Annotated in this window: 49 protein-coding genes and 4 tRNA genes (2 of these 53 cut by a window edge); 31 read left to right on the forward strand and 22 right to left on the reverse strand. The window is 43.5% G+C overall.

Features of this window, described 5'->3' with window-relative positions:
• From FOR85_RS05210 to FOR85_RS05260, 11 genes are all read left to right on the forward strand, one after another.
• Positions 1–1,650 carry the 3' portion of a malate synthase G gene (locus FOR85_RS05210; RefSeq protein WP_144297018.1) on the forward strand. It extends 555 nt beyond the left edge of the window, so the window shows 1,650 of its 2,205 coding nt (coding positions 556–2,205); the start codon falls outside the window, past its left edge; the stop codon is at positions 1,648–1,650.
• A gap of 528 nt (positions 1,651–2,178) precedes the next feature.
• Entirely contained in the window at positions 2,179–3,207 is a 1,029-nt protein-coding gene (locus FOR85_RS05215; RefSeq protein WP_144297019.1) for a porin, read from the forward strand.
• 227 nt (positions 3,208–3,434) lie between these two features.
• Complete coding sequence (locus FOR85_RS05220) at positions 3,435–5,069, forward strand: CTP synthase (protein WP_102077672.1); 1,635 nt, start codon at positions 3,435–3,437, stop codon at positions 5,067–5,069.
• Between the two features lie 245 nt (positions 5,070–5,314).
• Complete coding sequence (gene kdsA / locus FOR85_RS05225; RefSeq protein WP_144297020.1) at positions 5,315–6,190, forward strand: 3-deoxy-8-phosphooctulonate synthase; 876 nt, start codon at positions 5,315–5,317, stop codon at positions 6,188–6,190.
• Between the two features lie 45 nt (positions 6,191–6,235).
• Positions 6,236–6,490 carry a hypothetical protein gene (locus FOR85_RS05230; protein WP_068407125.1) on the forward strand — a complete coding sequence of 85 codons (255 nt, stop codon included), beginning with the start codon at positions 6,236–6,238 and terminating at the stop codon, positions 6,488–6,490.
• A 272-nt stretch (positions 6,491–6,762) separates the two neighbouring features.
• The gene (locus tag FOR85_RS05235; RefSeq protein WP_068407122.1) at positions 6,763–6,987 is read left to right on the forward strand and encodes a heavy-metal-associated domain-containing protein; all 225 of its coding nucleotides are present in this window, start codon (positions 6,763–6,765) and stop codon (positions 6,985–6,987) included.
• A gap of 312 nt (positions 6,988–7,299) precedes the next feature.
• Complete coding sequence (locus FOR85_RS05240; RefSeq protein WP_144297021.1) at positions 7,300–9,648, forward strand: cation-translocating P-type ATPase; 2,349 nt, start codon at positions 7,300–7,302, stop codon at positions 9,646–9,648.
• Positions 9,649–9,979: 331 nt separating this feature from the next.
• A complete protein-coding gene (eno, locus tag FOR85_RS05245) occupies positions 9,980–11,296 on the forward strand; it encodes a phosphopyruvate hydratase (RefSeq protein ID WP_102077674.1) in 1,317 nt (438 codons plus the stop codon).
• A 134-nt stretch (positions 11,297–11,430) separates the two neighbouring features.
• Positions 11,431–11,739 carry a septum formation initiator family protein gene (locus FOR85_RS05250; protein WP_068407112.1) on the forward strand — a complete coding sequence of 103 codons (309 nt, stop codon included), beginning with the start codon at positions 11,431–11,433 and terminating at the stop codon, positions 11,737–11,739.
• A 115-nt stretch (positions 11,740–11,854) separates the two neighbouring features.
• The gene (ispD, locus tag FOR85_RS05255; protein ID WP_223808520.1) at positions 11,855–12,646 is read left to right on the forward strand and encodes a 2-C-methyl-D-erythritol 4-phosphate cytidylyltransferase; all 792 of its coding nucleotides are present in this window, start codon (positions 11,855–11,857) and stop codon (positions 12,644–12,646) included.
• Between the two features lie 436 nt (positions 12,647–13,082).
• Positions 13,083–13,697: a BLUF domain-containing protein gene (locus FOR85_RS05260; RefSeq protein WP_223808524.1), complete on the forward strand. Its 615-nt coding sequence runs from the start codon at positions 13,083–13,085 to the stop codon at positions 13,695–13,697.
• A gap of 395 nt (positions 13,698–14,092) precedes the next feature.
• Here FOR85_RS05260 and FOR85_RS05265 read toward each other — a convergent pair.
• The 3 genes from FOR85_RS05265 to pyrC all read right to left on the reverse strand — a co-directional run bounded on the left by FOR85_RS05265 (position 14,093) and on the right by pyrC (position 16,569).
• Positions 14,093–14,168 (reverse strand) — tRNA-Glu (locus FOR85_RS05265).
• 353 nt (positions 14,169–14,521) lie between these two features.
• A complete protein-coding gene (rnt, locus tag FOR85_RS05270) occupies positions 14,522–15,205 on the reverse strand; it encodes a ribonuclease T (RefSeq protein ID WP_068407276.1) in 684 nt (227 codons plus the stop codon).
• A gap of 293 nt (positions 15,206–15,498) precedes the next feature.
• On the reverse strand, positions 15,499–16,569 hold the full coding sequence (gene pyrC / locus FOR85_RS05275; RefSeq protein ID WP_144297024.1) for a dihydroorotase: 1,071 nt from the start codon (positions 16,567–16,569) through the stop codon (positions 15,499–15,501).
• A gap of 332 nt (positions 16,570–16,901) precedes the next feature.
• Between pyrC and FOR85_RS05280 the strand changes: the two genes are divergently transcribed.
• Positions 16,902–18,140, forward strand: a complete 1,239-nt coding sequence (locus FOR85_RS05280) for an argininosuccinate synthase (RefSeq protein WP_068407105.1) — start codon at positions 16,902–16,904, stop codon at positions 18,138–18,140.
• 132 nt (positions 18,141–18,272) lie between these two features.
• On the opposite strand, the gene FOR85_RS05285 is transcribed toward FOR85_RS05280, so the two are convergent.
• A complete protein-coding gene (locus FOR85_RS05285; RefSeq protein WP_144297025.1) occupies positions 18,273–19,565 on the reverse strand; it encodes a hypothetical protein in 1,293 nt (430 codons plus the stop codon).
• A 155-nt stretch (positions 19,566–19,720) separates the two neighbouring features.
• Here FOR85_RS05285 and FOR85_RS05290 point away from each other — a divergent pair, with 155 nt between their 5' ends.
• Positions 19,721–20,260 carry a L,D-transpeptidase gene (locus tag FOR85_RS05290; protein ID WP_068407100.1) on the forward strand — a complete coding sequence of 180 codons (540 nt, stop codon included), beginning with the start codon at positions 19,721–19,723 and terminating at the stop codon, positions 20,258–20,260.
• A 176-nt stretch (positions 20,261–20,436) separates the two neighbouring features.
• Here FOR85_RS05290 and FOR85_RS05295 read toward each other — a convergent pair whose 3' ends face one another.
• Complete coding sequence (locus FOR85_RS05295; protein WP_144297026.1) at positions 20,437–22,161, reverse strand: CYTH and CHAD domain-containing protein; 1,725 nt, start codon at positions 22,159–22,161, stop codon at positions 20,437–20,439.
• A 290-nt stretch (positions 22,162–22,451) separates the two neighbouring features.
• Entirely contained in the window at positions 22,452–24,038 is a 1,587-nt protein-coding gene (locus tag FOR85_RS05300; protein ID WP_144297027.1) for an isocitrate lyase, read from the reverse strand.
• Positions 24,039–24,782: 744 nt separating this feature from the next.
• Here FOR85_RS05300 and FOR85_RS05305 point away from each other — a divergent pair.
• A complete protein-coding gene (locus FOR85_RS05305; protein WP_144297028.1) occupies positions 24,783–25,772 on the forward strand; it encodes a LysR family transcriptional regulator in 990 nt (329 codons plus the stop codon).
• Between the two features lie 371 nt (positions 25,773–26,143).
• Positions 26,144–27,532, forward strand: a complete 1,389-nt coding sequence (locus FOR85_RS05310) for an NAD-dependent succinate-semialdehyde dehydrogenase (RefSeq protein WP_144297029.1) — start codon at positions 26,144–26,146, stop codon at positions 27,530–27,532.
• Positions 27,533–27,809: 277 nt separating this feature from the next.
• On the opposite strand, the gene purN is transcribed toward FOR85_RS05310, so the two are convergent.
• Complete coding sequence (gene purN / locus FOR85_RS05315; protein ID WP_223808521.1) at positions 27,810–28,511, reverse strand: phosphoribosylglycinamide formyltransferase; 702 nt, start codon at positions 28,509–28,511, stop codon at positions 27,810–27,812.
• On the reverse strand, positions 28,511–29,560 hold the full coding sequence (gene purM, locus FOR85_RS05320) for a phosphoribosylformylglycinamidine cyclo-ligase (RefSeq protein ID WP_144297030.1): 1,050 nt from the start codon (positions 29,558–29,560) through the stop codon (positions 28,511–28,513). The genes purN and purM overlap by 1 nt, the downstream gene beginning before the upstream one ends.
• A gap of 373 nt (positions 29,561–29,933) precedes the next feature.
• On the opposite strand from purM, the gene FOR85_RS05325 reads away from it, so the two are divergent.
• The 3 genes from FOR85_RS05325 (at position 29,934) to FOR85_RS05335 (ending at position 32,855) form a co-directional block, all read left to right on the forward strand.
• Complete coding sequence (locus FOR85_RS05325) at positions 29,934–31,040, forward strand: AI-2E family transporter (protein WP_144297031.1); 1,107 nt, start codon at positions 29,934–29,936, stop codon at positions 31,038–31,040.
• A 217-nt stretch (positions 31,041–31,257) separates the two neighbouring features.
• Positions 31,258–32,061 (forward strand): DnaA regulatory inactivator Hda, encoded by an 804-nt coding sequence (hda, locus tag FOR85_RS05330; RefSeq protein ID WP_068407080.1) that lies wholly within the window; start codon positions 31,258–31,260, stop codon positions 32,059–32,061.
• Between the two features lie 95 nt (positions 32,062–32,156).
• Complete coding sequence (locus tag FOR85_RS05335; protein ID WP_068407077.1) at positions 32,157–32,855, forward strand: DUF2057 family protein; 699 nt, start codon at positions 32,157–32,159, stop codon at positions 32,853–32,855.
• A 159-nt stretch (positions 32,856–33,014) separates the two neighbouring features.
• On the opposite strand, the gene FOR85_RS05340 is transcribed toward FOR85_RS05335, so the two are convergent.
• Together FOR85_RS05340 and FOR85_RS05345 are read right to left on the reverse strand one after the other, a co-directional pair.
• Positions 33,015–33,503: a Dps family protein gene (locus FOR85_RS05340; protein ID WP_102077250.1), complete on the reverse strand. Its 489-nt coding sequence runs from the start codon at positions 33,501–33,503 to the stop codon at positions 33,015–33,017.
• Between the two features lie 380 nt (positions 33,504–33,883).
• Positions 33,884–34,549 carry a YcxB family protein gene (locus FOR85_RS05345; RefSeq protein WP_144297032.1) on the reverse strand — a complete coding sequence of 222 codons (666 nt, stop codon included), beginning with the start codon at positions 34,547–34,549 and terminating at the stop codon, positions 33,884–33,886.
• Between the two features lie 508 nt (positions 34,550–35,057).
• Between FOR85_RS05345 and serS the strand changes: the two genes are divergently transcribed.
• The 3 genes from serS to FOR85_RS05360 all read left to right on the forward strand — a co-directional run bounded on the left by serS (position 35,058) and on the right by FOR85_RS05360 (position 39,133).
• On the forward strand, positions 35,058–36,344 hold the full coding sequence (gene serS, locus FOR85_RS05350) for a serine--tRNA ligase (RefSeq protein ID WP_144297033.1): 1,287 nt from the start codon (positions 35,058–35,060) through the stop codon (positions 36,342–36,344).
• Between the two features lie 279 nt (positions 36,345–36,623).
• Complete coding sequence (gene tkt / locus FOR85_RS05355) at positions 36,624–38,621, forward strand: transketolase (protein WP_144297034.1); 1,998 nt, start codon at positions 36,624–36,626, stop codon at positions 38,619–38,621.
• Between the two features lie 311 nt (positions 38,622–38,932).
• Complete coding sequence (locus FOR85_RS05360; RefSeq protein WP_068407062.1) at positions 38,933–39,133, forward strand: hypothetical protein; 201 nt, start codon at positions 38,933–38,935, stop codon at positions 39,131–39,133.
• A gap of 160 nt (positions 39,134–39,293) precedes the next feature.
• On the opposite strand, the gene FOR85_RS05365 is transcribed toward FOR85_RS05360, so the two are convergent.
• On the reverse strand, positions 39,294–39,899 hold the full coding sequence (locus FOR85_RS05365) for a YceI family protein (RefSeq protein ID WP_068407059.1): 606 nt from the start codon (positions 39,897–39,899) through the stop codon (positions 39,294–39,296).
• A gap of 217 nt (positions 39,900–40,116) precedes the next feature.
• Between FOR85_RS05365 and FOR85_RS05370 the strand changes: the two genes are divergently transcribed.
• Positions 40,117–41,148, forward strand: coding sequence for an NERD domain-containing protein (locus tag FOR85_RS05370; RefSeq protein WP_144297035.1), 1,032 nt, complete (start codon positions 40,117–40,119; stop codon positions 41,146–41,148).
• A 24-nt stretch (positions 41,149–41,172) separates the two neighbouring features.
• On the opposite strand, the gene FOR85_RS05375 is transcribed toward FOR85_RS05370, so the two are convergent.
• From FOR85_RS05375 to FOR85_RS05395, 6 genes are all read right to left on the reverse strand, one after another.
• Positions 41,173–41,934: an IS5 family transposase gene (locus FOR85_RS05375; protein WP_144297036.1), complete on the reverse strand. Its 762-nt coding sequence runs from the start codon at positions 41,932–41,934 to the stop codon at positions 41,173–41,175.
• Positions 41,935–42,260: 326 nt separating this feature from the next.
• Entirely contained in the window at positions 42,261–43,619 is a 1,359-nt protein-coding gene (locus FOR85_RS12950) for a GMC family oxidoreductase (protein ID WP_373681941.1), read from the reverse strand.
• A 6-nt stretch (positions 43,620–43,625) separates the two neighbouring features.
• A complete protein-coding gene (locus tag FOR85_RS12955; RefSeq protein WP_373681940.1) occupies positions 43,626–43,904 on the reverse strand; it encodes a lycopene cyclase family protein in 279 nt (92 codons plus the stop codon).
• Positions 43,905–44,013: 109 nt separating this feature from the next.
• Entirely contained in the window at positions 44,014–44,346 is a 333-nt protein-coding gene (locus tag FOR85_RS05385) for a DUF779 domain-containing protein (RefSeq protein ID WP_144297037.1), read from the reverse strand.
• A 210-nt stretch (positions 44,347–44,556) separates the two neighbouring features.
• On the reverse strand, positions 44,557–45,585 hold the full coding sequence (gene adhP / locus FOR85_RS05390) for an alcohol dehydrogenase AdhP (RefSeq protein WP_190295504.1): 1,029 nt from the start codon (positions 45,583–45,585) through the stop codon (positions 44,557–44,559).
• 137 nt (positions 45,586–45,722) lie between these two features.
• Positions 45,723–47,249 (reverse strand): aldehyde dehydrogenase family protein, encoded by a 1,527-nt coding sequence (locus FOR85_RS05395; RefSeq protein ID WP_144297038.1) that lies wholly within the window; start codon positions 47,247–47,249, stop codon positions 45,723–45,725.
• 292 nt (positions 47,250–47,541) lie between these two features.
• On the opposite strand from FOR85_RS05395, the gene FOR85_RS05400 reads away from it, so the two are divergent.
• The 3 genes from FOR85_RS05400 to FOR85_RS05410 all read left to right on the forward strand — a co-directional run bounded on the left by FOR85_RS05400 (position 47,542) and on the right by FOR85_RS05410 (position 50,960).
• Positions 47,542–49,464, forward strand: coding sequence for an AAA family ATPase (locus FOR85_RS05400; RefSeq protein ID WP_144297039.1), 1,923 nt, complete (start codon positions 47,542–47,544; stop codon positions 49,462–49,464).
• Positions 49,465–49,582: 118 nt separating this feature from the next.
• Positions 49,583–50,716, forward strand: coding sequence for a type I glyceraldehyde-3-phosphate dehydrogenase (locus FOR85_RS05405; RefSeq protein ID WP_144297058.1), 1,134 nt, complete (start codon positions 49,583–49,585; stop codon positions 50,714–50,716).
• A gap of 153 nt (positions 50,717–50,869) precedes the next feature.
• A tRNA-Ser gene (locus tag FOR85_RS05410) sits at positions 50,870–50,960 on the forward strand.
• A 220-nt stretch (positions 50,961–51,180) separates the two neighbouring features.
• On the opposite strand, the gene FOR85_RS05415 is transcribed toward FOR85_RS05410, so the two are convergent.
• The 3 genes from FOR85_RS05415 to FOR85_RS05425 all read right to left on the reverse strand — a co-directional run bounded on the left by FOR85_RS05415 (position 51,181) and on the right by FOR85_RS05425 (position 52,783).
• On the reverse strand, positions 51,181–51,936 hold the full coding sequence (locus FOR85_RS05415; RefSeq protein ID WP_223808522.1) for a hypothetical protein: 756 nt from the start codon (positions 51,934–51,936) through the stop codon (positions 51,181–51,183).
• Positions 51,937–52,170: 234 nt separating this feature from the next.
• Entirely contained in the window at positions 52,171–52,500 is a 330-nt protein-coding gene (locus FOR85_RS05420) for a CopG family transcriptional regulator (protein ID WP_068408103.1), read from the reverse strand.
• A 207-nt stretch (positions 52,501–52,707) separates the two neighbouring features.
• Positions 52,708–52,783: transfer RNA gene (locus FOR85_RS05425), tRNA-Asn, on the reverse strand.
• A 455-nt stretch (positions 52,784–53,238) separates the two neighbouring features.
• On the opposite strand from FOR85_RS05425, the gene FOR85_RS05430 reads away from it, so the two are divergent.
• The 3 genes from FOR85_RS05430 (at position 53,239) to FOR85_RS05440 (ending at position 55,171) form a co-directional block, all read left to right on the forward strand.
• Positions 53,239–53,583, forward strand: a complete 345-nt coding sequence (locus FOR85_RS05430; RefSeq protein WP_144297040.1) for a multidrug efflux SMR transporter — start codon at positions 53,239–53,241, stop codon at positions 53,581–53,583.
• 51 nt (positions 53,584–53,634) lie between these two features.
• Positions 53,635–54,123: a M48 family metallopeptidase gene (locus FOR85_RS05435; protein ID WP_144297041.1), complete on the forward strand. Its 489-nt coding sequence runs from the start codon at positions 53,635–53,637 to the stop codon at positions 54,121–54,123.
• Positions 54,124–54,226: 103 nt separating this feature from the next.
• Complete coding sequence (locus tag FOR85_RS05440) at positions 54,227–55,171, forward strand: DMT family transporter (RefSeq protein WP_144297042.1); 945 nt, start codon at positions 54,227–54,229, stop codon at positions 55,169–55,171.
• A 73-nt stretch (positions 55,172–55,244) separates the two neighbouring features.
• Here the strand turns inward: FOR85_RS05440 and FOR85_RS05445 are convergent, their stop codons facing one another.
• On the reverse strand, positions 55,245–55,997 hold the full coding sequence (locus tag FOR85_RS05445) for a type 1 glutamine amidotransferase (RefSeq protein ID WP_144297043.1): 753 nt from the start codon (positions 55,995–55,997) through the stop codon (positions 55,245–55,247).
• Positions 55,998–56,208: 211 nt separating this feature from the next.
• Here FOR85_RS05445 and FOR85_RS05450 point away from each other — a divergent pair.
• Positions 56,209–56,285 (forward strand) — tRNA-Val (locus FOR85_RS05450).
• Between the two features lie 360 nt (positions 56,286–56,645).
• Here FOR85_RS05450 and FOR85_RS05455 read toward each other — a convergent pair.
• Entirely contained in the window at positions 56,646–56,897 is a 252-nt protein-coding gene (locus tag FOR85_RS05455) for a helix-turn-helix transcriptional regulator (RefSeq protein WP_144297044.1), read from the reverse strand.
• A gap of 116 nt (positions 56,898–57,013) precedes the next feature.
• Between FOR85_RS05455 and FOR85_RS05460 the strand changes: the two genes are divergently transcribed.
• A complete protein-coding gene (locus FOR85_RS05460) occupies positions 57,014–57,229 on the forward strand; it encodes a hypothetical protein (protein WP_011959964.1) in 216 nt (71 codons plus the stop codon).
• 11 nt (positions 57,230–57,240) lie between these two features.
• Positions 57,241–57,671, forward strand: partial view of a site-specific integrase gene (locus FOR85_RS05465; RefSeq protein ID WP_144297060.1) — the 5' portion only. It continues 772 nt past the right edge of the window; 431 of the gene's 1,203 nt are visible here — the first part of the coding sequence; it begins with the start codon at positions 57,241–57,243; its stop codon lies beyond the right edge, outside the window.

Genomic DNA, 57,671 nt, shown 5'->3' on the forward strand with positions numbered 1-57,671 from the left:
AGCTTTGCATTAGCATCAGGCTCATATACTGATGCCACTGGCTTTAAAGTTGTCGATGGCAAGCTTGAAGTTATGCAAGGCGATAGCAGCACTGAATTAAAAGATGCCGCTCAGTTTGCAGGTTTTGTCGGTGAGGCTGAAAGCCCAACTGGTATTTTGTTAAAAAACAACAACCTACATGCTGAAATCCAAATCGATGGCAGCCATCCAGTGGGTAAAGACGATCCAGCTAACATCAAAGACGTATTACTTGAATCTGCTATCACGGCGATTCAAGATTGCGAAGACTCAATCGCTGCCGTTGATGCCGAAGAAAAAGTAGAAGTGTATCGCAACTGGTTTGGTTTGATGAATGGCGACTTGCAAGAAACCTTTGAAAAAGGCGGCAAAACTCGTACGCGTAAACAAAACCCAGACCGCGAATACACCACGCCAGATGGCGGCGCACTTATCTTACCAGGTCGCTCGCTACTATTAATTCGTAACGTTGGTCACTTAATGCAAAACCCGGCTATCTTGGTTGATTTGGGTAACGGTCAAGAAGAGATTTTTGAAGGCTTAATGGATGGTTTGATTACTCCGCTATTGTCTTTAAATGATTTAAAAGGCAAAAACGAGCTATCAAACTCGCGCAAGGGCTCGATGTATATCGTTAAGCCAAAAATGCATGGTCCTGAAGAAGTCAAAATGGCGAACGATTTGTTTAACGCCGCTGAAGACTTATTAGGCTTAGAGCGTAATACCATTAAAATCGGTGTGATGGATGAAGAGCGCCGCATGACGGTTAACCTCAAAGAAGCCATTCGCCAAGCAAAAGAGCGCGTGATCTTTATCAATACGGGCTTTTTAGACCGTACGGGTGATGAGATGCACACCAGCATGAACGCTGGACCCTTCGTCCGTAAAGGCGATATGAAATCGCAAGCATGGCAGCCAGCTTATGAGCAGTGGAACGTCGATATCGGTTTAGAGACCGGTCTACAAGGCCACGCTCAAATTGGTAAAGGCATGTGGGCGAAGCCTGACGAGATGAAAGAGATGATGGAAAGCAAAATCACCCATCCACAAGCAGGCGCTAGCACAGCTTGGGTACCATCACCAACGGGCGCTACTTTGCACAGCATGCATTACCATGAGGTCAATGTTGCCGACGTGCAAGACAGCTTAAAATCCCGTGAGCGTGCCAGCTTAGATGATATCTTGACCATTCCATTGGCCAAAGATAGCAACTGGACAGAAGAAGAAAAGCAGCAAGAGCTTGATAATAACGCTCAAGGTATCCTAGGTTATGTTGTACGCTGGGTAAACCAAGGCGTTGGCTGCTCTAAAGTGCCAGATATCAATGATGTAGGTCTAATGGAAGACCGTGCAACCTTGCGTATCTCAAGTCAGCATATCGCCAACTGGTTACATCACGGCGTGGTAAGCGAAGAGCAAGTCATGGATACCATGAAGCGCATGGCAAAAGTCGTCGATGAGCAAAATGCGGGCGATAATGGCTATCAGCCAATGGCCAATAACTTCGATAATTCTTACGCCTTTAAAGCTGCCTGCGATTTGGTCTTTAAAGGTCGTGAGCAGCCAAGTGGTTACACTGAGCCATTATTGCATCAAGCGCGTTTAGACTTAAAAGCCAATACGCATTGTTAATTCCTTATTTTTAAAAGCCATTAAAGGGCTACTTATCCATGGTTAAGTAGTCCTTCAATACTTAGTATTACTCAAGCATATTTAAAGCAATGTATTTCTTTTATTTATTTATAAAAGTTACCCCTATTTGCCAATGGCGAGTAGGGGTGTTTTTTTTGTTTTTATCTAAATAATCGTTAAACCTTAGATTAAGCATGGGTTTAAGGATTTTTCGTCATCAAAGACTTAAAAATATGTTGCAAATTATGTCAAAGTTGTTATGCTTGTAATCGAAGTATGAGTTTGGTAACGGATGTTACGCAACAGAGCGATAAAGACCAGCATTTACATGGCAGTTACGATTCTAATCCCAGTTATGTAAGTCATGGTTTTTTTCATCTTACGGTAATAGCACTTCGCCACACTTGTTTCTGACTAATCTCGGTAGCCAGTTACACATTATATCTTTGAGGATTTGTGACGATACCATATTGGGCACCAGCTAATAATAGCTCGCTCATTACTAAAATTGTAAAGTGGAGATACCCCATGAAAAAACTACTTTTAGCTACAGCAATCGCTGCCCTATCTGTATCTGCCGCCAACGCAGCACCTACTATCTACGGTAAAGCTTTTTTAGCTGCTGACTATGTTAACGCTGAATTCGATGGCCCTGCTGGCAATATGTATGATGAAGATACAGTAGAAATTAACTCTCATGCTTCACGTATCGGTCTTAAAGGTTCTGAAGCCATGACTGCTAACACTGATGTTATCTATCAGTTAGAGTACGGCACACGCATTGATGGAGATAAAGATGGTTTCACTAACCGTGATACATTCCTTGGTGTTGTTAACAAGCAATTTGGTGAGTTCCGTGTTGGTAAAAACCAATCAAGCCTAGCGCGTATCGATAACGTTGTTGTAAACCAAGGTTACTTTGATAACTTAGGTACTACGAAAAATGAGAATGAAGTTGTCGAAGCGTTAAACATGGCGGATAGTAACCGCATCCCAAGTTCAATCATTTGGACTGCACCAAAATATGATGGTCTACCACTAGAAATCTCTGCAATGTATAGCTCTGATGATGCTAATGGTAATGATAACTCAGGTTTCGGTGTTGCAGCACTATTTGACCAAGGTACTGGCTTTACTGCTGGTCTAGCTTATGACAAAGACCAAAACATCGAAGGTGACATCATCCGTGGTACCGCGACTGTAGATCTAGCTAAATTCATGGCAGCTCCAATCAGATTAGGTGCGTTATATCAAGTAGCTGATTATGATTATGGTTCTTCTAAAGAAAAAGGTTTTGTCATTAGTGGTGAGATGCCTCTAACTAACTTTGCTCGTCCAGCGTCTGTCTATGCACAGTACAACAATACCTCTAACCTAGATGGTTTTGATGACGCTGATTCAGATCAAATCGTTGTTGGTGGCAAATACTTCTATAAAGACAACATCATTGCTCATGCTTATGCTGGTATGAACAAAGCTGATAATGTTCCATACTTAACAACTACAGGCGATGCTGAAGTATTCGTACTTGGTACTGGTCTAGAATACAAATTCTAATCTAAGCATTAGAATCTGACTCTAAAAAACTCATCCTTCGGGGTGAGTTTTTTTGTTATGGCCTTTTTAAGGCGGCAGTGGCGTATAATAGTCACGCTTATGATAAATATGCACTGATGCGGGCGCAGCGCGAAAAACTGAGTGTTTTAAAGAGTTTGTGCTTTTGCCCTATATTTTGTGGCGTATTTTTAGTAAAATCCTTCTTTACCAATTACCGACAGAGTACTATGACCAAGTTTATATTTGTGACCGGTGGGGTAGTGTCCTCACTAGGAAAAGGTATTACCGCAGCCTCTCTTGCCGCAGTCCTTGAAGCACGCGGCGTGAGCGTGACGATGACCAAAATGGATCCGTATATCAACGTCGATCCAGGTACGATGAGCCCATTTCAACATGGCGAAGTGTTCGTCACCGAAGATGGCGCTGAGACCGATTTGGATTTAGGCTACTATGAGCGCTTTTTACGCCATTCAAAGATGAGTAAGAGCAATAACTTTACCAGTGGCCGTATCTATCAGAACGTTTTGAATAAAGAGCGCCGCGGTGAATATTTGGGCGGTACGGTACAGGTGATTCCGCATATCACTGATGAAATCAAAAGCAAAATTCTTGCCAGTGGCGAAGGCTATGATATCGCCATTATCGAGATTGGCGGTACGGTCGGTGATATCGAGTCACTTCCTTTTATGGAAGCGGTACGCCAAATGCAAGTAGAGCTAGGTCGCAATCGCGCCATGCTGATGCATTTAACGCTGGTGCCTTATATTGCCAGCGCGGGCGAAACCAAAACCAAGCCTACTCAGCATTCAGTAAAAGAGCTACGTTCTATCGGTCTGCAGCCAGATATCTTAATCTGCCGCTCTGACCACCATATCTCACAAGACAATCGCCGCAAGATTGCGTTATTTACCAACGTCGAAGAGCGCGCAGTCATCATGTGTGAAGATGCGCAAAGTATTTATCAAATACCGCGTACCTTGCATGAGCAAGATCTTGATGATTTAATCTGTGAGCGCTTTGGTCTTGATGTACCAGAAGCGGATTTAAGCGATTGGGATAAAGTGGTCGAAGCGCAGCTCAATCCTGAAGCAACAGTGACGGTCGCAATGGTAGGTAAATATGTTGAATTGCCAGATGCCTATAAATCTATCAACGAAGCTTTGCTACACGCTGGTATCACCCATAAAGCCGACGTCAAAATCGACTATATCGACGCTGAGCTGTTAGAAACCGATGATGCTTTATTTGCTCGTCTTAACGATGCCGATGCTATTTTAGTACCGGGCGGTTTTGGTGAGCGCGGTACCAATGGTAAAATGAAAGCCATTACTTACGCGCGCGAAAATAACGTACCTTATCTTGGTATCTGCCTTGGTATGCAGCTGGCGGTGATTGAATATGCGCGTAATGTGCTACATATCGATGCCAATTCCTCTGAGTTCCATCGTACCGCGGCCGAGCCTATCATCGGTTTGATTACCGAGTGGTTGGATGAGCGCGGCGAATTGCAGATTCGTAGCGATGATTCAGACCTCGGGGGCACCATGCGTTTAGGCGCGCAGCAAGCGGAACTGGTGGCGGGTAGTAAGCTTGCGCAAATTTACGGTTCAACCAATATCACTGAGCGTCATCGCCATCGTTATGAGATGAACAATCGTTATATCGAGCCATTAGAGCAAGCAGGTATGACGATATCGGGTTATTCTGCTAAGCAGCATTTGGTTGAATCGGTTGAGATTCCTAACCATCCTTGGTTTGTCGCCGTACAGTTCCATCCTGAATTTACCAGCTCGCCACGCGGTGGTCATCCACTGTTTAACAGCTTTGTCAAAGCGGCAAGGAATTATAGCGATAATAAATAAGCATTATCGTACGACAGCTTAATAACTATAAAAAGACTGATCTTCGGATGGGTCTTTTTTTTGGCTTGAATTCAGACTTTTCTAATGACATTTTTTATAGGTACAGCTTTTATATCAGGCAGTTAAAATTATCAATTACGCTTGGATACTTTTTTTCATTGAGCTATCGGTTACAATAGGAAAAGTCAGATGAATAAACGTTGTTGATAACGACAGTAAATAACAATAATGAGGGTCAGCACTTCATGGAACATTTATTAACCGCACAATCACATATCAAGCTCGATACGCCAAGTGGCAAGACGATTAATATCGGTAACGACCAGCCGTTTGTCTTATTCGGTGGTATGAATGTTTTAGAGTCCAAAGAATTGGCGTTTGAGATTGCCGAGCAGTATGTGGATATCTGCCAGCGTTTGGGCATTGGCTATGTCTTTAAAGCCAGCTTTGATAAAGCCAACCGTTCAAGCTTACATTCATATCGCGGGCCGGGTCTAGAGCAGGGTATCGATTGGCTAGGGCAAATTAAAGAAAAGTTCCAAGTACCGATTATCACGGATGTGCATGAACCTTATCAAGCAGCGCCGGTCGCTGAAGTGGCTGATATTATCCAGCTACCAGCGTTTTTATCGCGTCAGACTGACTTGGTGCACGCGATGGCAAAAACTGATGCGATTATTAATATCAAAAAGGCGCAGTTCTTAGCACCGCACGAGATGCGTCATATCGTCAATAAATGCCTTGAAGGCGGTAACGATAAGCTGATTTTGTGTGAGCGCGGCAGTGCCTTTGGCTATAACAATTTGGTCGTCGATATGCTGGGTTTTGATACCATGAAGCAGATGGATATCCCCGTGTTTTTTGATGTGACGCACAGTTTGCAGCAGCCGGGCGCGCGTAGTGACAGTGCTGGCGGTCGCCGTGAGCAAATCACCACCCTTGCTCGTGCAGGTATGGCGACAGGTTTGGCAGGTTTGTTTTTAGAGGCGCATCCAAACCCAGAAGTGGCAAAATGCGATGGTCCGTGTGCGTTGCGAACCAGTCAGTTAGAGCCGTTTTTGCGTCAACTTAAGCAGATCGATGAGTTGGTCAAAGGTTTTGAGGTATTGGATACGCATTAATGCTATAAACGCTATAAACGCTATAAACGACGAGGGGATAAGATCATGGCGATTAAAGTTGCACAAGTAAGTATCGAGAATATCGATGATACCGAAGGGTTTGAGAGCGTGATGACGGCGCTAAAAAATATTACCGGTGTCACAGAGATTGAGCTACAGCCTGAAAACAGAATGGCATTTATCCATTATGATGATACCAAAACGACGGTGCATGCGTTTGTTGCAGCAATTAGCATGGTTGATTACGTGACTCAACCATTTCCTATCGATGCCCCGCAAAACCCACGTTATCATGATTAACGTTTAGTGAGTGACTATTTACTGCGGTATTTTTAACGCTTGATAGTTCCATAAGCCATGTTTATACAAATTTCGTTTTTATAAAAATATTTGAAGCAACAACGCTTTAATAAACTTACAACCAAATGGACTTGTTGTTAACAGTAATACGGCTTATGCTAGTTGGATGCTGTGTTTATAAGTAAGCGTATAAAGAGCATTATAAACGTAGTTTTTGAACATTATAAAAAATTCACTAATAAAAAATCCGTTATAAGAATAAGGAGCCTCTCATGGCAAACCAAACCAGAATCATTAATATCGATGGCATGACTTGTGGTGGTTGTGTGGCAAGCGTACATAAAGCAACTGACGGCATAGACGGCGTAGAGACAATCTCTGTTGATTTGGCTGATAATTTAGCGACCGTGACCTTTGATGACACTAAGACCACTATCGAGGAGATAGCTACTGCTATCGACGATGCAGGTTTCGATGCTACCGTTGCAAACTCTTAAGATTATTTGTATTTGTAAAAGAACCGGCTCTGATGGCTGGTTTTTTTAATGGCTAAAAAATAATGAGGCAGCAATAACTAACGTCTTTTTATTTATACGCCAATAGCTGTTGATGAGTTGCAACCATAGAAAAAGTTGAATTACCGCCAATCATAACCATTTAATATTTATCATCAGTAGGTTTAGAAAAGGGCGCTTCAAATACGCTTTCGTCTAACACCTTTATCAAGCTATTGAGCTTTTTTTCGCGCAAACGAATGCCTAAATATCTAAACGCTATCACGCGCTTTAACGCAATAACGAGTTCTCTCTATGAATGACGCTACCCGTACCGCTAACAATGACCCTTATGAAGTTGAGACTGATATCCAGTCAAATACGCCGCTTGCGCCCAAGCGTGCGCACCTGCAACTGGCGATTGAGGGAATGACATGTCAGGCTTGTGCGTCTCGCATTGAAAAAGTCCTTAATAAGAAGCCGGCGGTCTATGAAGTCAATGTTAACTTCGCTGGCGAGACGGCTAACGTCGATTATGATCCAACGCAAACCACACCTGAGCAGGTAACAGAATGGGTGAATAAAACTGGTTTTGTGGCCAATTTGCAGGCCGCTGATAGTTTGTTTGCTAAGTCGGATGAAGATACCGCAACTGTTTATCCATGGCGCCTGATTGCGCTGTGGATTTGTTTGCTACCGTTCTTGGTTGGTATGGCAGGCATGCTCGTTGGGCAAGGTATGGCGTGGATGCCGCCGGTTTGGATTCAGTTTATCTTAGCGACCATTGTCCAATTTGGGCTGGCATTGCCATTTTACAAAAGCGCGTGGGCGTCTATCAAAGGTGGTCTTGCCAATATGGACGTATTGGTGGTCATTGGCACGGTAACCATTTGGGCGTATTCTACTTATTTATGGCTGACCCATGGCGATGGCACGTTAAGCAGCTTATTACAAAGCGGGCATGCAGGCGGACACGGACCAGCTGTTTATTTTGAAGCAGGGGTAATGGTTATTGCCTTTGTGCGTACGGGTAAATATCTTGAGGAGCGTACCAAAAAGCATAGCTTAAACAGTATTGATTTATTATTATCCCTAACACCTGATGAGGTTGAGCAGCAACAGCCAAATGGTGATTTTCATAATGTCGCGCTACAAGCGGTGCAAGTAGGCGATATCCTGCGTGCCAAACAAGGCAGCCGTGTGGCAACCGATGGTGTCGTTATCAGCGGTGCTGGCTGGTGCGTTGAGAGTCATTTAACCGGCGAGTCCGTACCGCTTAAAAAAGAAGCAGGTGATGTACTGCTAGCAGGGGCGTTGGTCGAAAATGGCAGCTTACTCTATCGCGTCAGTGCGAAAGGCAGCGATACCAAGCTCGGTGATATGGTACAAGCGCTCAGCGATGCACAAGGCTCAAAGGCCAATTTAGCGCGCCTTGCTGATAGAGTAACGGCTATTTTTGTCCCTGTGGTAGTAACGATTGCCTTGGTTACTTTTGGGCTGACGTGGTGGCTAACGGGTATGGTTGATACTGCCTTAATGCATGCGGTGTCGGTGTTGGTCATTGCTTGCCCATGTGCGCTTGGGTTGGCAACGCCAGCGGCTATTATGGCCGGTATGGGTGTCGCCGCCCGTCATGGCGTTTGGTTCAAAGACGCGCAAAGCTTAGAGGCGGCAGGTAATATTGATACCGTGGTACTCGATAAAACGGGCACATTAACTATCGGTAAGCCAACCATCGTCGATCAGGTCATGGTGGATAAATCGCTTGCCGTCGATGATGTGCTGCAAATTGCCGCAAGTGTTGAGGCGCACGCCAGCCATCCATTAGCGACGGCGTTGATTAACGCGGCTAGCGAGCGTAACTTACCACTGATGACTGTCACGGATATCAGTGTCATCAAAGGTGCGGGTATACAAGCCAATATCGAAGGCTTAGGTGTGGTAAAAGTTGGTACGGCAGAGTTTGCTAATCTAACCCTGCCAAAACTGATGCCAAAAGTATGGCAAATTGCCAGTACTGTCGCCATTAGTATCAACGATGAGCCGCTAGGCGCGTTTGCCTTAGCTGACGATTTAAAAGACGACACGCCGCAGGCAATTACTGCGCTACAAGATGCGGGTATCAATGTTATATTAATGAGTGGGGATAAGCAGTCGGTTGTTGACCATGTGGCAGGGCAGTTGGGTATTGAGCAAGCGTACGGTAAAATGAGCCCACGTGATAAGGCGAGCCAAATTGCCCTATTGCAAACAGCGGGTCACAAAGTGGCGATGGCGGGCGACGGCGTCAATGATGCGCCAGCAATGGCAACCGCCGATGCCAGCTTTGCGATGTTTGAGGGTACGGATGTCGCCCAGCATAGTGCCTCTGCACGCTTGATGGGTGAGTCGCTCATGCATATTGATGCGGCGCAAAAAATTGCCAATGCAACGGTGCGCAATATCAAGCAAAATTTATTCTTTGCTTTTATCTATAATTGCCTAGGTATTCCGCTTGCCGCTTTTGGTTTTTTAAATCCTATGATTGCCGCTGCAGCAATGGCGCTGAGCTCTATTTCGGTATTGATGAATGCGCTACGTCTGACGCGTTTCAAAACCGAGGTTGAGCTAAATAACACCGTCTCTAATACTCAGACTGACAGTAAGCGTTTAACAAAAACATAAATGCCAAACCGCCTGTCATATCGTCGCTGTTAAGAGGGATTGCACCCCCTCTTTAATGGCTGATATTACAGGCGATATTTCATTTCATGGGCGCAAGTTGGGGTAAGATAAGGGAAGTTTGGCAAAATTTATGCTATGATACCAAGCACGATAGCTGACAGTTAAAGTATTAGATGAAGCTTTAATAAGGCATGAAACCAGTCAATTATATGAATAGATATTGTTGGTTTTGCTATAAGTGCTATACGATATTTTGCTTTACCTTTTTTGTATTGTAGTTGCCGTTATTTATCCCTCAAACTTGGCATGACCATAGGAATTAACAGACATTATGTACGCTGAAGAAACCACCAACTTCGCCGCAATTATAGACATTCGCGCTCGTGAGATTTTAGACTCGCGCGGTAACCCAACGATTGAAGCTGATGTCATCTTAGCTGACGGCACAATTGGCCGTGCTGCTGCCCCAAGTGGCGCCTCAACTGGCTCACGTGAAGCGCTTGAGCTGCGTGATGGCGATCAAGATCGCTACATGGGTAAAGGCGTCAAAAAAGCCGTTGCCAATGTCAATAGCCAGATTCGTAGCGCGCTTATGGACAAAGACGTCACTGAACAGCAAGCGATTGATGACGCTATGATTGCGCTCGATGGTACAGAAAATAAAGACAACCTTGGCGCTAATGCCATGTTGGCGGTGTCTTTGGCAACGGCAAAAGCAGCTGCTAAGTCACAAAGCCTACCGTTGCATCAATATATCGCAAACTTGCGCAATCAGACATCATTGACCATGCCGGTACCGATGATGAACATCTTGAACGGTGGCGAGCACGCAGACAATACCGTTGATATCCAAGAGTTTATGATTGAGCCGGTTGGTTTCACCAGCTTCTCAGAAGCGCTGCGTGCGGGTACAGAGATTTTTCATAGCTTAAAATCTGTCCTAAAAGCACAGGGTTTAAATACCGCGGTCGGTGATGAAGGCGGTTTTGCACCAAACTTGCGTAGCAATGAAGAAGCCATCACCGTTATCATGCAAGCGATTGAGCAAGTCGGTTATAAAGCTGGCGATGATATCCATTTGGCTCTAGACTGTGCTGCCAGTGAGTTTTATAAAGATGGTCAATATATCTTGGCAGGCGAGGGTAATAAATCCTTTGATAGCCAAGGTTTTTCAGATTACCTCGTAGGCTTGACGCGTCAATATCCTATCATCTCTATCGAAGACGGTCTTGATGAGTCGGATTGGGATGGCTGGAAATACTTAACTGAACAGATTGGTGATAAAGTTCAGTTGGTTGGTGATGATTTGTTCGTGACCAACCCTGCTATTTTGCAAGAAGGTATTGATAAACATATTGCCAATGCGATTTTGATTAAGTTTAACCAAATCGGCACCTTGTCAGAAACCCTAGATGCGATTTATCTGGCGAAGAAAAATGGCTATGCAACGATTATCTCGCATCGTTCAGGTGAAACGGAAGACAGCACCATTGCTGACTTAGCAGTTGGCACAGCAGCGGGACAAATTAAAACCGGCTCACTATGCCGCTCAGACCGTGTTGCAAAATACAATCAGCTACTACGTATCGAGCAACAGGTACGTGCAAGCTACCGTGGCCGTGAAGAGTTTATCGGTTTACGTGGCTAATCAGCTAAGTAGTTGAAAAGTTAGGCTTAAAGCTAAGCGCTATATTGTCATTCGCAAGATGATATAGCGCCTAATAAGTTAATCTAATTTTCGATTTTAATTATTATCCCTTTATCACTTGGCGTTAATACTTTATGAAATACTTTAGCCAATTTATCTTACTTGCTTTAGCGGTCGCTGTACTGTTAGGGCTGCAATACCAGTATTGGCTGGGTGAAAACGGTCAATTTGAGCATCATAAATTATTGACCCAGATTGAAGAACAACAGCGTTTAAATGATAATCAAGTAGCGGCAAATAACTTGCTGCGTACGGACGTTCATGATCTAAAAACCGGCCTTGAAGCGGTAGAGGAACACGCGCGTTTAGATTTAGGCTTGATTAAGCCAAATGAAACTTTTGTACAAGTATCAACAGCGCCGACAACCCATAGCCGTTATTGATTCTATCTACTCCAAAATAAACGATTACCTATAATTTTTTCTGCTTATATTTAAAGTACGATTTTTTTTAACTTCCTTTTTATCCAATCCAGTCATATCATCATGGAATCTGACCATGAGTATCAATCAAAACCACCTTATGAATACCACACCACATATACATGCCATGATTGTCGCTGCGGGTCGCGGTAGTCGTTTTGGTGCATCAATCGCCAAACAATATACCAAGCTACAAGGGCAGACCTTGTTACAACATAGCGTGGCGCGGCTTGCGAGCAGTCGTTATATTGATCAGTGTTTATTGGTGATTGCAAAAGATGATCATACGGCGCAGACGCTTAATTTTGCATTGCCTATTGAATATACGAGCGGTGGAGCAGAGCGTTGGCAATCCGTGCAAGCAGGGGTAGAGGCGCTTATTAGGGCAGGTGCGCATGACTCAGACTTGGTGCTTATCCATGATGCCGCGCGTCCAGCGGTGCCTCAGCAAGATATTGATAAAGTGATTAAAGCCGCGCTGCAAGAGCCGTATGGCGCTATCTTAGCGACCCCAGTTGCCGATACCCTAAAACAATCCTATACAGCGTCCTATAAGCACGCTAGCGCTGTCTCCGAAGCTATTAATAGCGCTAAAGGTAAACAGCATTCTTATGTTGAACGTACGCTTGAGCGTAGCAATATGTGGCAAGCGCAAACGCCGCAAGTCTTTCGCTTAGCTAAGCTGCGAGAAGTATTGGCTTATGTTGAAGAGCATGACCTTACTATCACCGATGAAGCAAGCGCGTTCGAGTACTTAGCGCTGCCAATTCGTTTGGTCGTTGGCAATCGGCAGAACATTAAACTTACCTATCCTGACGACGCTATTTTGCTTAGCGCGATTCTTAACGCCCAGTCCCAATTGTCTTAAAAGATTTTCACCACCATCACTATTTGCATTTCTCATTCTTTCCCCTGCTAAGTATTTCACTATAAATTTTCTATTCTCAAGTTCTAAATTGAGATGACTCTTCTCATAGCATTCATTTCTCACCTTTTTTTTCTAAGATTTTAGACTGACTGTTGAATAAAAAAGTATTTATTTATGCTATATGTTGAATATAAATGGTTTTAAAGCAACGTTTAGTATTAATAAGTAGTCATTTAAAATAAACATATATTGCTTTGATGACGAAATTAGCCTATGATGTAACCAACTTAATACAATTAATATAAACATTTATAAATCAATAATATAACAAGCCAATTTGTTACTTCTAAATGCCTTGTTGTTCTATTTTTTCTAAAATGAGTATGGTTGTCTTAGCTACATTTACCTGATAATAGGGAGAAGCTGATTGTCAACAGTGAATGATTCGACAAATCCAGTAACGTCAGATCTCTGCCAGCTTGTATGTCTGAGCCACATTACGTCGACTAGTCTTGCAAGTGCGAGTACGCTTAATGACATCGCAGAGGTCGCGATTGAGCGTAATCAAGCCGATAACATTACCGGTATCCTTTGCTACGGCAATGGCTACTTTTTTCAATGTGTAGAAGGGTCAGAACAAGCATTGACCAATTTGAAAAACCGCTTGTTGGTCGATGATCGACATAAAGATTTAAAAATATTGGATTTTTCGGCAATTGCTGAACGCCGTTTTGCGGGATGGTCGCTACGCTCGATCACTCTTGAGCGCTGGATGATGAATGAGCCAAAGCTAAAATCTTTTATGCCATTTAAGCCCCATACTTGGGAAGTTAATGGCTGGCAGCAATTTTTAGATATTCTGCAAGGTTATTATGAAGACCAAGAAAAGACTGGTGAGCTTGATACCCAGCCGATAAAATACAGTACGCTAGGGGTGACCTTAGGTAAAGTCGTCGGTCAGCATCAAGCGTTTTTCTTAATTCAAAGTGTCTTAGCGGGCTTAATCGTGTTGGCGCTGCTTTGGTTGATGTTAGCCGATAAGATTTGGTAAATTGTTGTAAATAATTAGCGCATAGATATTTAAAAAGCCAGCATTCAGTGCTGGCTTTTTGCTGCGAGAGAATAATGTAAATCATGCTCACTTTATTTATGAGTATTTATAAATATTGATGAAAGACAGATATAGTCAAAATATTCTAAAAACGCTACGGTACTGCTGATATCAATTTTTTGTAGCCTCTGTCTGCGCAAGCACAGCAAGCAAGAAAAATTGATATCAGCAGTACGTGATGTATCGATATTAAGTTTCACTCACTATAGATATTCGTGAAAACAAATAAGCATAAAAAAACCCCACTCATATTTCTATGAGTAGGGTTTTGCTGGTGTGCTTATCAGTCTTATTTATGCTTGATAGCAAATTTGCTAATAAGTGACGCCAAATAGTGGCGTCCCCAGGGGGATTCGAACCCCCGTTACCGCCGTGAAAGGGCGGTGTCCTAGGCCTCTAGACGATGGGGACTAGTAACAACACTTCAGCTGCTTTCACCATTTATGCCGAAGTGGTGCGTATTTTAATGGCGACCGCGCTTGCTGTCAAGCCTTTTTCGACGCCTTTTTGAAATTAAGTATCTTTTTTTAAGCGCGCGCCGTGGATGTAGGTCTTTTCGCTTTAAATGATGCCGAATCCACAACGACGTACAAGCGCTAATGGTTAACGCCAGTAGCATGTAACCGATAATGGTTGCCCATAATTTAACCTGTGGTTCCATAGCAAAGTCCCTTTTTGTTAAGCTCACCTAATCCATAATAGGTGATTAGCTATAGATAACACTATTCATTGAGTTTAACAATGCAAAGGGCGTATGCTTTATTTTACTTGGCGTCGTCAGCGTTGCTATCGACAGTGCTGTTAGCGGCTGTCTCGGTATTTTCCTGCTCGTTATGGATAGCGTTCGCGAGCATCGGGTAGCTATTTAGAATATGACAAAACAGTTCAGCCGTCTTTTGGGTATCATAGAGCGCTGAATGTGCGTCATTACCATCAAAATCAAGCCCAGCAGCCTTACAAGCACGCGCGAGTACCGTTTGTCCGAATGCAAGCGCAGACAGCGTCACGGTATCGAAAACTGAGAAGTTATGAAACGGATTATGGTTTTTGCTGTTGGTACGCAACACTGCCGCATTTAAAAACGCTAAGTCAAAATGGGCATTATGGCCAATCAAAACGCATTGACGGCAGTCTTCAGCGCGGCGTACTTCTTTTAAGCCTTTAAAAATACGGCGCAGCGCCGTTTTTTCATCTTCGGCAATGGCTTTACGCAGTGGATTATTAGGATCGATACCGGTAAAGGCAAGCGCGCTTGGCTCAAGATTTGCGCCTTCAAACGGCTCGATATGGGCGTTAAATGCCTCACCTGGATAAAACACGCCTTGCTCATCAAGTAGTACAGGAATACAAGCAATCTCTAATAAGGCGTCGGTTTGCGCATTAAAGCCTGCGGTTTCGACATCGACGACAACAGGCAAAAACTTACGAAAACGCTCTTTTAAGCGCATGGGTGCTTGTTCATCTGTTGCGCCGTTACTATCGGCAGTAGCGCTTGAGGTAGTAGTAAGACAGGCATTTTCCGTATTAGCCAAATTGTTTCTAGGTAAGCTGGCATCATTTTGAATGGTCATATCAGGTTAAATCGCTTTTATCAGTCGTGCTGTGGTATTGAATGAAATAAACAATAAATATCCTATGATACGAGGTTTACTTTTGCTAAGCGAATTGGCGTTTTAGCAAAAGTGCAGACCTAGCATAGGATATGAAATAAATGCAGGCAAATAGCGTTATGTCACTGCTGTTAAGCTTTAATAGACCAAGGTAACGTCTCGCCCGCCAATAGGGGCGTTAACGACGCGCCATCAAAGTAAGGGTAATGGGTCGGTACTTGCATCGGCGTGTTTATCAACGTGATGGTGCTGTCATTTAATGGCAAACCATAGAACTGAGCGCCAAATCGGCTGGCAAATCCTTCAAGTTTGTCGATTTTACCCACACTATCAAAAGCAGTGGCGTATAGCGGTAAGGCATTAGCAGCACTATAACAGCCAGCACAGCCGCAAGCCGATTCTTTTGCGTTCGTTGCATGCGGCGCCGAATCTGTGCCTAAAAAGAATTTTGGATTGCCACTGGTGGCGACATCCAACAATACTTTTTGATGGCTTTCACGTTTTAAAATAGGCAGGCAGTAAAAGTGCGGCTTGATACCGCCGACCAATAAATGATTGCGATTAAACATTAAGTGCTGGGGCGTAATGGTCGCAGCAATTTGATTGCCTTGTTCTAAGACAAAGTCGGCGGCATCACTGGTCGTTATATGCTCTAGCACAATTTTCATCGTCGGAAATTTGACGATGATTTGTGCCAACACTTCGTCTAAAAAGCGCTTTTCACGGTCAAAGATATCGACATGGTCATGCGTGACTTCGCCATGGAGCAGTAGTGGTAGATTGTATTTTTCCAGCGCTTCAAAGACATCGACGCAGGCATTAATATCGGTGACACCGTCGGCAGAGTTGGTCGTGGCGCCAGCTGGGTAGAGCTTGACCGCTTGCACGATACCAGATTTTGCCGCCATTTCGATATCCTGAGCGGTGGTGTTATCAGTAAGATACAAGGTCATGCGTGGGTCAAAAGCTGCTTTACGCTCCGCACTCAAATCGCTTGCTGCTAAATGCTGCAGGATGCGCTCACGGTAGGCTTGCGCCGCATCGATATTTTTAACAGGCGGTACCAAGTTTGGCATACAGATGACGCGGTTAAAGCTTTGGGCGGCGTGCGGAACGGTAGTCGCCAACGCTTTATCGTCGCGCAAATGAATATGCCAATCATCTGGCTGCAGCAGGGTTAATTCTCTAATCGAATCGGTCATAGTATCTTCGCGCTCTATATCTTTATACGGCAGTAAAAGGGAGTCTAGCTGAGCTGCTATCATAACAGATTTGCCTACTTGACTAAATATGCGGCGAACTATCTGTACATAAAAGCCGCGCGATGTCGTTGATAAGTAACCAGCGCCTATGTATGCATTTATATTAGTTATCGGTGAAAACCTAGCACCGAATGGCGCTGATACTTTTGCCGCACGTAAATATGATGTACACTGAGCAGGCAATCTATTTTTTATTTATTTCATCCTATCCTGCGCATTTTTATTTCTCATTAAATGTATTCGATAATAAATTCTTATATTAGGAGTTATTCATGGCTCAGCTTGATCCAAAAAATATTAATAAAATCGTCTTGGCCTATTCCGGCGGTCTTGACACCTCAATCATCGCCAGATGGCTACAAGAAACCTATGATGCAGAAGTGATTACGTTCACCGCTGACATCGGTCAAGGTGAAGAAGTTGAGCCGGCGCGTGCCAAAGCTGAAGCCATGGGTATCAAGCATATCCATATCGAAGACTTACGTGAAGAGTTTGCCCGCGATTATGTGTTCCCGATGTTCCGCGCCAATGCCATTTACGAAGGCGAGTATCTGCTCGGGACTTCTATCGCGCGTCCTTTGATTGCCAAGCGTTTGGTTGAAATTGCTAAAGAGCATAACGCTGATGCTATCAGTCATGGTGCGACTGGTAAAGGTAATGACCAAGTACGTTTTGAGCTTGGTGCCGTTGCTTTATCACCTGACGTGGTCACCATTGCGCCGTGGCGTGAGTGGGATTTATCAAGCCGTGAAAGCTTGATGAAATATGCCGAAGAACATAATATCGCTATCGATTATGCCGGCAATAAGAAAAAATCTCCGTACTCAATGGATGCCAACTTACTGCATATCTCTTATGAAGGCGGCATCTTAGAAGACCCATACGCCGAAGCAGAAGACGATATGTGGCGCTGGTCAGTCAGTCCAGAAGAAGCACCTGACGAAGCGCAATATCTAGAATTAGAATACAAACAAGGTGATATCGTTGCCATCGATGGCGAAGCGCTTAAGCCTTATGAAGTAATGATTAAGCTGAATGAGATTGGCGGTAAGCACGGTATTGGCCGTTTGGATATCGTCGAAAACCGTTATGTCGGTATGAAATCACGCGGCTGCTATGAAACCCCAGCCGGTACTATTATGCTAAAAGCACACCGCGGGATTGAATCATTAACCCTTGACCGTGAAGCGGCGCACCTAAAAGATGAGCTGATGCCGCGTTACGCTAAAATTATCTATAACGGCTATTGGTTTAGCCCTGAGCGCATGATGCTACAAGCCTTGATTGACAAATCACAAGAATATGTCAACGGTACCGTACGCGTCAAATTATACAAAGGCGCGGTTAGCGTCGTCGGCCGTAAGTCAGACGATTCACTGTTTGATGAAAAAATCGCCACTTTTGAAGATGATGCCGGTGCTTATGATCAAAAAGATGCCGAAGGTTTCATCCGTTTAAATGGTCTACGTTTGGCGATTGAAGCCAGCCGTGGTCGTGATTTATCGAAGTAAGCATATTTTTTTAGATTGTTCTAAATAAAGTATGAATAAAAAAAGGCGCTAATAAGTTAGCGCCTTTTTTTTGGTTTTTTAAGGGTTGTTCAACTATTTTCGTCTACTTCAAAATTTATCTATGAATTATTCTTATTGAGACGCTTTTGGTTCTTCAGCGCCATCTTCATCATCGTCTACCATAACAATCGCCACATCTTGCTGTTGGCGCTCCTTGATAAGATCTTGCTCGATGACTTCTTCTGTGGCCAATTTGATACCGTCAGATTTTTGGCTTTGATATTTGAGCGCTGCTAGCCCGCCAAGTACGCCAATAACCGCAATAATGATTAGGATAACGGGATTTTTCCAGAGCGGTATAGGCGCGTCGTATTCAATCGGCTTTTCACTGGTGGTGGTCGGCGTATTGTCGTTATTGCCGCCAATTAGACCTAAGCTTACCAAAGGTGGTTTTGGTGCGCTGGCAGGCTCGGAGGTAATTCTTAGGCGGTTGCGCTGCAAATATATTTCTGAAATTTTCGCCAGTTGCAACAGCCAACGCTGGTGCGGCAAGCTTATGGCTGACATTTCGGCAAACACCAATAAGTCATTGTGTTTACCTTGTTGAGCATTCGCAGGTGAGCGCCCAATGACCTTTAAATAATTGCCCGTCGCTAGTTGCATGTCTTGGACAGGCTCATGGTTTTCAGTTTTAAACGTCGTCAACTCGTGCCAATAAGGGTCAAAAGCGGGCGGAGTATCAGCGAGCTGCGCTGTGCTCAATAAAGTACGTTCTGTGGTGTTTCTTACTTCTGTCTCTACATCTACTTTTAAGTCTGACTGTAAAGCAGTTTCTGTAGAAGTGGTTGTTTTTTCATTCTCATTAGGTTCAGCCCGCTTGGTAGATTCTAACGCTGGTTTATTGGCCACAAAGCGCTCGACGGATAAAAACTGCGGCTGCAAGGCGAACCATTTGTCCAGCTCCTCATTATCAAGCTGGCTATATTCTGCTAAAATCGCCAGTTCACGTAAGACAATCACGCATAAAGAGGTGAGTAGTATTTGCACTTGCGGTGACGTCGCCTCAATGCGCTCTGCAATGTAATCACTGGCTTTGATCACGCGCGCATTCTCATGAAAAATCGCATCGGCCACCTCTTGGCGATAATATAAAGTCGCATTGATGGTCGAAAAATTCATTGAATTATATCGTCTTAGTTCTTTGACGGCGGTACGAGTAAACAGTTTTTTACTCACTGCTTGGCCATCATTATGCTGCTGATAAGCAAGTAAGGCGCTGATAATCGCTTGCAAACTGGCATCCATCGCCAAACGCGCTTGCGGTAATGACAGCTTAGCCACGTCTGCCAATAATGACACCATCGGCTTGGTATCTTGATAGAGAAAATCATACATCGACACACGTGTCGGTGAAATAGTCGTCATAATCTGCTAGCATCAAAAAGTGTGCCCCTATATTACGGTGCCAAAAGCCTTGATACAATCCCTTAATAATAGAAAAACGCAAACATTTCGCTCACTATTTACTCTCAACGCAGTTGATAATAACCGCTGTAGATTTATGAGCGCTGGAAAATCTTATGACAAATAACGAAAGCTTTACCGAAGAGTTTAACGAAAATTCTGATGTGCGACTGGTTATTAACATTGCTCAGCAAACGTTAACGCTATATAAATACGATAAAGGAATGACTCAATATACGGTATCGACCGCTAAAAACGGTATTGGCAGCCAGCAAGATAGCGGCTGCACACCCCTTGGTAAGCACATTATCGCGGCAAAAATCGGCGGCAATGAACCCATGAACGCGGTATTTGTGGGACGCAAACCGACAGGCGAGGTCTATAGTGCAGAGCTTGGTAAACTGTATCCAGAGCGCGATTGGATATTAAGCCGTATTTTATGGTTACGCGGTCTTGAAGAGGGGTTGAATAAAGGCAGTAATGTTCACGGCGGCTGCGATACTTATCAGCGTTATATTTATATTCATGGCACACCAGACAGCGAACCAATGGGCGAGCCGCTCTCTCACGGCTGTATACGGATGCGCAATGAGGATATTTTGGAGTTATTTGAACAAGTGACCGAGGGCACAACTGTGACCATTATTGCTCGTTGATATTTACTCGAAAACACTACGCTTAAAAAACACTACGCTTAAAAAACATCATGCTTAAAAACATTACGCATAAAAAAAGACAACGTACCTGATGGTCGCTGTCTTTTTTTGAATTATGTAAAGGTTCAGTTAATTATAAGTAAGATACAGGGTCAAAAAGCCAGTTTTAGTTTTTATTACCAGAACTTATCCGCAGATTTAAGCTTAGCTAAGCGTTTTTTAGACTTTTTCTGTGTATCTATTAAAGAAGCATTCAACCAGCCTGCGCCGTACAAGGCATTCGAGTCTGTGCTCGCTTTATGTTGATAGCACTGCTGATAATAAGTGGTATCAAGTTGTTGCCTAAGCGCTTGCTGTACTTTTACGAGATGTTTTAGGAAGCGCTTGCTTTTCTTTTTAGACTTTTTACTGTTGAGCTTTTTATTTTTGAGATTTTCATTGTTGATTAAGGGCGCTGCAAATTCACTAACGTAGCGCAATTTTTCAAGCTGTCGGTACAGTTTATACTGGGCTTGTTTTTCGTCCTTGGCTGGCAAATCTATATCCTTCGTCTGCAGACTTTGCGGCTCTCTACTTTCTAAATTAACGCCTTTTGATTTAACGCCTTCTAAGTTAATACTTTCTGAACTCACGCTCTCCAAATTGACACCAGTTAAATCTTTGCTATCCGCGTTAGCATTCCTAGCTTCATGGAGCTTACTCTCAGCTTTCAACAATTTTTTATAACGTTTGTCCAATGTTTTTCTAAGCTTATGAGCGGCGCGTTTATTCGCCTGTGGTTCAAGGTTGGGGTCACTCATGGTAAAGGCTATTAGCTCAAGCAACGTCAGTTGTAAATTATTGGCACGTACCGCATCGATAGGAGTGATTTTCGCCGCTTCAATTTCTGCCGACCAATCAACGCTTGGTGCCTCATGCGCTTGTAAGTAGGGCTCGATATGACTGGCAAGATAAGCAAGCTTGCGATAATCAGCCAGTAAAGTCGCTGTTTGTTTAAGAATAATCACCCAGTCAGGATTGAGCTCATCGGAGAAGCCTTTAAATAGCTTAAGCGCGGTACGTAAGCGCTGAATGCCGTTATACAATTGTAAAATATGCTCATTGTCCGTACTGCCTGCGACGATGGCGCTACTATTGGGTAGTATTTGCAATAGGCAATTATGTACGACTGCCCGTATAAATGCCGGCCTGCTGCTGTCTTTATCAACAGTTAGATCGCTAAGATTGGCGCTAACCGCTCGGCTATGTTGTTGCCCCGTAATTAATAAGCCACCGCGCTCGGCTTTGGTCACTGTAGACAAGCAGAGTTTATGGCGCTGACACCAGGTTTTGGCAGTCGTAAATAAAAAATCTACATCGCCTGATATCAGCTCAAACTCGATTTCTTGAATACTATCGCGCTGAGTATCATCTCTACCGTGGATAATCGCTCCGCAGTCGTATGCCATTTCAATCTGATTGCTGCTGTCCTTGTCGCTATTATCTGTGAGCAATCGCGTTATACGCTCGACATCGGTGACATATAAGCGGGTGAGCGTTTTAGCCAGTTTCGTTAATTTAAATGGTTCTAGAGCAGGGGCGATGGAAGTGTCTTGATAAATGCTCAAATCAGGCATGAGCGTATTGGTGTCCAACATGGCTTGGACTTGTTGGGTATCTAGTACCGCATTGTGCTCTAAACGCGCTGCAATACCGTCGCCACCCGCTTTGATGGTCTGCACCCACGCATCGCCTTCCTGACGAATACGTAAGCCAATACCCGCCTTAGCGAGCTGCTGATCGGGAGTGTCATAATAATGCGCGGCCAGCTGCGTAAGCTGTGAGGATTTAATATTCGCTTGGCGCATCAAACCTTTTAGGCGCGATTCTGGTACCAAAAACTTTAGCTCTATCTCTTGCATGATGGCTCCCGATTATAGTTATGAATGGTTAGTAATACCTGTTAAATAATTACCATCGTATGAAAGCTATCGAACAATGACAAGTAAAAGTTTTACTTTGGCTGATTAGCGGATACTAGGGCGTGTTCCCAGTTCAATCGATAGACATCTAAATGTGCTAAAAATGGCTATTTAATAACGCTATCGTTTTATACAGGGAAATTATTTAAAGCCAAAAAAAACCGCCCTACTAAGTAGGACGGCTTTTTTATAACGGGTACTTATAAAATATAACTATAAGTGAGCGATTATTAGAACTGGTTCATGGTGTTTTTGCCACCACCAGCTTTAAGGGCGTTTTCACCAGAGAAGATTTCTTTGTGATCATCGCCAAGGTCAGAACCCGCCATTGCTTGGTGTTTAACACAAGCGATGCCTTCACGGATTTCTTTACGTTGGACGCCAGCTGCATAAGCAAGCATACCTTCTTCACCGAAGTAGCCTTTAGCAAGCTCATGAACGCTAAGTGCAGTGGTGTGGTAAGTAGGTAGCGTGATTAGGTGATGGAAGACACCCGCTTCGCGTGATGCGTCACGTTGGAAGTTCTTCGCAGCGATGTCAGCAGCTTCATCAAGCTCAGTACCGTCGTAATCAGCACTCATCAAGTCATCTTTATTGTATGCAGAGATGTCTTTGCCTTCTTCTTCCCACTGAGCGATAACTTGCTTACGGAAGTTTAGCGTCCAGTTGAACGATGGGCTGTTGTTGTATACAAGCTTCGCTTTTGGCTGCTCTTCTTTAATACGGTCAACCATCATTTTGATGTGTTCTACGTCTGGAGTAGGTGTTTCGATCCATAGTAGATCAGCACCGTTTTCTAGAGCAGTGACACAGTCAAGTACGACGCGGTCGATGTTGGTTTCTTCACGGAACTGATATAGACCGTTAGCTAGACGCTTAGGACGAACCAATTTGCCGTTGTGCTTAAGAAGGCTGTCATTTTCATTAGCTTCTTCGATGGTCACTTCTTCCATTTCTAGGAAGTCGATATATTGAGAAGCAAGGTCGCCTGGCTCATTTGATACTGGGATTTTTTGCGTGAGTGATGCGCCCTCACTATCAGTACGAGCAACGATAATACCGTCTTCAACGCCCAATTCTAGGAATGCATAACGAATCGCATTGATTTTTGCGATGTAGTCTTCATGCGGTACGGTTACTTTACCCGCTTGGTGACCACACTGTTTTGCGTCAGACACTTGGTTTTCAACTTGGATAGCACAAGCACCGGCTTCAATCATTTGCTTAGTTAGCAAGTAAGTCGCTTCTTCGTTACCGAAACCGGCATCGATATCAGCAATGATTGGCACAACGTGTGAATCGAAGTTTTCGATTTTTTCTAGGATAGCTGAAGTGTCTTGACCCGCTTCTTCTGCAGCGTTTAGCTCACGGAAGTAGTCGTTTAACACTTTAGCATCAGCTTGACGTAAGAAGGTGTAGATTTCTTCGATTAGTTTAGGCACAGACGTTTTTTCGTGCATAGATTGGTCAGGCAGAGGACCAAACTCAGAACGCAGAGCAGCAACCATCCAACCTGATAGGTAGATGTACGTTTTAGCAGTAGTGCCAAAGTATTTTTTCTTAGCGTACATGGTTTGCTGAGCAACAAAACCGTGCCATGCACCTAGAGATTGGGTGTACTGAGACGTATCATTGTCATAATCTTCCATGTCTTGACGCATGATTTTTGCAGTATACTTGGCGATATCTAAACCAGTTTTGAAACGGTTTTGCATCATCATACGCGCGGCATCAGTCTCGCTGATATTCTGCCAGTTACCGTGCTTTTGCTTTAGTTCACGTACTAGATCAATCGCTGATTTATATGCAGTTGACATCTATAGTCTCCTTGGTGGGGTGGGGATTAAAGGGGATGTAAATTACTTAAGTAAAATATGCAGATAAGTGTTGCTGGTAAAATAATGTTTCTTGAAAAGAAATACATTGGCAAAAGTAAAGTTCGGGATATAAACCTTTTGCCTGAGCAATCTTTACTAAACTATAAGAAAATGATTATAAAAGCAAATAAAACCTGTCTTATTGGTCAGCTTTTATTTTTTAGATTTAATTGACGCTGTTTTAGTTAAGATGTGCTTGCCAGTTAAACCACTTATTAGCCTAAAGCGTATATAGCATCAATTCAAGCCTAAGAACTGCCGCGAGCAAAACGCCAAATTTATAAAAAACGGCTTGCATAATAAAGCTTACGCAATAAGCTTTCTGACCATCTTTTAGTATAAAAATGCGATAAAATAGCAGGCATCATTGATTCGTTAAAAGCCGTGCTGATGACATAAGATTTAAAAATGACTTATCAGCGCTTGCTAAGCACTATAACTAGGTTACCCTGATTTATCTAGTTTATGAATATTATCTTGGGTATTTCATTTAGTTATAGTATAGATATAACAATGGCTTGAGCAGGGTAAACTGGGGTATAATAAGCATATATTAAAATTATTTAGTTAGAAAAACGCTTGATTTAAGCAGTCGAAAAACAATTTTGCAAAATAATAGAACGGAAGATGCCGCGCTTTTTTAAGCTTATGGTGGCATTTATTCTACGGTAAAGAGAAATAGATATGGATTTGCAGCGGGTTGATTTGAATTTGTTGGTACATTTAGATGTACTACTACGTGAAAAAAACGTCACACGTGCAGCTGAGCAGCTCGGCATTACCCAGCCGGCGATGAGTAATATTTTGCGGCGCCTACGTAAGTTATTTAATGACCCGTTATTGGTGCGCTCATCGGAAGGTATGACGCCGACAGAACGCGCGCTTGAGCTGCAGCCGCGTATTCGTGAGATATTAGCAGATTTGACGCAAGTGCTTGAGCCGCGTACCGAGTTTCGTCCTTATAGTACCTCGCGGGTTTTTCGTATTATGACCTCAGATTATGCTGAGGCGACTTTGGTGCCAAAACTGGTCAAAGCACTACGCTCTGAAGCGCCCAATGTGATTTTGGACTTCTTGACGCCCTCTGATGTTTCCTACCGTGATATGGAGCAAGGTCGCGTAGATTTAGCGATTAACCGTTTTAATGAGATTCCGCAAAGTTTCCACCAAGTATTGGTTTGGCGCGATACATTTAGCTGTTTGTTATCCGCTGAAGGGCCATATGCCAATCGTTTTAACTTAAAAAACTATCTAAAAGCGCAGCATGTTTGGGTGTCCAAAACAGGTATGGGCGTTGGCTTTGGGGTCAATCCAGAAAAATCAGGTGGGCTTGGTTCTATCGATCAGGCATTGCAACGTCTAGGACAAAAGCGTCAAATCAGCGTCTTTACCCGTCACTATCAAATGCCAGCGATGCTTGCCGCCAATAAAGACTTGATTGCGACCTTGCCGACGCGGGTGGCGAGAATGCAGGCCAATAATGACAGTATCATTATGGAAGAGCCACCGTTCTTTATTCCTGAGTTTGAGCTGACGATGGCGTGGTCACCATTGTTACAGCATCACCCAGCGCATCGTTGGTTACGTCAGCTGATTATGCATGTAGCACGGCAAGTAGTCGCCGAAGAAGAGAATCCGCCACCAGAGATTCCAGTCATTAACCATTTGTTTTAGCACAACTTTTAAAGAACCAGCGCATGTATCATGGGCTGGTTTTTTTATTGCCTCCATTTTTATATCAAGGTTTTTAATTTAAAAGCTCCTTAACTCAAAAGATTCTCTAAATTTAGTTTTTTTAAATAAAGCCAGTCTTTATAAGGGTGTCACATTATTAACATCTTACGCACACTTCTTCATAACTTGTAAAACTACCGCTGGTGCATTTTGTTATGCTAAATGGACATTAAGAAAAAAGACAACTAAAGCGAGCATTGTTAAGTAATTCGATAATATCGACACACTTAACGATAGAGTATTTCTTAGTCATCATGGCTCGTTTATCAAATATCCATTACATAATAAGCAAATAAATAAGGGCAATTATCATGGCAGATATTACCACTGTGAATCCAGCAACAGGTAAAGACATTAAAAATTACACTTATATGAGCGATGATGAAGTGAACAAAATCATCGATGCCTCGCACGAAGCGTTTTCAAAATGGCGTTTGGTTGGTGCCGATGAGCGCGCCAAAGTCATTAACTCGATTGGCGAGACGCTAATGAAGTATAAGGACGAGCTTGCGAAGCTAATGACTGAAGAGCGTGGTAAGACCTTAGAGGCAAGCTTAGCTGAAGTAGATTTATGTAAAGCGATTTGCGATTTTACCGCGGGTGAAGGCGTTGCTGCTTTAGCTGACGATGAACGCGATATTGAAGGGATTAAAAAAGGCTTAATTAGCTATGACCCTATTGGTATTATTTATGGTATCCAGCCGTGGAACTTCCCCGCTTACCAAGTATTTCGCTATACTATTGCTAATTTAATGGCTGGTAACAGTATCCTGCTTAAGCACGCATCCAACGTGACTGGCTCAGGTCAATTGATTGAAAAAATCATGCAAGAATCTGACTTACCAGAAGGCTTATTCCGTGCCTTGATTATCAATCATGATCAATCTGAAAAAGTGATCGAGCACGAAAAAGTACGCGGTGTTACCTTAACGGGTAGTGATGTCGCTGGCCGAGTAGTGGCGCAGCAAGCCGCCAAAGTACTGAAAAAGACGGTTATGGAACTTGGCTCGAATGATGCCTTTATTGTGCTAGAGGATGCCGACTTAGATCTAGCAGCAGCAACTTGCGCCCATGCACGTTTGTATAATAACGGTGAAACGTGTATCGCAGCCAAACGCTTTGTCGTCGTCGATAGCGTATATGATAAATTCCGAGATTTGGTGATCGAAAAATTCAACAGCTATAAAGTTGGCGATCCAATGGAAGAGTCGACTGACGTAGGTCCGATGTCGAGTAGCAAACAACGCGATACTTTGCACAAGCAAGTGCAAGAAAGCGTGGATAAAGGTGCGACCATTACGATTGGCGGCGAAGTACCTGATAAGCCGGGCGCGTTTTATCCACCAACGATTTTGGAAAATATCAAACCCGATCAACCAGCTTATAAAGATGAGTTATTTGGTCCTGTTGCCGCGCTTATCCGTGCGAAAGACCAAGACGATGCTTTCCGTATTGCCAATGATAGTCGCTATGGACTCGGCGGTGCTATATTCTCAAAAGATGAAGAAAAAGCGATCAATTTAGCCCAGCAGCATTTCGATACGGGGATGGTTTATATCAATGGCTATAATTTGGTCAATCCAGGTCTGCCATTTGGTGGCGTGAAGGATTCAGGCTATGGCCGTGAACATGGTGGCTTTGGTATTAAAGAGTTTGTCAATATTAAAGCAGTACATGTGGTTGATAAAAAGCCTGCTTAATGATTGAACTGCTTTAGATTTATTATTTGAAATGCCTCGTTATTCAGTAACGAGGTATTTTTTTGCTATACAGTCAAAATATCTTAAAAACGCGACGGTATGGCTGATATCAATTTTTTGTAGCCTTTGTCTACGCACGCACAGCAAGCAAGAAAAATTGATATCAGCAGTGCGTGATGTATCGATATTACTTTTCACTCACTATATATTATCTTTGACTTAAGCATAAAAAAGCAGAACCCGTTATGGATTCTGCTTTTTAGTTTATTAGAAAAGCTTAAACATCTAACCATAGCTTTAACGGTAAAGCCGGTAGATAAGATGATTTAGTCTCCTCAGGCAGATTATCTAAGTCAATAATGCCCTTAGCAATTAGGAATATCGTCCACGGTAGTAATTGATGCTCTGCTTTTTGTACGCGTGCTTGCAGGCTATCCGCAGTGTCTTTGTAATCAACTTCAAGCAGCGCTTGAGTCAACACCGCACCGGCATCAAGCTCGGCGGTGACCACATGAATACTACAGCCGTGATGGCGTTCGCCCGCTTGTATGGCACGCTGATGGGTATCTAGACCCTTATAAGCAGGCAGTAGAGCAGGGTGCAGGTTAATCATTGGCGCAGGCGCATTATCGATAAATGAGGCGCTTAATACCCGCATAAATCCTGCAAGCACAATCACATCAGGCTGCCAAGTGGTTAATTGAGCATTAGCATGGGTTTCAAAGGTTTTGATCCCCATACGTTTGCCGCTCGCAACGTGAGATAAGACGGCAACTGGAATAGCAGCGTCATTAGCGCGTGTGATGGCATAAGCGTCTTCACGGTTACTGATGACGCCAACAATCTCAATCGGTAGCGCGCCAGCTTGCATGGTATTGATCAATACTTGCAGGTTGCTACCACTACCCGATACCAAAACAGCGACGCGTAACGGCTTAGCTGATTGCTTTGCCATGCTTTTTAAATTGTCGTCTGGCATTAACGGTACACCACGGCGTCCGCTTCACGGCTCACCATTTCACCCAATTTCCAAGCTTTTTCGCCTGCATCATTTAAGGTCTTGATAGCCGCTTCTGCTTTGTCTTTAGGTACAACGATGACAAAACCGATGCCGCAGTTAAAGGTGCGGTACATCTCACTTTGCTCGATATTGCCATGGGTTTGTAGCCACGTAAATAGCTCTGAGAACTGCCAGCTGCTCGTATCAATGCTAGCGGCTAAATTATCTGGTAGTACACGTGGCAGATTATCGGTTAAGCCGCCACCAGTGATATGCGACATCGCATGTAAGGCTGAGCTACCAAGGCTATCTTGCAACGCTTTAATGGCTTTAACATAAATGCGGGTAGGTGCCATCAGCGCATCCTGAATAGGCTGACCATCTAATTGCTCATCGCTTGTCGTGACATCAATACCGCTAACTTCGATGACTTTACGTACCAATGAGTAGCCATTAGAATGCGCGCCACTTGAAGCAAGAGCGATTAATACATCGCCCTCGCTGACGTTTTCACCAGTGATGACTTCCGCTTCTTCGACTACGCCCACACAGAAACCGGCTAGGTCATAATCATCATCTTGATACATGCCCGGCATCTCAGCGGTTTCGCCGCCGATAAGCGCGCAATTTGATAATTTACAGCCTTCGCCGATACCCGTGACAACAGTTGCCGCGACATCGACATCAAGCTTGCCAGTTGCATAATAATCTAAGAAAAACAATGGCTCAGCACCGCAAACCAATAAATCATTGACGCACATAGCCACCAAGTCGATACCGATGGTGTCATGACGGTTTAATTGTAATGCCAATTTGAGCTTAGTACCGACACCGTCAGTGCCCGAAACCAACAACGGTGAGGTATAACCAGTCGGAATACGACAAAGCGCCCCAAAACCGCCAAGTCCGCCCACAACCTCAGGACGAGAGGTGGCTTTTGCCACTGATTTAATACGTTGCACCAACGCATCGCCGGCATCAATATCAACGCCAGCATCTTTGTAGCTTAAAGAAGGCTTGTTACTCATGGTCATCTCACAAATTTATAAGGAATGAAGGTCTGTCAGTAGAAAAGCGGATCGGTCGTGTTAGTTTTGCAGATAGTGCGCGCATTATACCCAAAAATGACCCTTAGCCGCAAAGCAACTTGCCAATATTTGGCGGATATTTGCAGAAGAGAGCTAATAAAGCTGTCTTAGGTGCAATAAAAAATTAAGAAACAAAAAATGACTGATTTTTTGTTCGACTCTGCGATAATATAACGCCAAAGTCGTTGGCAAAACCTACGACAATGACGCTGCTAATGACCATGACAAATATAAAGCCGCTGAAGACATATTTCAGTGAACTAATCATCAGATGCCAGTATTTTACATTGACTTAATCGTAGGGTTACCCTTAATGATAAACCAACCAATAGATCCCTTTTTTCGGCGCTTATTTATCGTCGTTGCGATTGTTATAGCGGTATTTTTATTGTATTTGATGATGCCGGTCATCGTGCCGTTTGTCGTGGCTTTTGTGTTGGCGTATTTGTTTAATCCGCTGGTTAAGCGTTTATCAAAATATATCAAGCGTTGGATAGCCATTATCATCGTTTATTCGACGATTACGCTTGGTATGGTGCTGCTGCTTTGGTGGTTAATACCGACTTTATGGCATCAACTGCAAGCGGCGTGGGAATATCTACCCAAAGTATTAAATTGGTATAACCAAGTTGTACGTGAGTGGTTTATCAATAACAGCCGTATTCGTCTGCCAGAATTAGAAAGCAAAGGTTTCTCTGATACTTTAGTTGATTATATGCAGACCAATTATAAGTTCGCTGATGCCAGCAGCATGATGAGCCAAATTTTGGTCTCTAGTATGAATTTTATTAATAATGCTGGCTTGATTGTACTGGTGCCGATTTTAACCTTTTATTTCCTATTTAATTGGGATCAGCGTCTGCATACTTGGAAAATGGCAATTCCGGCGCCTTATTGTAAAAAGGTGGTTGCCATTGCTAAAGAATGCGATCAAGCCTTAATGGCATTTATTAAAGGTCAATTATTGGTCATGGTATTATTAGGCGTCATTTATGCTGTACAGCTCCAGCTTATTGGGCTTGAGCTTGGTTTGATTATTGGTATGGTGGCTGGTATCGCAAGCTTCGTACCGTATTTAGGCTTTGGTATCGGTTTTATCGCCGCGATTATCGCCTCTTTATTCCAATTTGGTCTGGATTGGACTTATCTAGCCTTGGTGGTTGGTGCGTTTTTGGTCGGACAAGCGGCAGAGGGTTATATTTTACAACCGTTATTGTTGGGCGACAAAATCGGTTTATCGCCGTTATGGGTTATATTTGCCGTATTGGCAGGGGCGAGTTTACTTGGCTTCGTCGGTATGCTGATTGCGCTACCGGTATCCGCTGTCCTCAACGTTTTATTCCGTCATTTGTACGCCTATTATCAATCTACTGACTTTTATAAAGGCCGTAAACAATTGGCGTTATTTGAAGAAAAATAAATCGCCCAGACATTCTATGAATAATGATAGATTGGGCTTAATGGGTAAAAGACTTGTCAGTCATTTTGCAAATATGTTATATATAGGCGCAGTATTAACGGTATTTACCGTTATTAGGTTGGCTTTGCTAAATGTGAAAGTTAGCAAAGCCAGTTTACAGAATATTAGTCGTTTAGCCTTTTTAGTGATTGCGCTACGCAAACCGAGTTGATGATTCATGGCAGAAGCACAGCTAAGTCTCAATCTGGACATTAAGCATGATGCGAGTCTCAGCGACTTTGCCGGTCCAGGTTGGATGTCTATTATCGATGCAGTGCGGCAGCTACATGTCGGCCTGATAGGTCAGCTGTACCTATTTGGCAGCCCAGAGACGGGCAAGTCGCACTTATTATCCGCCATCTGTGAGTCGTTTATCGAGATGGACAAATCCGCGATTTGTCTGTCATTAAATGAGCTGATTCATACCGATGTCAATGTTTTATCTTCTTTAGAAAATTTTTCCTTGATTGCGATTGATGATTTAGAAGTGCTTGAGCAAAGCAGCCAATGGCAAGAAGCCTTATTTCACCTAATTAATCGTAGCCGAGAAGGACAACGGCAGCTGATTTTTGCCTCCAACAAACCTGCGACCGAATTACCGTTTCAGTTAACAGATCTCCTCACCCGTTTGGCGCAGTCACCAAGCTTTAAAGTGCCAACCGGTCATGATTTGGCAGACCGTCAAGCTTTGCTACAATCTATCTTACGCCGCCGCGGTTGGCAGTTTGATGAGCGTATTATCAATCATTTACTCACCGAAGGGCCGCATCGTATCGGCGCTATGATGGACGTCCTAAATTACATTCAGCCGATGTTTTCTAACCTTGGTCGTAGTAATATATCCAAAGCGGTCATTAGCGATGCGCTGCGCACGATTGATGAGCAGACGCTCGCCGCCGAGCTTGCTGATATCGCCCAAGAAACGCAAGGTGACAATGAGGTCGCTAATCAAGATCAACATACCATGCCGCTCGACTTTTAACCTTTCGTTTTTTGACCTTTAGCTTTTAATAATTAGTTTTTAATGTTCATAGACACGCCCTTTATACCGCTACTTTACTATCCTTGGAATAACTTATGAAACCAAACGCTTCTTTGCTAAAAAAACTGACTGTTGGCTCCTTATTAATTGCTGCAGGCTCAGTATCGATGTTATCGCACGCGGCAGTGACCTTGCTTGTTGATGACCATATCAAAGTGACCGCTATCAATGGGCAAGAAATCCAGCAAAGCCCGTTTCAGCCGCTGACGAAGTCGTTTACCTTAGAGCCTGGTCAGCATGCGATTACCGCTAAATATGATCGTTTATATAACTTGCGCCGTGATGAGCACGATTATTTGCGCTCGGGTAATGTGAGTGTGACGGCTGAATTAAAAGATAATCAGACCTATCGTCTCGTTATGCCAAATCAGCCAGAAAAATATGAAGCAGCAAGAGAGTATGCCAAGCGTCCAACCCTAGCGGTGCAACAGAATAATACAGTAGTTGCCAGTCAGCAAGCTTTGGAAGGCAGCCAAGGTGGTTTGCTATCAGGTTTGGGTAAAACATTGGGTGGTGTATTTGGCGGCGCAAATGATGCTGAGCTACAAAACCAACGTGCCATTGCTGCGTTAGGTCAACCTACTGCCAGCACTGTCAATACAGGTGCTGTGACCACAGTTCAGCAAACGACAAGCGCTGCTGCCTCTACCAGTACTTTAGATCAGTTTATGCAACTTTGGTTACAAGCAACGCCAGCAGAGCGTGAAAAAATACGCCAGTGGATTGAGAAGTAGAATAGGTTCAGCTATTGAAAGAGCTTAACGTTTATCGATTTTTAGCAAAGCGAACACAAAAAAAGCACCTAAATTAGGTGCTTTTTCCTTACTTACTATCTATTCAGTTAATAAACGAATTGAGTGATAAATGGTTTTATGTATTTATCTGTTTAGCCGTTATTTAGCCAAAAAAGCGTTATACATCCAAACCAGCTTTTCTTGTTGTTGTACATACTCATCAACTAAATCGGCTGTACCTTGGTCTTCAGCTCGTTCTGCCAATGCTGACACTTCGCGTTGCTCTTCAATCAGCGCTTGTAGGCCAGTCACCACACCTTGCACACAAGCATTACCGTCTTTAACGTTTTTATCTTCTTGAATGTTGGTATGTTGACTAAAGTCGCTATAAGCATGCAGTGGCGTGCCACCCAAGGTTAAGATACGCTCAGCGATTTCATCAATTTCTACTTGCAAATTGGTATATAGCTCTTCGAACTGTGGGTGCAAGGTGAAGAAATGCTCACCTTTTACGTTCCAGTGATAACCACGTACGTTGATATAAAACATATGATAGCTTGATAATAAGTCGTTTAACTTATCAATCACTTCGCTCATATCTGCTTTTTCTAGACCGATTTGGTTGGTTGCATTATTAGTATTACTCATAATATTATCCTTATAGTTTGAGTGTTGATTTAAGAGATTGGTTATTTTTATAAACTTAGACTTAATCATCTAAGGCAAATGTAGAAGTCTAAGAGTGTAGCAAGTCATATCCTGCATTGCTATGCTCGTTATATATCTTCTACAGGTTTTTAGGTATCTATACCTTGTCTGTTTATGCTTATTATAATAGCAAAGATACTATGATAAGTTAAATTCAATTAATCTAAGTCTGTGATTGATTTGATAGAATTATAAAGTCACAATATCCACGCTATTCATACTATTTTATAAAGCCAACACCTATACAAGTTTAATGCTGAATTATAAAAAACGACTAACCACAGCACTTTAAAAGCCACTTCTTAATTTAAAAGTCACTTTTATAGTTTTGCAGGTGGCTGTAAGTTTTCAGGGTTTAAGCCTTTAACGGCAATGACTTCTTGTAGGTGCTGACGTACGGTATCGATTGGGAATTTTTGCGCTTGTAAACGCTTAGGAATGATTTGGCTGCCCTGTTGACCTTTTAGCTCAAACATCATGAAGATGTAGTCATCGGTTTCATCCCAGCTTTTGACGGCGCTCCAAGGAATAACCGCTTGCTGAGTGCTACCAGCACGCATCTGCATACCGCGCATCTGATTGCTATTAAACATATCAGGCTGATTGACTGGCATTGCTATGACTAAACCATGCTTTTGCACGCCCAATTTCATCTGACGCATCTCATCAGGCATTTCTTGGTCAGCAACTTGTTTTTCAAACTCTTTTTTGACATACCATTTAAAGCCAAGGGTACGTACCAATAGATAAATGACCACCGCCGCTAGCATAAGCCAAAAGATAATGGTTGAATAACCAGTTAAAAAAACCAAGCCCGCGATGGCTAATATGACGACGACTGCCATAATAATCCACTCTTTCATCTTAATACTCGACAGACCAAACGACGGGCTGGCACTGGCAAATAGCTCATATTGGGCTTGATGAAATTCGGCCTCGGTTAGGTTTAAGGCGACAGGTTGAAGCGTGTAGGGGTACAGGGCCATAAAGGTTTCTCAGATACGTATTTTAAAAGCGTGGGATGAAAAGCGCCAAAGCGAGGCTGCGATGCCATACTTAGCGATGCTTGGCGGAAAGTAGAATAAAGATATGCGCTTATCTTACCGAAAACTGCTCTTAAATGAAACATATAAGCGGGTCTGTCGACCAATAGCTCGGTTATTTTTCAGATAGCATCCTTATTTATACTAAGGTCAATGAGAGAACTTGATGTATAAGAGCATGATGTGACTTTTATTGTTTGTTATTTAACCCATAAAGCTTGTGCAAAGAAAGTGCTAGATTTTGGCAAAATATAGCCAAAACATGGTCAAATCTGCTTGGTATTGGTATGATAGTGACTATTATTTATGGTTCAGATTGAGATGGCGTTATCGGGCAGCTTTATAACGATTTTATAAGGCTGGGCACGTTATTTCATATTTTTTTGATATAAATTGGCTACTATTTTCCCTTTTTATTTCTTACTCACTTTTGGCGCTACAGGCAACTATTATGATTGACCCAAAACTCTTACGCGGTGATTTAACGGATTTACAACAGCAGCTGGCCACGCGTGGTTATGCGCTTGATATGGCGTTTTGGCAAAGTATCGAAAACGAACGTAAGTCTTTGCAAGTCAAAACCGAAGAGCTGCAATCGCGTCGTAATGCCGGTGCTAAGCAAGTGGGTGCGCTAAAAAAATCGGGCGCAGATGCCAGCGAACTGTTGGCTGAGATGCAAAGTGTCAGCGGTGAGATTAAGACAGCTGAAGATGAGCTGCGTACCTTGCAAGAACGCATTAGCCAAGCGGCCATGCAAATCCCAAATATCCCAGCCGCCGATGTGCCAGTCGGGACATCAGAAGATGATAACGTCGAAGTGCGCAAATGGGGAACGCCGCGCGCGTTTGATTTTGAGATTCAAGACCATACCCATATCGGCGAAACCTTGGGCATGCTGGATTTTGAAGCGGCCACCAAGCTGACCGGTAGTCGTTTTAATGTGCTCAAAGGGCAGCTGGCACAGATGCATCGCGCTTTGATTCAGTTTATGTTGAACACCCATACGGTCAAGTACGGCTATCTTGAGACTTATGTGCCTTATATCGTCAATAGCGAGAGCCTAAAAGGCACCGGCCAACTGCCAAAATTTGAAGAAGATTTGTTTAAATTGACCAATCATACCAATAACGAAGGTACAGATTTTTATCTGATTCCAACGGCCGAAGTGCCCATGACTAACTTGGTACGCGGTGAGCGTTTGGATATCAAAGAGCTGCCGTTAAAATTTACCGCCCATACGCCATGTTTCCGTAGTGAAGCGGGCTCGCATGGTCGCGATACCCGTGGTCTAATCCGTCAGCATCAGTTTGAAAAAGTTGAGATGGTCAATATCGCTACCGCTGAGCAATCAGATGACTTACTTGAGGCGATGACGGCACAAGCTGAGTACATTTTGCAGCAGTTGAATCTGCCGTACCGTGTGGTCAAACTATGTACTGGCGATATGGGCTTTGCCGCTCAAAAAACTTATGACATCGAAGTGTGGTTGCCAAGCCAAGATACTTATCGTGAAATCTCAAGCTGCTCAAACTGTGGCGACTTCCAAGCTCGCCGTATGGGCACGCGCGTTAAAGATGGCAAGCAAACCAGCCTAGCGCATACGCTAAATGGTTCAGGTTTGGCAGTCGGTCGTACGTTATTGGCAGTGATGGAAAATCATCAAGATGCTGATGGTAGTATCACCATTCCTGAAGTATTGCGTCCGTTCATGGGCGGAGTTGAAACCATTTTAGCTTAATGATTTAGTTTTTTATCTAAACTGCGGGTTGGTTGCTGACTCGCGGTTTTTTCATACGTATTGGTTTAATAAAACTGATACGAATGATTGTTAAATACAAACGCTTCTGTCAGCGCATTTTTAGATTGCCAGATGGCAAATATGTTAATATTGCATGTGATTTTATAGTCTATCTTTTGATGACATCCATTGTATTTTTGTCGTATTTCTGATGGATTGCCCTCTGAGTAACCCTTTCTCTTATGCTCCATACTTTTCATTCGAATATTAGGACACTCTATGCCGACCCCAATTAATGAACGCAAACTTGCCAATGCCATCCGTGTACTGTCGTTCGACGCGGTTCAAAAAGCCAATTCTGGACACCCAGGCGCGCCGATGGGCATGGCTGATATTGCCGAAGTATTGTGGCGCAAATTTTTAAAGCACAATCCTGCTGACCCGCAATGGCACAACCGCGATCGCTTTGTACTATCAAACGGTCATGGCTCGATGCTCATTTATTCCTTGCTGCATTTATCAGGCTATGATGTCAGCGTTGATGATTTAAAAGGCTTTCGTCAGCTGCATTCAAAAACTCCAGGCCATCCTGAACTTGGCTATACGCCAGGGATTGAAACCACAACGGGTCCACTAGGTCAGGGTATTGCCAATGCCGTTGGTTTTGCGATTGCAGAGAAGACACTAGCGGCGCAGTTCAACCGTGACGGCCATAACATCGTTGACCATCATACTTATGCGTTCTTAGGCGATGGCTGCTTGATGGAAGGTATCAGCCATGAAGTTTGCTCATTGGCTGGCACGTTAGGTTTGGGCAAATTGGTCTTTTTCTATGATGATAATGGCATCTCAATCGATGGCGATGTCGAAGGCTGGTTCACTGATGATACGCAAGCGCGCTTTGAGGCCTATGGCTGGCAGGTCATCAAAGTCGATGGTCACGATACCGATGAGATTACCAAAGCCACTGAGCAAGCCATTGCTGAGTCCGCTAAGCCAAGCTTAATTATTTGTAAAACGACGATTGGTGCGGGTAGCCCGAACAAGCAAGGCTTAGCAGCTAGTCATGGTGCGCCGCTTGGTGATGATGAAATCGTCTTGACCCGTGACGCTTTAGCATGGACTCATGCGCCGTTTGAATTAGATGACGAAATCTATGAAGCATGGGATGCTAAAGCTAAAGGCGACGTACAGCAAAAGAACTGGGATGCGGACTTTGAAGCCTATAAAAAAGCCTATCCAGAATTGGCAAGCGAGCTACTACGCCGCTTAAACGGTGAATTGCCAGCGGATTTTGAAAGCCAAGCACAAGCCTATATTCAGCAAACGCAAGAGCAGGGCGGTGATGTTGCCAGTCGTAAAGCCAGTCAAAATGCGATCAATACCTTACAGCCGTTACTACCAGAATTGTTGGGCGGTTCAGCGGATCTGGCAGGTTCAAACCTTACGCTATTTAAAGGTGCGAAAGGCATCGAAAAAGATAGCGATGGCAACTATATCTATTATGGCGTGCGCGAGTTTGGTATGACCGCGATTGCCAATGGTATCGCGTTGCATGGCGGCTTTATCCCTTATGTGGCGACCTTCCTGATGTTTATGGAATACGCGCGTAATGCGGTACGTATGGGCGCACTCATGAAGCAGCGTGTGATTCATGTTTATACTCATGACTCTATCGGCCTGGGTGAAGATGGCCCGACGCATCAGCCAGTTGAGCAATTGACTAGCTTACGTACCACGCCAAATCTACGCACATGGCGTCCGTGTGATGCGACCGAATCGGCCAGCGCTTGGGTTGAAGCAATTAAGTCCGAAAACAATCCATCAGCATTGATCTTTAGCCGTCAAAGCTTGCCACATCAAGCACGTGATGCTGAGCAAGTCGCTAACATCGCTAAAGGTGGCTATGTGTTAGCGAAAGAGCAAGGCGAGTTACAAGCAATTATCATCGCGACAGGTTCAGAAGTTGGCTTAGCTATGCAAGCGCACGAGACGTTAAGTGCAAATGGCGTTGGCGTGCGTGTGGTCTCTATGCCATGTGCCGAGATTTTCGTAGAGCAAGAGACGAGCTACCGTGAAGCGGTATTGCCAGCTAATATCCGCGCCCGCGTAGCGGTAGAAGCAGCACATGTCGATTACTGGTATAAGTTTGTCGGTCTAGATGGCAAAGTTATCGGAATGACGACTTATGGTGAATCAGCGCCTGCTGATGAGCTGTATAAAGAGTTCGGTATTACCACTGAAGCGGTGGTTGATGCAGTAAATAGTTTGGTGTAATAGACCTAAATTAGTTAGTAATCAAAAAAAGAGCTATTAGAGAAATCTGGTGGCTCTTTTTTTTGTGATTAACTTTTGGTTTTGAAATATTATAAAAGCCCTGTAAATAGATTGCTGGGTAGGTTAGTGTCGAAACATAATGCACCATGAGTCGTTAAATGGTAACGCAAAGTTCGACCAGCCGCTCTATAACCAAGCTTGATGTGTTGTTTTATAGTTGACCGTTGTTAGTGTTATATCTAGTTCGCTAATTTAAAGCGAGCTTAAGGACGTGTACCTGTTTTGTACTGGCACGTTGATTAATAGACAAGGTGCGTCAAAAAGAGCTGGATAAAGTAGACAAGCTGCGTCAAAAAGAACAGGATAAAATTGATAAAAAGATTCAGGCAATGATAGACGATATCAACCAAAAGGCGATGAAAAAGCAAGAAAAAATAGATACTAAAATTCAGAAAAGAAGAAATAAAATAGATAAGACTGGTATAGCAGAAGAGCAAATATGGCAGTACTAAAAACGTTAGAAAATATATTTTTAATATTTAATCGATTTTCGAGTCATTTTTAGGTCATAATATTTTTAAATAATTAAGCGTTTCTGTAAGTATCGTCTTAAAAATCTATGGTGTTATCTACCCAACTTAGAAATTCTAAGTTGGGTTTTTTGTCACTTAATCAATTGGCTGCAATCAGCTTCCCTGATATCTCAAGGGGGATGATATTGCTAATCAGTTTCGGGAAAGCTGTCACTCCATAGCTATAGCGATCGACCATACCTGTCGCGCGAAACTTTAACGTCGGTTGAGAGGTGGCGGGGTCAATCTCTACATCAGATAAAGTCACTCTTACCGTTAACGGTTTGGTTTGACCTAAAGCGGTAAAGTCGCCCGTGACATTGGCCTCTTTCGGCGTAATCATCTTGATCTTTTTTGAGACAAACGTCATCGTCGGATATTGCTGCGTATTGAGCAGCTCTTTACGGCGCAAAAAAGAGTCACGTAGCTTGCGCTCGGTATCGATGCTATCGGTATGCACGGTAAAATTAATGGTCGTACTCTCAGGCTTTTTGACGTCATAATTGATCGATCCATTTACTTTACGAAACTTACCGTCAGTGGTCGCCTTGCCTAAATACTTGACCTCAAAATCAGCACTGGTCTTAGGCACGTCCAGTTTCCACTTTTGTGGCATCGTGTTGGCGGCGACTCCCATTATAGGCAAAGATAATAATAAAGAGGTACCAAGCGTAATCTTTAACAAAGAGGCGGCGCGAGTATTCATACGTATGATCCAAAGGGTGGTATTAAAGTCGTCAGTATTGAACATGCTTTTAGGGCACAACTGAGCGTTATAGCTGAAATAATAATACGATAGCCTACTACAATTGTGCTGTTTCAATGTATTATTAAAGTTATGAGCGATTTAGAAGTAAGACTTACACTTTACACTGGCTTAGCGCTTAAAATAACCAATATGACTTTTTATATAGTAGAAAACCATGTCTTTGATGTCCAGCTTTAAAGGTATCGTCGGCGAGACCGTCATCAATGTGGCCATGTGGCTAAAACTTGAAAAAGACGTTTATCATCGTCTAAACAATATCACTTTGCCATTAGCAAATGGCGGCAGCACCCAAATTGATCATGTTATCGTCTCTAGGTATGGCATCTTTGTCATCGAAACCAAAAACTATAAAGGCTGGATTTTTGGTAATGAGAAGCAAAGACAATGGACGCAAGTCATCATGGGTCGCAAGTATAAATTTCAAAATCCATTGCGGCAAAATTATTTGCATATAAAAACGCTGTCTGATTTATTAGAACTTGAGATGAGTTATTTCCATTCGATGATTGCCTTTATCGGCGAGTGTGAGCTTAAAACTCGTGATGAGTTACCAGAGCATGTATTGACGAGCGGCATGGCGTCTTATATTAAGAAAAAACAAGATAAAATGCTTACCGATGAAGAAGTCAAAGCCATTGTTGAGCAAATTGAAAACAATCGATTTAGCAAGTCTTGGCGTACTAACAGAGCGCATCAAGCCTATTTAAAAGAAAAGCATAATCCGTCAAACAAGCAAGCTAGTGATAATCCAAATGCTAAGTCAGTTACTACATCAGCGAATCAGCCTGCGCCTGAATTAATAGTAAAACAACCTTCTAAAAAGACCATTCTTCAAAGCAGAGAAGTACTGCGATGGTCTGGGCAAACGGAAGTTGAAGCGATCGACGCACCGTTTGTCCCTTCTAGCAAGGTGCTGCCTATCTCTCAACTGATTAATGATGATTCTGTCTTTATTACCCCATTTGAGGTTTTGGAATCAGAGCCGAAGATAGAGAAAGCTGCTACTAAGGAGCCTTCTATTATCGAGCAAGTTGAAGCGTCAATCATTTCTGATAATACTCCCGCTTGCCCGAAGTGTAATAGTGAGATGGTCAAGCGCGTTGCTAAAAAAGGTCAGCAGCAAGGTCAGCCCTTTTTTGGTTGCAGTCAATTTCCTAAGTGTCGCGGTGTGGTGAATATTAATTAGGTGATATTAGGGTGTGTATAGAATTCAAATGAGTGGCAACCAGATAAAGACACAAGCAAGCATTACCGCTGCTGCATAGCTATCTTTGAGCTTATCATATCGCGTGGCAATGCCCCTAAAATGTTTCAACCTAGCAAAAGCGTTTTCTACCAAGTGACGGCAACGATACAAATACCAGTCTAGTGTGTCATTGTTGCTGTTTTTAGAGTTCGACTTAACGGGTATGACTGACTCAGCACAGTGCTTGAAGATACACTCTCTAATATCACTACTATCGTAGCCCCTGTCTGCAATCACCGCTTTAGTCTGGTTATTAATCGTGCTATCTATCAACGTCTTTGCCATCTTAGCGTCATGCACTTGCCCACCTGTCAGCTCAACATGTATAGGGTTACCACAAGCATCGACCACTAAGTGCAGTTTGTTGCTATTACCTGCAACACTTTTACCAATGGCCTCATCAAGATGACTGGCTGCACCTGAACTATGCTGATGAGCTTTGACCACGCTACCGTCTATAAATAACCATTCACTATCATAGTTTGCTGTGATTATTTTCATGAGCTTTTGCCATTTACCGGTTTTACGCCAATAACGGTATTGATGATATATGCGAGACCAATGACCGAAATAAGAAGGTAAATCTCGCCATGGACAGCCTACTCTTATGCGGTACAGCATGCCTTCAACGGTACGTCTTAGATTGGGCTTGTTATATACGTTAATTTGTCGCAATATAATAAATAGCTTGTGCCAAAGTTCATCGTTGAGCTTGGTGCGAGTCATAAGTGACGCCTTATTTCTTTGTTGTGGTAAACAGTAGAGTAAGGCGTTGCTTATTTTTTTCAATGGTTCCTCAATTCTATACAGCACCTATGCAAAACGAAAATAAGTCAGGTGTTTTTAACTCAAATTGTGGGCTGCGATAAATATCGATATAAATAAGCGGTTTAAATATACTACCTTACGCAGTTGTAACGCAAGGTATCAATATATTTAATTTGATAGAAAATGTCCCGTTTTAATATCTGTATTTTTGAATGTAAGTGCTATTTTCAATAGAAAAGTTATGAGATAAAAGCGCTTGCCGTAAAATATTTTACTTATTTTTTCTATGATGCGATTTGCTCAGCGTGATGATGTTTTGCTTTAATGAAGTCAGCCATTTTTTCGGCGATCATAATAGTAGGTGCATTGGTATTGCCGCTGATTAAGGTTGGCATGACTGAGGCATCGATGACACGCAGTCCGCTTACACCGCGCACTTTTAGTTCTAAGTCGACCACAGACTTATCATCTGAACCCATACGGCATGTGCCGACTGGATGATAGATGGTATCTGATTTATTACGAATATAGCCAAGCATGCCGTCTTTTTCGATATAAGGGGCAGGGTAGTCTTCGGTGATATATTTGGCTATGGGTGCTTCTTGCATGATGGCGCGCGTACGCTCAGCGCCTGCGACCATATACTCTACGTCTTTAGGATGGGAGAGGAAGTTGGGATCAATCAATACGCACTCTGAGGGGTCAGCTGACGCAAGCCTAACCGTACCGCGGCTTTCAGGGCGCAAGTAGCAGGCGTGACAAGAAACAGCAAAACCGCGTCTAAGGTCACGACCGTGTTCAATCACCCGTGAGATGACAAAATGCAGCTGGGTATTTGGCCACTCTTTTGGGGCGTCACCAACGCTAAAGAACGCGCCAGCTTCGGCGTAGTTGGTAGATAGTAGCCCTGTGCCATCTTTTCTCCATTGGCGAATGCTTTTAGACAAGGTTGAGAGCGTTGCCATACCAATACCGATCACATCGGTAGTATTGACCTCGTAATCAAATACTACATCCAAATGATCCTGTAGATTGCCACCGATTTCAGGCGCATCTACCAAGACATCTATACCGTGTGACTGCAAGTGTTCAGCAGGACCTATGCCCGATAACATGAGAACTTTGGGTGAGCCAAAGGTGCCTCCTGACAAAATAATTTCCTGACGTGCCATTACTGTATGCTCGACGCCGTCTTTTTCATAAGCGACGCCAACGGCTTGTTTGTCTTCAATGATGACGTGGTTGGCTTGCGCATGGGTAATGACCGTCAGATTTGGCCTGCTTTGCACTGGATGTAGATAAGCGGCAGCGGCAGAGCAGCGTTGACCTTGTTTCTCTCCATGAAAGTGCGTCACTTGATACAGACCAACACCATCAAGTTTTTTGCCATTGAAGTCTTGGTTATGCTCAAGTCCATTGGCTATCCCTGCCTCTACAAACGCTTTTGAGACTTCACGAGGACTGAGTAAATCACTGACGTGCAGTGGCCCGCTATCACCATGCAGCGCATCGCTACCGTGAACATTGTTTTCTGACTTGATGAAGTAGGGCAGGACATCATCAAAGCCCCAGCCTTCGCAGCCTTGCTCAACCCAGCGCTCATAATCAAGCGCGCTGCCGCGAGTATAGATCATTGCATTAATAGCGGATCAACCACCCAAGCATTGACCACGTGGTTGGAAGCCGCGCCGGTTATTCAGATGCGCTTGCGGGGTAGTATGAAAGCACCAATTGTTCAATTTTAGCGGCTTGCCTGGGACTAGGAGAATCAAACCTGCAGGGACACGAACCGCAAGGTCTTTGCCTTCACCGCCGTATTCTAATAGGCAGACACTGATATCTGGATTTTCTGTCAGCCGGCTGGCAAGCACGCAGCCTGCAGAACCGCCACCCACGATGACGTAATCAAATTTTGCGTCAAATTCCATTTTTATATTCCTTATAGCTTCCATGCCAATCAAACTGGAGAGCTAGCTTTCCAGTATATAGGTCATTGATTAGTATAGACCTAACAGAATACTGACGCTAGGCATTCATTCAATCTTCAATGGCGCATATTTCAGAGCGCACAATAAAGCGTTTGCCTTCAGGTATTTCCAGTGAAAAACTGGCCCCGCGTCCATCGACCACATCGATGGTTAAATCCGTATGTTGCCAAAGTTTATGCTGCGCTTTACCCATATAAAAGGGACAGCCAGCGAGCTCACCGATGAGCACGTCTTGGCCGCCCACTTTAAACTCGCCCAATGGATAACACATCGGTGAGCTACCATCGCAGCAGCCGCCTGATTGATGGAACATCAGCTCGCCATGTTTAGATTTGAGTAATTCGATTAATGCTTTGCAGGATTCTGTCGCTTCAAGTTTCATGTCATGCTCCTTATCTTCAAAATTATCACGGAATTACTGTCATGCTGATTACGAATATAAGCTGAGGGCGAATATAAAAGGCCGCATCATCATCACTCACATCATTAATAGCATGTGGCTGAAAACGATACGACCTGTTATTTGTGACCAAACGTCGTAATTATCGAGATAATTTCTAAAAAATAAAAATGTCTCAAATAATTGACATGTCTACATAGAGTAATCAATCACGATGCGACCCTCAATCTTACCATCACGCATACGATCAAAAATGTCATTGATGTTTTCAAGTGGCTCAGCGGCAACAGTCGCTTTTACTTGACCTGCCGCTGCCATATCTAGCGACTCTTGTAGGTCTAGACGTGTACCAACGATTGAGCCACGAATGGTAATACCATTTAGTACCGTATCAAAGATAGAGACAGGGAAGTCGCCTGTTGGCAGACCATTACAGACTAAAGTACCACCGCGGCGCAGCATGGTCAGCGCTTGATCAAAGGCCTTAGAGGAGACGGCTGTCACTAGCACACCATGAGCACCGCCGATCTCTTCTTGCAGATACTCACCAGGATCGGTGTTTTTGGCATTGACGGTGACTTTTGCCCCCAGTTTTTTGGCAAAATCGAGCTTTTCATCGTCAATATCGACGGCAGCAACGTTCAGTCCCATGGCAATGGCGTACTGTACCGCCATGTGACCAAGTCCACCGATACCTGAAATGACGACCCAATCACCTGGTTTGGTGTCTGTCATTTTCAGACCTTTATATACCGTCACACCCGCACATAGAACTGGTGCAATCTCAACAGAGTCAACGCTCTCAGGAATAATGCCAACATAGTCAGCATCTGCCAATACGTATTCTGCAAAGCTACCATTTACTGAGTAGCCAGAGTTCTTTTGACTTAGGCACAGGGTTTCCCAGCCACCTAGACAGTGCGTACAGTGACCACAGGCAGAGTAGAGCCAAGGCACACCGACACGGTCGCCTTCTTTAACATGCTTAACACCTTCACCCACAGCAGTGATCAGGCCGACACCTTCATGACCAGGGATAAACGGGGGGCTTGGTTTGACTGGCCAATCGCCTTCGACAGCGTGCAGGTCGGTATGACAGACACCTGATGCCTGCATTTTTACTACAATTTGACCAGGACCTGGGGTAGGGATATCAACTTCTTCAATCTGCAGAGGTTGGTTGAACTCATGCAGAACCGCAGCTTTCATTTTATTACTCATGGTATAACTCCTTATTACTAGCAGTCACTAATGCTCGACTTAGTCTTTTAAACTGCCAATTATTTTACATGTAGATGCTTAGTAAGCATCGAGTTTGCACCTTACGCTTCCTTGTAAGGTGCTTTAGCAAATAGTGTTTAAAAGAACCCCATCGCTTTTGGACTATACGATACCAGCATGTTTTTGGTTTGCTGATAGTGATCGAGCATCATCAGATGGTTTTCGCGGCCGATACCCGATTGCTTGTAGCCACCAAATGCAGAATGCGAAGGATAGATGTGGTAGCAGTTGGTCCACACGCGACCTGCTTGGATGCCACGTCCGAAGCGATAGGCTTTGTGTACACTGCGTGTCCAGACTCCAGCACCAAGACCATATAAGGTATCATTGGCAATGCTCATGGCCTCTTCGTCGTCTTTAAATTTCGTGACGGCAAGTACTGGTCCAAAGATTTCCTCTTGGAACACGCGCATATCATTGGTGCCTTCAAAGATGGTCGGTTTCACATAATAACCGTCGCCAAGCTCGCCATCGTGTTTGGCTTGCTCGCCGCCAACCAAGACTTTCGCGCCTTCTTTTTTACCGATATCCAGATAAGATAAGATTTTTTCTAACTGGTCTGAGCTGGCTTGTGCACCAATCATGGTGTCAGTGTCTAATGGATTGCCCATTTTGATGGCTTCAACACGCTCGACACAGCGTTTGATAAATTCATCATAAATACTCTCATGTACCAGCGCACGCGACGGACAGGTACAAATCTCACCTTGGTTTAAGGCAAACATGACCAAACCTTCAACGGCTTTATCCAAGAAATCATCGTCTTCGTCCATGACATCAGCAAAGAAGATATTTGGACTCTTACCACCCAGCTCTAGGGTAACTGGAATGATGTTTTCACTGGCGTACTGCATGATTAGGCGACCAGTAGTCGTCTCACCAGTAAAGGCAACTTTATTGATACGTGGATTGGAGGCAAGCGGCTTACCAGCTTCAACTCCGAAACCGTTGACCACGTTGAGGACACCTTTTGGTAAGATATCAGCAATCCCGATCGTCTCTAGCATAAATAGGATAGAGGCAGGCGTTTGCTCTGCAGGCTTGAGTACTATACAGTTACCAGCAGCAAGCGCAGGGGCTAGCTTCCATACTGCCATGAGGATCGGAAAGTTCCATGGGATAATCTGGCCGACGACACCAAGTGGCTCATGGAAGTGATAAGCAACCGTGTCATCATCAATTTGACTGATGCCGCCTTCTTGGGCACGAATGGCACTGGCAAAATAGCGAAAGTGATCGACAGCTAATGGAATGTCTGCTGCTAGGGTTTCACGTACAGGCTTGCCGTTTTCATACGTTTCGGCAATGGCGATGGCTTCTAAATTGGCTTCCATCTTATCTGCAATTTTGAGCAGTAGATTGGCACGTTCAGCGACACTGGTTTTGCCCCAAGCGTCTTTGGCAGCATGAGCAGCGTCTAAGGCTTTTTCAATATCCGCTTCTTTTGAACGGGCGACTTGGCAGATGACTTTACCGTCAATGGGGCTGGTGTTGTCAAAGTATTCTCCATCGGCTGGTGCGACCCACTCACCATTGATAAAGTTGTCATATTTTTTGCGGAATTGGACGGGGCTGTTTTCTGTATTGGGATAGGCGTGTAGCATTAACGACTCCTTGTTGGGTATTATGATGGTTGAAACATAAATATTTGGCCTTCCTGACCAAGCTATGACTCTATCGTACTGAGCTTTGGCGTTGAATGATAATGACTTTTTATAATGATATATTTCGTATCGCATAACTTTATGTTATACGATTAGCGCCTGCTAAAGTGCTTTGTAAAGTGAGTGCAGCTGTTATAATTAAATGGCAGTGCCGCACACTTGGGTGCGATGCAATGATGCAATGCGGTATTTTTACTCCCTATTTTCTTTTATTACTTATTGGTTTGGATATATGCGTCAATCTTCTGCTCTTAATATTTTAAAAACAGGTCAAAATGTGTTTTTGACTGGCTCAGCAGGTTCAGGTAAAACTTATACTCTCAACCAGTACATCAATTACTTACGCGCGCGCCGTGTGCCAGTTGCTGTGACTGCTAGTACGGGTATCGCGGCGACACACATGAACGGCACGACTATCCATAGTTGGTCAGGTATAGGCATCAAAGACGAGTTGTCTGATCGTGATTTGACCAATTTATCGCGTAAGCAGTTTTTAGCAGACAGATTAAAAGACACGGCGGTATTGATCATCGATGAGATTTCCATGCTGCATGCCAAGCAGCTTAACCTAGTCAACCAAGTGCTCAAGCATGTGCGAAAAAACGATGCTGCATTTGGTGGTATACAAGTGGTGGTTGCAGGGGACTTTTTTCAGTTACCACCGATTGGAAGTAAGGGTGAGAGTAACCGAGAAAAGTTTGCTTTTATGTCTGAGGCCTGGCTCGATGCTAAGTTCCATATTTGTTATTTATCCGAGCAGCATCGGCAAGTCAGTGAGGCCGCTAATGGTGGTCTCGATTTGGATGATATTCTCAATCAGATTCGCAGACAAGAAGTCACTTTTGAGGCGATTGCGGCATTGGAAGCTACCTTTGATCAAAACGTCGATATCAATCGCACCCGTCTCTATACCCACAACCTCAACGTCAATAAAATCAATGATAAAGAACTGGCAGCGCTTGAAGGCGAAACCATGCGGTTTGAGGCCACCTCGACTGGCGATAGTAAATTGGTTGAGACCCTCAAAAAAACGGTACGCACTCAAGACGATTTGGTATTAAAGGTCGGTGCTAAGGTGATGTTTATCAAAAACAACAGCGAGCTTGGTGTCTCTAACGGCACGATGGGTGAGCTGATTGGTTTTGCTGCGGTAAAAATTGACGATAGTAAAGATACGAGCGATGATTTGATTGAAGATACTGCGCAAGATGCTATTGCTAAGAATACGAAAAACAAAGCCAAAAAAGATAAAGAAAGTAAGGAAAAACCAAAAGATGAAAAACCAACCACGCAAAAAATGCCTGTAGTTCGACTAAACTCAGGTCGTGAAGTCATCGCTGAGCCTGAAGAATGGATCATCGAAGACGAAACCGGCGACGTGCTGGCAAGCTACTTACAAGTGCCGCTGTGTTTGGCTTGGGCCATTACTATTCATAAATCGCAAGGCATGACCCTTGAGGCGGCCGAGATTGATTTATCGCGCACTTTTGAGCTTGGGCAAGGTTATGTGGCATTGTCACGCTTAAAGTCGCTGGCAGGTTTGCAATTGCTCGGTATGAATGACATGAGCTTGCAGCTTGACCCGCTGGCACGCGGCGCCGATAAACGCTTTTTGGCACTGTCAGAGGAAGCGGATGCCAATTATGCCATGCTTGATGAAGAAAGTATGAGGCAGGCGCATGAGAAATTTATTCTAAAATCAGGCGGCACGCTTAGCAAGTCGGTGATTGAAGCGTATGCCAATTTGCAGAAAAAACGCCACGAGCAACAGCAAGCGCAGATAGATAAAAAACAGAAACTTGGTAATCAAGTTTCTGATAAATCGGACAGCACCTTGCTGGCGACGCGAATTTTATTAGAAGAGAGCTTATCGATTGCCGAGATTTCGCAGGCGCGGCAGCTGTCGCAATCGACCATTATGCGCCATATTGCAGAATTAAAATCGCAAGATCCAAGTTTGGCGTGTGATCATCTGCGCCCAGACGATGAAGTGATGACGGCGGTTGGCAACGCTTATGTGGCCATTAAGGTCGCCAATAACCCTAATGACTTTAACGATGATGGCAGTGTTAAGCTGCGTCCAATTTTTGAGCATCTAAAACAAGCGGTTGATTACAATACCATTCGTTTGGCATTAATTTTTATTACGCCGTAGCATCCAATCGGTGAGAAAAAATCTCTAAAGATAGACCGTCATTATGCTGATAATATTCAATGTAGCGCGCCACTCTTTTTATATCTCTTTATAGCGATACCCTTTTATGTCTGACGTTATACCTGATTTTTCTAGCGCAACTTACCAATTGAACGCCGAACCTAGAGTGGCGCTTACGCATGCGACAGGCGAGCATACGCAGCCCTTGAGGATTGCTATCAATGGCTTTGGCCGTATTGGACGTAATGTACTGCGTGCCTTGTTAGAGCGCTTTGAGGTGTTGGGGCGCGCTATCCATGTAGTGGCGATTAATGATTTGGCATCGGCTGATATCTTATTGCATCTATTAAAATTCGATAGTACTCATGGTCGCTTAAGCCGACTTGGCGTCAGTGCAGAGGTTTTAGACGATAACAACAATACTCAGCTGTGTTTGACTAAGAATAATCTGACCTACTGCATCAAAATGCTCTCAGAAGCTGACCCAAAAAACCTACCATGGCGCACGCTTGGTATCGATGTAGTGCTAGAGTGTACGGGGCATTTTCGCTCTTATGAGCAGGCGCAGCTACATATAGCAGCGGGTGCACAGCAAGTCATTATTGGTGCTGCGCCCTTTGATAATGTCGATGCTTGTATTGTCATGGGCGTCAATACCGCTGAGTTCACACGCAAGCTGCCGATTATCTCGAGCGTTTCTTGTACCACGCAGGCCTTAGTACCGCTGATTGATACGCTTGATAAGGCATTTGGCGTTAGGTCGGCTATGATGACCGAGATTCATGCTGTGACTGCTGACCAGACAGTGCTCGATCAAGCGCACCGAGACCCAAGACGCGCACGCGCCTCTGGTTATAATATTATTCCGACCACCTCAAGTAGTATTGCTGCGACAGAACGGGTATTGCCTGCGATGGTAGGGAAGATAAACGGTCACTCGATACGCGTACCGACCATTGATGTGGCGGCGATTGATGTGACGTTTGTCTTTGATACGCCGGATGTCAGCGTCGATGCGATACGAGAAAAGTTAAGAGCTGCTAGCCTTGGTGATTTGATAAATATCATGGCGTATACTGATGAGCCGCTCGTTTCCAGTGACTTTATCCATCAGCCAGAATCGCTGATTATCGATGGGCAGCAATTGATGCAAGTGGGCGAGCAATATAAAGTGTTTGCCTGGTACGACAATGAATGGGGCTATGCCAACAGGCTGCTTGATATGTGCTTGCACCTCGCTTTAAGTAAATAACCTGGTTTGCAGTAAATGTTTTAAAAAAAGCACGGGGTAAAAAATTTTGGCGCACGCTAAGTCATTGATTTAAAACTGGCTGTAAATTAATTTCATTTTTTTAATATGAAGCGCTTGCATTATACGATGATATCTATATAATGATGCACCAATGGAGACGTGGCAGAGCGGTTGAATGCACCGGTCTTGAAAACCGGCAAGGGTTCATAGCCCTTCGAGAGTTCGAATCTCTCCGTCTCCGCCAAATTCGAAAAAGCCCCAATCAGTTATTGATTGGGGCTTTTTTATGTTTGCATAAATGCGGTTTTAACTTAGCGGGCACTCTATATAGTCAAAATATCCTAAAAACGCGACGGTATTATTGATATCAATTTTTTGTAGCCTCTGTCTGCGCAGGCACAGCAAGCAAGGAAAATTTATACCAGTCGCACATCATTATACCCCTGTCTTATATGAACTCTCTATTATTTCGCCAGCGTTTGCTTAAATACTACTTCTTGCCCATCCATTAATACCAGTGTGCCTTCGCTAATCTCAATGTGTATGTCCGTATGATTTTTAATCGCGCGCATGACATTGATATCTTCAATACTGCTTTCGATGATGATTTTGCCAGACTGTTCAGGTTCGATTGGTGGCTGGAACTGGGTCAACGGTACATTAAAGCTTTTACTTTTGGTCAAATTGGCCTCTTGCATGGTGAGCTTACCCTTAAAGCTTTTAATCGCTACCTTACCGTGGTTTGACAGCATAAACTGTAGTTTTACTTGGTTTAGACTATCGCTATCGCTGGTTCTGACGGGCAGTAAAGCGACAGGGTAATTTTGTGCTTTGGCAGTATGCACTTGCGGACTGGTGACAATCGGGCTTTTTTTGCCAGTAGGATTATTTGGATGCAAGCGCTCATATTCACGCTGCTGGATAAGGGCTTGCTTGATGGTGATACGTGGCATCGCTCCGGACTCATACGCGCCGCTGAGCTTCATACGTAGCATATAGCGGCTCAAGAGCTGTCTGTCAGCCTCAGGCAACCGCTCAAACGTATCGCCAAGCTTTTTTTGCCATTGGTCAGAGTTGGTTGGTATGGTCTGCCTGCTTGGATCTGCTGGCGGCTGCATGCAACCATTGATAACTGGCAACATCGCTACAGTAAATGCCAATAACATGGCCTTTTTTATATAGCGTGCACGGCCTGCGTGTTTATATAAACCAATCATCATATGCCTCCTTTTCAACCCATATAGATACTAATAACTTTTATACCAATATAGCGCCTATCAATATAGCGCTTATGATAATTTTGTATGTTTGTTTATCGCTAATGGGTATTCGATGTTATTAAGCGCATTGAGAAGGGCATATTTTACGTAGCAAGTTTAAATTAAATAGCAAAAAAAAGACCAAGCGCCGTTAAGCAAACTTAGTCTTTTTTTGTATGTATGATAAGCCAAATGCTACTCTTTATCCTGCAGCTCAGACAGCGGGTGGGTGGTAGTATTATTATGCGTGACCACAATCGCCTCATCAATGATACGTTGGCTGACCCCACGCTTACGTAGGCTTTCAATAAACACTTCATCATGCGCCAAGGTATAATCTTGATGGTCGCGATCCAATCCTTGACGGATATAAAGACGAATCAGACCTTGGATACGTTTAAAGCCCAGCTCTGCTGAGGTAGACTCTAATAATCTAATCATCTCTTCAGACAAGCGAATACTGATCGGACGCGTGATTTTTTGCGGATGATCAGAGAATTTATTTTTTATACGAACAGGTATCATAATAAACCATTACTTTTAGTGAGTAGGAATAAAACACTCAGACAAAAACGAACTTGGTCACAGCCACTCCTACCATACAATAAAAATCGCCAAAAGAACACCGTCGCCGTATGAATATTGTGTTGGTGAATAAGGTAAGCTATTAAGGATTAAATAGCGACCATAAAAAAACCTCCATCAAATATTTGATGAAGGTCTTTTAGAATATGGCTCTCCAACCTGGGCTCGAACCAGGGACACACGGATTAACAGTCCGTTGCTCTACCAACTGAGCTATTGGAGAATAAGTTGTGATAACGGTTAATTAAACAAGTTTTACAAAGCCTTTGGTAGGTGCGATTGCTTATCTTGTTTGCGTTATGTGGGGCACATTTTAGCCAAGTAGTTCTGGGCTGTCAACCTTATTAGGCGATAAATAATAAATATAATTATAAATAGGATAAAATTGTGGGTGTTTCTTGTTAAAGCGGCGCCTTTATTGACGGTGACGATGATTGCTGCTGCTAAAATGTGTATAAAAATTAATTTTTCTTAATATTATAACAACTTACTTTATTCCTTAGTTTGATAAGACTATCTATTTGAAACTAAAGAAAAACCTTATATTACTTTAACCCTTAAAATCTCTATTTCACGCACTCATATAAACCTATAAAATAGTTAGCCCAGATTTTTTATCGTTTTGTTTAACTGACTGTTTCTAATTCAATACTTTCTACCAATATAGGTGCCCTACATATGAGTCCAACCATGATTGCTTACGGTTACCTTGCCATCGCTATTGTCTGCGAAGTCATTGGCACTACCTTTTTGGTCAAGTCAGAGCAGTTTACGCGCTTTGTGCCCACGCTCATTATGGCGGTGCTTTATGCGATTTCGTTCTATTTATTAACCCAAACCATAAAAATCATCCCTATTGGTATAGCTTATGCATTATGGGGCGGGCTTGGTATCGTATTGACTTCATTAGTAGGACTGTTCTTTTTTAAGCAAACGCTCGATACCGCAGCGATCATCGGCATTGCGATGATTGTTGGTGGGGTAGTGGTGATGAATTTATTGTCTAATTCGGTGGCACATTAAGTAAACAGGCATTAGTAGTCGTTAAACATTGAAACGTCAAGGACAAACACATTGACCACATTAAAGTATATCGCGCATTACTCTGAGCAAATTCAAAGCCAAGCGGCGACGCTGATTAGCACGGGCAGGCTGGGTGAGTATTTGGATAAAAACTATCCAAACCGTCACCAAGTACAAAGCGATAAAGCGCTATATCAATATATTAATGAGATCAAAAATCAGTATATGCGCAAAAGCAGTCCGCTGTCGCAAGTTTCTTATAACAGTAAGCTTGCGGTGCTCAATCAGGCACTTGGCATTCATACCTACCAATCGCGCGTGCAAGGCAACAAGCTAAAATCACATAATAGCATCACGGTAGCCAGCCTATTTAAAGAAGCGCCGCCTGAGTTTTTGCGAATGATCGTGGTGCATGAGTTGGCACATTTTAAGGAGCAAGAGCATAACAAGGCCTTTTATCAACTTTGCTGTCATATGGAGCCGAACTATCATCAATATGAGCTTGATACTCGTTTATGGTTGCATTGGCGCGAGTGCTAATCTATCGTGATGAAATAAAAGCTAACAATAATGCTAAGTTAATAAAATAGTAACAGGGCTAATGACGATGAATAAAGCCGCTGTTTTAAGAGTAAGGTAGTCTATGAGTCAGTCAGCGCCGCAGTCCATGGCTAAAGGTAAAAAAGCGTGGCTCATTCCTGTGCTGTGTCTCATCGCGGGTGGTGGATTGATCGGTATTTCTACCAATCTAGCCAAATTTGCCGGCGAGGTCGGTCTGACGCCGCTAGCATTTCTGTTTTGGTCTATTACGGGTGCGGCGTTAATTTTATTCAGTTATGCGCTTTTTCGCCATGAACTGCCGCCGTTAAGTAAATCAACCCTGAGCTATTATTTGGTTGCGGCGTTGGTGAGTGTGGCAGGCTCCAATCTCATTTTCTTCTCCGCTATTCCGCATGTCGGCGCCAGTTTTGTCGCCTTGATTATTTCTCTGCCGCCGCTATTGACGTATCTCGCCGCTATCATTCTAAGAATAGAGCGCTTTAACAAGCTGCGCGCGCTTGGCGTGGTCGCGGCACTTGTCGGCGCCGGGGTGCTCGCCGCCCGTAAATTCGCTGCGCCCGATGCCAGTGTGTTTTGGATTGGGCTAGCGCTTTGTGGTCCGGTCTTATTGGCAATTGGTAATATTTATCGCACCTTATATTGGCCTGATAATCTCTCTCCGAGCGCGCTGGCACCGGGTATGCTGATAGCCGCATCCGTGCTACTTGGTTTGTTTAGCATTTTACCTAATTATTCTCTTGCCGTTCCGCTAGCTGAGATGTTGCCGTTAGGGTTGATTGCAGTGCAGGCGTTCGTTTTCGCTGGTCAGTTTTTACTGTTATTTTTACTGCAAAAAACGGGCGGCCCAGTATTACTAAGCTTATTAGGTTCGGTTGGGGCGGTCGTCGGTGTGCCTGTCGCTATCTTTTTGCAGGGAGAAAGTCCGCCAGAAAGGTTGTTTTTGGGTGCATCCTTGATAGCGCTTGGTGTCGTGTTGGTTACCTATGGCGGGGTAAAAATGGCGGCATCAAACCAGCAGACTCGATAAAGGGTGGGCTTGCGGCTAAAAGGGGTAAAAAGTAGATAAACCGTTAAGTTTTTTTAGGATTGAAAGATTAGGTTTAAATGTCCGCCGTCTTTGTCATACGATTGAGCATGGCTGCTAAGCGCGCATTGTTATCGGCAATATATTTATCGCCAAGCGTTATTATCTCAGTAGGTGATTGTACGGTTTTAGGATAGTTAATTAGTCCTTTTTGAATGGCATTGTCGCCATTTGCTACCATCTTAACGATGCTTTCTTTGGTGACTTCAAAATGACACTGCCAAGCCATGACCCAAGTGCCAAGCGCTTTTTGCTGCGGCGTTTGATAAAGAAAGCCTTGATTAGGCCATGCTGCTGATGTCGCTAACGGAATCGCTCCTTGTGGATATTCAAACCCATCGCCATGCCAATGAAAGACCGTAAACGCCTGCTTTGGTAAGTCCTGTAGTAAAGGATGCGCCTGAGCGTCTTTAGTCAACTGAATGGGTAACCAGCCGATTTCTTTTACGCCTGCCGGCTTTACGCTCGCCCCCAAGCAGTGCGCAATAAGCTGCGCCCCTAAACATACACCTATCACTGTCTTTCCGCTATCCATACTTTGTTTAATCAGACGTTTTTCTTCAATTAACCAAGGATGGTTGTCCTCATCGTGGACACTCATCGGCCCGCCCATCACAATTAACCAGTCAAAACTGCCAAGCGCTGGCAAGGTGTCTTTATGATAAGAACGCGTGTAGGTAATAGTGTGTTGATGATTAATTGCCCAATGCTTAATAAAGCTGAGGTCTTCGTAATCTGTGTGAAATAAGGCATGAATGCGTAAGGTCATCTGATGATCTCGATTAAGAAGTTGTATTTTTATAATATTGACAGTCTATAAGGTATTGTCTGTCTTAGATAGTGGAAACTATTTAGAGTACTCTAATTCTCTTAAGTGTTTCATTATAAAGCGTAAAATTAGCTATTCTTATAATAACCTAATATTGTGATAGAAAAGGCTTGCAAAGTTTTAAAAACTTGCTAAAATGCATGTCCTAAATAGGCGTATAGCTCAGTTGGTTAGAGCGCTACCTTGACATGGTAGAGGTCGTTGGTTCGAATCCGATTACGCCTACCAGATTCGAAAGCCCCAATCTTTATGATTGGGGCTTTTTTTATGCCCATTTTATAAGGGTTGTAGCAGAGATCGAAAGTATACATCCGGCAAAAACTCTGTTTGTCTATCCGTAAGTTAAATCCGTTAAAAAGTCCGTGTGCCTAAAATGTGCCCAAGGCGTGCCTAACGTATTTTTGGCTCGTTAAATAATGGAGCTTTTTGACCTCAACCTTAAGTACTCTCAATGTTTGCATTTTACATGCTTCAAAAGCCGGTATTAGCGAAAGCCCAAATCATCACGTGATTTGGGCTTTTTAATGTCTAACACATATGCCAAATCGTATCTAAATCTGCAGTTAACTATACAGCTCGAGCTTATTGCTAACTTTTCTTAGGTTCTAGCGCTTGTACATTCTCCGCATCGGAGCTAGCAACATCAACATATTCAAAGATATCTCCAACCCCAACTTCTAAGAATTCACACAGCTTATCGATAGTATCAAAATCAATTCTTGATGATTGGTCGTTATATATTTTATGTAACGTCGTTTTGCTGATTCCTGTCGCGCGTACGGCATCCGCTACCTTTAGTCTTCTTTCGGCTAACAAAGTCGGTAAATGATTAACTATCACATCAAAACTCCAATCTTAGTTGTAAAAAGTACTTGCATAGTTATAAAAATATGTTAAATTACAACTATAGTGTTCAAAAGTACCATTATAATTAAACTTTATATAAGGAATGTATTATGTCACATACTTACCTGACAACCCAAGAGCTTTCTGAGCGTATCAAATACAATCCTCGCACGATCCGTAATGAGCTTAAGGATAGCGTACTTATTGAAGGCATTCATTACATACGTCCTTTTGGTGGTCGCAAGATTTTATACGTTTGGGAAGAAATTGAAAAAGACATGCGCACTGGTATCACCGGTAGCATCAACGCCATGGCACTGCAATAAGGAGAAATATGATGGCTAGCATTAGAGCACGTAAAGGTAGCAACATGCTATTTGTTGATTTTTATTATATGGGCAAACGCTGTCGGGAGACGACAAACCTGATAGATACTCCGGCAAATCGTAAAAAGCTTGAAAGTATTATTTTGAATATGGAAGCCGAAATTAGGTTAGGTATTTTTAATTATGCTAAATACTTTCCGAAAAGTGATAAGGCTGCAGAAATGGTAGCTTTAAACGATCGTAAGGAATGCATTAATACTAACGTTCCTTCCTTCAAGCAGTTCGCAACACTGTGGTTTTCTGAAAAGGAAATTGAGTGGCGCGATACTTACAAGCGCAAAATACAGGAGATTATTGATATGTATTTGCTTCCTGAGTTTGGTACTAAAGCCATTCATGTCATAAAAAAGACAGATGTATTAGCCTTCCGTTCATCGCTCGC

Source organism: Psychrobacter sp. YGAH215, assembly GCF_007280595.1.
GTDB lineage: Bacteria > Pseudomonadota > Gammaproteobacteria > Pseudomonadales > Moraxellaceae > Psychrobacter > Psychrobacter faecalis.

Excerpts from the sequence above, each read along its gene's own strand:
- FOR85_RS05310 (WP_144297029.1), top strand. The coding sequence starts at position 26,144 with ATGGCAGATATTACCACTGTGAATCCAGCAACAGGTAAAGACATTAAA.
- adhP (WP_190295504.1), bottom strand. The coding sequence starts at position 45,585 with ATGAGTAATAAAATGAAAGCTGCGGTTCTGCATGAGTTCAACCAACCT.
- hda (WP_068407080.1), top strand. The coding sequence starts at position 31,258 with ATGGCAGAAGCACAGCTAAGTCTCAATCTGGACATTAAGCATGATGCG.
- FOR85_RS05215 (WP_144297019.1), top strand. The coding sequence starts at position 2,179 with ATGAAAAAACTACTTTTAGCTACAGCAATCGCTGCCCTATCTGTATCT.
- rnt (WP_068407276.1), bottom strand. The coding sequence starts at position 15,205 with ATGCGCTTAAAAGAGCGTTTTCGTAAGTTTTTGCCTGTTGTCGTCGAT.
- FOR85_RS05420 (WP_068408103.1), bottom strand. The coding sequence starts at position 52,500 with ATGATACCTGTTCGTATAAAAAATAAATTCTCTGATCATCCGCAAAAA.
- FOR85_RS05445 (WP_144297043.1), bottom strand. The coding sequence starts at position 55,997 with ATGACCTTACGCATTCATGCCTTATTTCACACAGATTACGAAGACCTC.
- FOR85_RS05415 (WP_223808522.1), bottom strand. The coding sequence starts at position 51,936 with ATGATGATTGGTTTATATAAACACGCAGGCCGTGCACGCTATATAAAA.
- FOR85_RS05280 (WP_068407105.1), top strand. The coding sequence starts at position 16,902 with ATGGCTCAGCTTGATCCAAAAAATATTAATAAAATCGTCTTGGCCTAT.
- FOR85_RS05240 (WP_144297021.1), top strand. The coding sequence starts at position 7,300 with ATGAATGACGCTACCCGTACCGCTAACAATGACCCTTATGAAGTTGAG.
- FOR85_RS05230 (WP_068407125.1), top strand. The coding sequence starts at position 6,236 with ATGGCGATTAAAGTTGCACAAGTAAGTATCGAGAATATCGATGATACC.
- FOR85_RS05235 (WP_068407122.1), top strand. The coding sequence starts at position 6,763 with ATGGCAAACCAAACCAGAATCATTAATATCGATGGCATGACTTGTGGT.
- serS (WP_144297033.1), top strand. The coding sequence starts at position 35,058 with ATGATTGACCCAAAACTCTTACGCGGTGATTTAACGGATTTACAACAG.
- FOR85_RS05290 (WP_068407100.1), top strand. The coding sequence starts at position 19,721 with ATGACAAATAACGAAAGCTTTACCGAAGAGTTTAACGAAAATTCTGAT.
- FOR85_RS05365 (WP_068407059.1), bottom strand. The coding sequence starts at position 39,899 with ATGAATACTCGCGCCGCCTCTTTGTTAAAGATTACGCTTGGTACCTCT.
- purN (WP_223808521.1), bottom strand. The coding sequence starts at position 28,511 with ATGCCAGACGACAATTTAAAAAGCATGGCAAAGCAATCAGCTAAGCCG.
- FOR85_RS05250 (WP_068407112.1), top strand. The coding sequence starts at position 11,431 with ATGAAATACTTTAGCCAATTTATCTTACTTGCTTTAGCGGTCGCTGTA.
- FOR85_RS05375 (WP_144297036.1), bottom strand. The coding sequence starts at position 41,934 with ATGACTCGCACCAAGCTCAACGATGAACTTTGGCACAAGCTATTTATT.
- FOR85_RS05385 (WP_144297037.1), bottom strand. The coding sequence starts at position 44,346 with ATGAAACTTGAAGCGACAGAATCCTGCAAAGCATTAATCGAATTACTC.
- FOR85_RS05295 (WP_144297026.1), bottom strand. The coding sequence starts at position 22,161 with ATGCAAGAGATAGAGCTAAAGTTTTTGGTACCAGAATCGCGCCTAAAA.
- FOR85_RS05340 (WP_102077250.1), bottom strand. The coding sequence starts at position 33,503 with ATGAGTAATACTAATAATGCAACCAACCAAATCGGTCTAGAAAAAGCA.
- ispD (WP_223808520.1), top strand. The coding sequence starts at position 11,855 with ATGAGTATCAATCAAAACCACCTTATGAATACCACACCACATATACAT.
- tkt (WP_144297034.1), top strand. The coding sequence starts at position 36,624 with ATGCCGACCCCAATTAATGAACGCAAACTTGCCAATGCCATCCGTGTA.
- FOR85_RS12955 (WP_373681940.1), bottom strand. The coding sequence starts at position 43,904 with ATGGAATTTGACGCAAAATTTGATTACGTCATCGTGGGTGGCGGTTCT.
- FOR85_RS05370 (WP_144297035.1), top strand. The coding sequence starts at position 40,117 with ATGTCTTTGATGTCCAGCTTTAAAGGTATCGTCGGCGAGACCGTCATC.
- FOR85_RS05335 (WP_068407077.1), top strand. The coding sequence starts at position 32,157 with ATGAAACCAAACGCTTCTTTGCTAAAAAAACTGACTGTTGGCTCCTTA.
- FOR85_RS05345 (WP_144297032.1), bottom strand. The coding sequence starts at position 34,549 with ATGGCCCTGTACCCCTACACGCTTCAACCTGTCGCCTTAAACCTAACC.
- FOR85_RS05400 (WP_144297039.1), top strand. The coding sequence starts at position 47,542 with ATGCGTCAATCTTCTGCTCTTAATATTTTAAAAACAGGTCAAAATGTG.
- FOR85_RS05460 (WP_011959964.1), top strand. The coding sequence starts at position 57,014 with ATGTCACATACTTACCTGACAACCCAAGAGCTTTCTGAGCGTATCAAA.
- FOR85_RS05220 (WP_102077672.1), top strand. The coding sequence starts at position 3,435 with ATGACCAAGTTTATATTTGTGACCGGTGGGGTAGTGTCCTCACTAGGA.
- FOR85_RS05395 (WP_144297038.1), bottom strand. The coding sequence starts at position 47,249 with ATGCTACACGCCTATCCCAATACAGAAAACAGCCCCGTCCAATTCCGC.
- FOR85_RS05305 (WP_144297028.1), top strand. The coding sequence starts at position 24,783 with ATGGATTTGCAGCGGGTTGATTTGAATTTGTTGGTACATTTAGATGTA.
- FOR85_RS05325 (WP_144297031.1), top strand. The coding sequence starts at position 29,934 with ATGATAAACCAACCAATAGATCCCTTTTTTCGGCGCTTATTTATCGTC.
- pyrC (WP_144297024.1), bottom strand. The coding sequence starts at position 16,569 with ATGACCGATTCGATTAGAGAATTAACCCTGCTGCAGCCAGATGATTGG.
- kdsA (WP_144297020.1), top strand. The coding sequence starts at position 5,315 with ATGGAACATTTATTAACCGCACAATCACATATCAAGCTCGATACGCCA.
- FOR85_RS05440 (WP_144297042.1), top strand. The coding sequence starts at position 54,227 with ATGAGTCAGTCAGCGCCGCAGTCCATGGCTAAAGGTAAAAAAGCGTGG.
- FOR85_RS05430 (WP_144297040.1), top strand. The coding sequence starts at position 53,239 with ATGAGTCCAACCATGATTGCTTACGGTTACCTTGCCATCGCTATTGTC.
- FOR85_RS05285 (WP_144297025.1), bottom strand. The coding sequence starts at position 19,565 with ATGACGACTATTTCACCGACACGTGTGTCGATGTATGATTTTCTCTAT.
- purM (WP_144297030.1), bottom strand. The coding sequence starts at position 29,560 with ATGAGTAACAAGCCTTCTTTAAGCTACAAAGATGCTGGCGTTGATATT.
- eno (WP_102077674.1), top strand. The coding sequence starts at position 9,980 with ATGTACGCTGAAGAAACCACCAACTTCGCCGCAATTATAGACATTCGC.
- FOR85_RS05300 (WP_144297027.1), bottom strand. The coding sequence starts at position 24,038 with ATGTCAACTGCATATAAATCAGCGATTGATCTAGTACGTGAACTAAAG.